The following is a 57,671-nucleotide window of genomic DNA, read 5'->3' as shown; positions in this document are numbered from 1 at the left end:
ACGGACACCGTCTTCGCCGCCGACCTGCAGGCGCTCCGCCCGCACCCGGGCCAGGCCCGCTCGGCCGCGAACATGCGCGCCGCACTCGACGGCTCGCCGGTGATCGCCGCGCACCGCTCCACGGGCTTCACCCGGGTCCAGGACGCCTACTCGCTGCGCTGCGCCCCGCAGGTGCACGGTGCCGCGCGGGACACCGTCGACCACGCGGCACTCGTCGCCTCCCGCGAGCTGGCGTCCGCGGTCGACAACCCGGTGGTCACGCTCGACGGTCGGGTGGAGTCCAACGGGAACTTCCACGGCGCGCCGGTCGGGTACGTGCTCGACTTCCTCGCGATCGCCGTGGCGGACGTCGCGAGCATGTCCGAACGCCGGACCGACCGGTTCCTCGACGCGACCCGGAACGGCGGACTCCCGCCCTTCCTGGCGAACGACCCGGGCGTCGACTCCGGGCACATGATCGCGCAGTACACCCAGGCCGGGATCGTCTCCGAGCTGAAGCGTCTGGCCGTGCCCGCGTCGGTGGACTCGATCCCCACCTCGGCGATGCAGGAGGACCACGTGTCGATGGGCTGGGGCGCGGCACGCAAGCTCCGCCGGGCGATCGACGGGCTCACCCGCGTGCTCGCGATCGAGGTCCTGACGGCGGCGCGGGCGGCCGACATGCGCGGCGTCGCGACGGCCGCGCTCACCGGGGACGTGCGTGCCGTGCTCCGGGAACGGGTCGCGGGACCCGGGGACGACCGCTGGCTCGCCCCGGAGATCGCCGCCGCCGTGGAGCTCGTCGCGGACCGGTCGCTGCTCGCGGCGGCGCGGGGTGGTGGATCCGACTTCGCCTGACGGAATGGCCGGACCTCCGTGGTGGTTATCATCGGGGTACTCGAAAAGGGAGCCATCATGGTCGACGTCCATCGCGTCAAACTCCCCGGAGTCGGCGTGCTGCACAGCTTCTACACCGACGACGGTGGCAAGTGCGGTGTCATCACGCACCGGTCGGGCCACTCCGACCTCATCTCCTTCGCGGACGTCTCGGACGGCGCGGACAAGTCGGAGAAGGTGTCGCTGCGCCTCAGTGAGGACGAAGCACACACCCTCGCCGAACTGCTCGGCGGCACCCGGATCACCGAGGGCCTCGACAAGCTCGACGAGATCCCGGGCCTGTCGATCGACTGGTTCTCGGTCGACTACGACGACGCGATCGCCGGCAAGCCCCTCGGCGACCTGCACGACTCCGGCTTCATCGGACTGACCGTCGTGGCCGTCGTCCGCGGCGACAGCGCCAACCCGGCGCCCTCCTCGGACTTCGTCGTCTTCCCCGGTGACACGATCGTCGTCGCCGGGTCCCCCGAGAAGGTCGCCAAGGCCTTCTCCTTCTACCGCAGCGGAGAGCTTGCGGCCGCATCGGCCGAGGCCCCGCGGAAGAGCTAGCGCATGCACCTGGGTGGTGAGCTGCTCACCATCGGTGTGCTCTTCGTCATCGCCTACGTGCTGGGGCGACTCGGCAAGGTGATCGGGCTGCCGGCGATCCCGATCTACATGATCGTCGGGCTCATCGCGAGTCCGCACACGCCGTGGATCGGGCTGAACGTCGAGTCGCACACGATCGAGCTGATCGCGACCTTCGGCCTCATCCTGCTGCTGTTCAACCTCGGGTTGGAGTTCGACCAGGAGGAGTTCTACGGCAACGCCGGCAAACTCCTGGTCTCCGGCGGCACGTACGTGGCCATCAACATGGGCGTCGGGTTCGCCTTCGGGTTCTCGCTCGGTTGGGGCACCCGCGAGGCCCTGATCATCGCGGGCATGACGGCGACGTCGTCGAGCGCGATCGTCACGAAGCTCCTCATCGAGCTGCGGCGCCTGGCCAACGACGAGACGCCGATGATCCTCGGTGTCACGGTCATCGAGGACGTCTTCATCGCCATCTACCTGGCGATCGTCTCGGTGGTGCTCTCCGGCGACACGAACGCGTGGGCGGTGGTCGGCAAGCTCGCGCTCGCGTTCGGCTTCCTGATCGTGATGTTCACGCTCGCCCGGTTCGCCGGCAAGTGGGTGTCGAAGATCTTCGCGACGCGTGACGACGAACTGTTCACGGTGCTGTTCTTCGGTCTCGCGGTGATGTTCGGCGGCATCGGTGACCTGCTCGGTGTGACCGATGCGATCGGCGCGTTCGTGATCGGTCTGCTCTGCGGGGCGACCCGCTACCGGGACCGCATCGAGCAGCTCGCACTCCCGATGCGCGACGTGTTCGCGGCGTTCTTCTTCGTGAACTTCGGCCTCGGGCTCGACCTGTCCACCTTCGGCGAGGTGCTCTGGCCCGTCCTCGGCGCGATCGGCATGACGGTGGTGCTCAACGCGGTCGCCGGACAGCTCGTCGCGCGGATGAACGGCTTCAACGTCCAGCAGGGCATCAACACCGCCGTGATCCTGGTGAACCGTGGCGAGTTCGCGCTCATCCTCGCGACGCTCTCGGCTGCCGCCGGCCTGGAGGCACGGATCACCGCGTTCGCGGGCCTCTACGTCCTCGTCATGGCCATCCTCGGACCCCTCCTCGCCGTGAACTCGGACCGGATCGGCCGCCTCGTGGTGCGACCCGCCCGCCTCGCGCGGCTGCGCACGCGCCTCGGCGGTCGCCGGGCCGTCGCGGCTGCCGCCGCGGCCGAGGCAGCGGAGGCCGAGGCCGAGTCCGACGCCGCGGACGCCGCTGCGCGCCGTGCGGAGCGGGACCGCCAGTTCGCGGAGGAGTTCGCCCTGGTGGAGGCGGCTGGCAGGGAAGAGCGGGAGAATGAGCCCTCGGAGGCGGCGTCCGAGCCCCTTCCTGCCGAGCGCCCCGAACGCCCGGTCCGTCAGCGCGATCCGGAGTACTGATACGAATGTGGGCCGTAGCCCGACGACCGAGGTGGATCGCGCTGCTCTTGCTGGCGCTCGTGCTGGCGGCGGTGTTCGCCGGGCTGGGCAAGTGGCAGCTCGAGCGGAGCATCGCGAACGGCAAGCCACTGCCGGCGACCACCGAGACGCGGAAGTCCCTCGACGCCGTGACCCGGCCGATGCAGCCCGCGACCGAGACGATGGCCGGGCAGAAGGTCACCGTCACCGGCACGTTCGTCGCCGGTGACACGACCGTCCTGACCGGCCGCAGCGGGGGTGGGACGTACCAGACCGTGGGACACCTGGTCGATGCCGGAAGTGGGGCGAGCCTCCCGGTCGTCATCGGGTGGTCCGACCAGCGCTCGGCCGCCGTCGCCGGGGGTGACCGTCTGACGGACGGCGCGCGCCTGACGATCGAGGGCCGCTACTACCCGGCCGAGTCGCCCGACCAGGACACCTACGACAAGGGCGAGTACTCGGCGGTCGCTCCGGCCCGGTTCGTGAACACGTGGAAGCACTTCGACGACGAGATGTACCTCGGGTACGTCGTCGCCGACGGCACCACCGCGAAGGCTGCCGACCTCGGCGCCATCGCCGACCGTGCCCCGACGCGGGAGGTCCAGTTCGACTGGCTGAACCTCTTCTACGCCGTCGAGTGGGTCGTCTTCGCCGGGTTCGCCGTGTTCCTCTGGTACCGCTTCGTGAAGGACGCCTGGGAGCGCGAGGAAGAGGACCGGCGTGAGGCCGCTCTCAGCGTCGACGGGGCCCTCGCCGACCGACGGTAGGATGGCCGATATGGCTCTGACCGTCCGTACCCGTGACATCCCGAAGATCCCGGGCGCGGTGAAGTGGTACCGCGTCTCGGCGTACATCACCGGTGTGCTGCTGCTCGCCCTGGTGGTCGAGATGGTCATCAAGTACACGCCGCTGCACCTCGAGATGCAGCTCGGCGGCGGCGCGTTCTTCGTGCCGGAGGGCACGGCGGGCAAGGAGCCCGGCACCTTCAACCTGTCGATCGGCATCCTGATCGCCCACGGCTGGCTGTACGTGCTCTACCTCTTCACCGACTTCCGTCTGTGGAGCATCATGCGCTGGAAGCCGATCCGCTTCCTGCTCATCGCCCTCGGGGGCATCATCCCGTTCATGTCGTTCGTGGTCGAGCACCGCATGCAGAAGATCGCCATGGACACCTACCACGAGCTGACCGCTGCCCAGCAGCGTGAGAAGGAGGCCGCTCGGTGAGCGAGACCGAACAGCGTCCCGTCCTCGTCGTCGACTTCGGAGCCCAGTACGCGCAGCTCATCGCGCGACGGGTCCGTGAGGCGAACGTCTACAGCGAGATCGTCCCGCACTCGATCACGGCGGACGAGGTCCGTGCGAAGGACCCGGCGGCCATCGTGCTGTCCGGTGGTCCGTCGTCCGTGTACGAGGCTGGCGCACCGTCGCTCGACGGCGACATCCTCGACCTCGGCGTCCCCGTGCTGGGCATCTGCTACGGCTTCCAGGCCATGGCGACCGCCCTCGGCGGCGAGGTCGCGCAGACCGGCCAGCGTGAGTACGGCGCGACCGACGTCACCGTGACGGGCACCGACAGCGTGCTCCTCGGCGCGCAGCCGGAGTCGCAGGTGACCTGGATGTCCCACGGCGACTCCGTGGCGAAGGCGCCGGAGGGCTTCGAGGTCCTCGCGTCGAGCGCCTCGACCCCCGTCGCCGCGTTCGCGTCCGACGAGCGCAAGCTCTACGGCGTGCAGTGGCACCCCGAGGTCAAGCACTCCGTGTACGGCCAGGCCGTGCTCGAGAACTTCCTGCACCGTGCCGCCGGGCTCCCCGGTGACTGGAACTCGGCGAACGTCATCGAGGAGCAGGTCGCCCGGATCCAGGCCCAGGTCGGATCCAGCCGCGTGATCGCCGGTCTCTCGGGTGGTGTCGACTCCGCCGTCGCCGCGGCGATCGTGCACAAGGCCGTCGGTGACCAGCTCACGTGCGTCTTCGTCGACCACGGGCTCCTCCGCGCCGACGAGCGCAAGCAGGTGGAAGAGGACTACGTCGCCTCCACCGGTGTGCGCCTCATCACGATCGACGCCGAGCAGCAGTTCCTCGACGCCCTCGCCGGCGTGAGCGACCCGGAGCAGAAGCGCAAGATCATCGGGCGCGAGTTCATCCGCACCTTCGAGGCCGCGGCCGAGGCGCTCGTGCTCGAGGCCCGCGGTGACGACGCTGCCGGCGAGGTCAAGTTCCTCGTGCAGGGCACGCTCTACCCCGACGTCGTCGAGTCCGGCGGTGGTTCCGGCACGGCGAACATCAAGTCGCACCACAACGTCGGCGGCCTCCCGGACGACATGACGTTCGAGCTGGTCGAGCCGCTCCGCACCCTGTTCAAGGACGAGGTCCGCGCGGTCGGTCGCGAGCTCGGGCTGCCCGAGGTCATCGTCGGCCGCCAGCCGTTCCCCGGACCGGGGCTCGGCATCCGCATCGTCGGCGAGGTCACGAAGGACCGCCTCGAGCTGCTCCGTGCTGCAGACAAGATCGCGCGCGAGGAACTCACCGCGGCCAGTCTCGACCAGGAGATCTGGCAGTGCCCGGTCGTCCTGCTCGCCGACGTCCGTTCCGTGGGCGTCCAGGGCGACGGCCGCACCTACGGCCATCCGATCGTGCTCCGTCCGGTCTCCTCGGAGGACGCGATGACCGCCGACTGGACCCGTCTGCCGTACGACACCCTCGCGAAGATCTCGAACCGCATCACGAACGAGGTGCCCGACGTCAACCGGGTCGTGCTCGACGTCACGTCGAAGCCGCCGGGGACGATCGAGTGGGAGTAGTCCTCCCGCGCTGAAGGGGCCCGGCACGCGTCACGCGTGCCGGGCCCCTTCGCGTCCCCTGGCCCCTTCGCGTCCCCTGGCCCCTTCGCGTGTCGCCGAGGTCGCACGAACTGCCGCTCCCGCTCGTGTGCGGCGTCAGTTCTCGCGACCTCGGCGACACACGCGCGGCGTGTTGTGCGACCTCGGCGGCTCGGGGCGGCTCGGACAGGGCCGCGCGGGACGGGAGGGCCCCCGCCCGGGAACGACGAAGGGCCCCGGCGTGTTCGCCGGGGCCCTCCTGGTCGGATCTAGTTGCGCTGACTGCTCGCGATGATGGCGAGGATGCGCAGGATCTCGAGGTACAGCCACACGAGGGTGACGATGAGACCGAACGCCGCCGTCCACGCGTAGATCTTCGGGGCGCCGCGCTGGACACCGGTCTTGATCTGGTCGAAATCGAGGATCAGCGAGTACGCGGCCATCAGGACCACGAAGATGCCGATGACGACGCCGAGCGGGATGCCGAAGATCGTCGTGCCCATGAGCCCGAACGCCGTGCTCGTCACGCCGGTCCACATCAGGACGAGGTTCACGAGCGAGAACGCCATGTACCCGACCATCGCGATGAGGAAGAAGCGGGTCAGCTTCGGCGTCGCGCGGACCTTGCCCGAGAGGAACAGCAGCAGCGTGACCGCGAACACCCCGAGGGTGCCGAAGACCGCCTGCGCGACGATGCCGTCGGCCTGCGGGAACGCCGTCTGGAAGTAGTTCGAGATACCGCCTACGAACAGACCCTCGAAGAACGCGTACGTCAGGACCAGGCCCGGCGACGGCTTCTTCTTGAAGGTGTTGACGAGCGCCAGGACGAAACCGACGATCGCGCCGACGATCCAGACCATCGGCGGCAGGTTCCAGCCGGCGACCGCGCCGACAATCAGTACGCCGAACGCCAGGAGCGTCTTGACGATGGTGTCCTCGTACGACATGCGGTCCGTGTCGACCGTGCTGGCCGCCGGACGGTCGTACATGTACTGCAGCTGCTCGGGCGTCATGCCGCCCTGCGCCTGCTGCGGGGTCTGTCCCCAGCCGGCCTGCTGCTGACCAGCGCCACGCCCACCCCAGGTGTTGGGCCCCTGGTTGTTGAAGGCGGGGGACTGGTCGAAACCGGGCTTGAAGGCCATGGTGTCCTCTTCCTTGGAGATTCGAGTCCTCTCAGCCTAGGGGCGCTCGGTCGCGGAAGGCTGAGGATTCGCGGCGAGCGGAAGCGGCCCCGGAGGGCCTCGACCCCCGCAGCCTATGGGGGGCCGCTGCGCGCGCGCCCCGAAGTCGTCGAGAACCAGCCGACCACCGGGCGGGACGTGCTGGGGCGGGGTGATCCGTGCCTCCAGGCCGCACCGCTGGGTAGACCCACGTGACCAGCGCGACCGAGATGAGCATGAGGAGCAGCCAGGCCACGATCTTCGTGGGCGCGACCGGGTGCCAGGCCGCCGCCTGCGCGGGGTAGGACCACGCACCGGCCCAGGTGGCGACGTTCTCGGCGAGCCAGATGAACAGCGCGACGAGCCCCATCGCGACGAGCACCGGCATCCGAAGCACCGTCCGGTGGACCCGCGCGTGCATGGTCGTGCGGGCGAACAGGAGCACCACGAGTGCGAGCAGCACGTACCGGGCGTCCCACACGAAGTGGTGGCCGAAGAAGTTCGCGTAGACCAGGGCCGCGACGACCGCGAGGACCCACTGCCTCGGGTACCGGTCGAACCGCAGGTCGAACAACCGGTACACACGCACCAGGTACGACCCGACCGCGCCGTACATGAACCCGGAGAACAGCGGGACGCCGAGCACCACCAGGACACCGGACTGCTCGTAGACCCACGAGCCCATGTGGGTCTTGAAGACCTCCATCACGGTGCCGACGACGTGGAAGAGCAGGACGACGCGGAGCTCCCGGAACGTCTCGAGCCCGAACACGAGCATCCCGACCTGCAGCAGGACGGCGGCGATCGTGGTCACGTCGTTCCGGAGGTCGACCGGGACGGTCAGGTGCACGATCGCCATCGTCGCGAGCAACAGCGCGCCGAACGTGCACGCCCAGGCCTGCTTCGCGCCGAACACCAGGAACTCGGTGACGGCGATCCGGAGGGGCCGGTGCGGCTGGTGTCCGGCGTCGAGCACCCGGCGTGCGGCGCGGTCGATGCGGTGCTCCACAGCCGTGGACAGGGATCGGACGGTCATGGGGCGAGCGTCCGTCCCGGAGCTGGGAACGGCGGGCTGTGCGCCGCCGGATGTGCCGCGCGACACACGCCAGGCCGCGGACACCGCTGCCCAGTAGGGTCTGGCCATGACCCTGGTGATCGCCCACCGTGGCGCGTCCGGCTACCGTCCCGAGCACTCGCGGAGCGCGTACGAGCTCGCGATCGAACTCGGCGCCGACGCGATCGAACCGGACCTCGTGCCCACGAAGGACGGCGTGCTGGTGCTCCGGCACGAGAACGAGGTCTCCGGCACGACCGACGTCGCGGACCACCCGGAGTTCCGGCACCTGCGGACGACGAAGACCGTCGACGGGCAGACGCTGACCGGGTGGTTCACCGAGGACTTCACGTGGGCCGAGCTGCAGGCGCTCCGCACCCGGGAGCGCCTGCCCGCGCTGCGTCCGGGTTCGGCCGAGCACGACGGCGAGGAACCGATCCTGCGCCTCGAAGACCTGCTCGCCATCCTCGACGCGGCCCCGCGACCGGTCGGGCTCGTCGCCGAGGTCAAGCACGCCGACTCCTTCCACCGCGCCGGGTTCCCGATGGACGAGCTGCTCGACCGCGTCCTCGGCGACACCGGGTGGCGCGGGGACGAGCGGCTCACGGTCGAGTGCTTCGAGAAGGGCGTGCTCCGGGACCTCCGCGCACGTGGGACGGGCGGTCGGCTCGTGTACCTCCAGGAGGCACGTGGCAGCGCCCCGGACGAGGTCGCGTCCCACGGGTCGCTGGCTCCCACGTACGCCGCGGAGCGGTCCGAGGACTCGCTCGCCTCGCTCGCGACCGAGTTCCACGGGATCAGCCTCGCGGTCGCCACGGTGATGGCGGGCACGGACAGCGTGGCACTCGACGACCCGACGCCGGTGCGGAGTGCGATCGTGGACCGTGCGCACGAGGCCGGGCTCGCCGTGTACACGTGGACGCTCCGCCCGGAGAACCGGTTCCTGCCGGCGCCGCTCCGACGCGGGGGCGAGGTCGCGGCGTTCGGCGACTGGGAGCGGTGGTTCACCTCGGTCATCCGGACCGGACTCGACGGCGTCTTCGCGGACCACACCGACCTGGCGGTGCTCGCCCGCTCGGCTGTCGGGGGTCGCGCCTAGACTGTCCCGGACATGACGATCGTGCTCGACCCCTTCGATTCGACGCCCGAGCCGGGCGCCGGCGCCCGCGCGTACGAGGACCCGTTCACCGCGGGTCTGAACCCCCAGCAGAAGGAAGCCGTCGAGTACCGCGGCGAGTCCCTGCTGATCGTGGCCGGCGCCGGCTCCGGCAAGACGAGCGTGCTCACCCGGCGCATCGCGCTGCTGCTCGCCAACCGTGAAGCCTGGCCGTCGCAGATCCTGGCGATCACCTTCACGAACAAGGCCGCGGCCGAGATGCGCGAACGCGTGCGTGCGCTGGTCGGGCAGGAGTCCGACGGCATGTGGATCTCCACGTTCCACTCGGCGTGCGTCCGGATCCTGCGGCGGGAAGCCGAGCGCTTCGGGTTCCCGCAGTCGTTCACGATCTACGACTCCGCCGACTCCAAGGCCCTGCTCAAGCGGATCATCAAGGAGCTCGAGGCGGACTCGCTCGGGTTGACCGTCGGTGCGGCGGCGTCGAAGATCTCGAAGCTCAAGAACGAGCTGCAGGACATCGACTCCTACGCCAGGAACATCAACGCGAACGACCCGCAAGAGGTCATGTTCACCGAGGTGTTCCGCCGGTACACGAACGAGCTGCGCCGGGCGAACGCCTTCGACTTCGACGACCTCATCGGCCAGACGGTGTTCCTGTTCCGTGCCTTCCCGGACGTCGCAGCGCTCTACCAGCGCCGGTTCCGGTACATCCTGGTCGACGAGTACCAGGACACCAACCACGCGCAGTACTCCCTGATCCGCGAGCTCACCCGGCCCGTCCCCGTCGACCAGGTCGACAAGCTCGAGGACTCCGGCCAGCACGTCGCCCGCATGCGCGAAGCCGACGGGTCCATCGCCCCGGCGTCCCTGACGGTCGTCGGCGACTCCGACCAGTCGATCTACGCGTTCCGTGGGGCCGACATCCGCAACATCGTCGAGTTCGAGCGGGACTTCCCGAACTCGAAGGTGATCCTGCTCGAGCAGAACTACCGGTCGACGCAGAACATCCTCGACGCCGCGAACGCCGTGATCGCGAACAACTTCGACCGCCAGGCGAAGAACCTGTTCACCGACGTCGGCGCCGGCGACAAGATCGTAGGGTTCACCGGCTACACCGGCCACGACGAGGCGCAGTTCGTCGCCGACGAGATCCAGCGCCTGCACGAGGACGGCACCGACTACCGCGACGTGGCGGTGTTCTACCGGACGAACTCGCAGACCCGTGCGCTGGAGGAGATCTTCATCCGCGCGGCGATCCCGTACCGGGTGCTCGGCGGCACGAAGTTCTACGAGCGTGCGGAGATCAAGGACGCCATGGCGTACCTGATCACCGTCGCCAACCCCGCCGACCCGTTGGCGCTCCGCCGGATCCTCAACGTGCCGAAGCGCGGCATCGGTGCGGTCACCGAGACCACCCTGCAGCGCTACGCCGACGAGCACGAGACGACCATGCGGGACGCCCTGCGCCACGCGGACGAACTCGGGTTCGGGCCGAAGGTGCGGAACGCGATCACGGCGTTCGCAGCGCTCCTCGACGAGGTCTCCGCGAAGGCGCAGACCCAGCCCGTCGTCGACACCCTCACCGAGCTGCTCGACGGCTCCGGCCTGCTCGAGAACCTGCGGAAGTCGCCGGACGCGCAGGACGCCGCACGCGCCGACAACATCGACGAGCTCGTCGCGGTGACGCGGGAGTTCCAGAAGAACAACCCCGAGGGCACGCTGTCCGACTTCCTGACCGAGGTCTCGCTCGTCGCCGCGGCGGACGAGCTCGACGACTCCTCGGGCACGGTGTCGCTCATGACGCTGCACACGGCGAAGGGCCTCGAGTACGACGCGGTGTTCCTCACGGGGGTCGAGGAGGACCTGCTGCCGCACCGGATGTCGGCGAACGAGCCGGGTGGCCCGTCCGAGGAACGCCGGCTCTTCTACGTGGGCATCACCCGCGCCAAGAAGTCGCTGTTCCTGTCGCTGGCGATGACCCGCGCGCAGTTCGGCGACGTCAACGTGGCGATGCCCTCCCGCTTCCTGCAGGAGATCCCCGAGGGGCTCATCGAGTGGAAGCAGTCGCCGGGCATGGCGAACAGCCGGGGCGGCACGCAGCCGCGCGCGCTCAACGCCAAGCGCGAGGGCGGGTTCAGCGGCGGTGGCGGCGGAGGCGGCTACCGCGGTGGCGGCGGCTGGGGTGGTGGCTCGTACGACCGGGCGGCCGCGGCGGCGAAGACCCGTCCGAAGACCGAGTGGGCGAACCGGGTGTCCGGGCAGGTCCGCGACAACGGCGACATGGAGCTGGTGGCGGGCGACCGCATCAAGCACGTCGACTTCGGCGAGGGCACGGTCTCGGCGGTGACCGGGCAGGGCGCGAAGCGCATCGCGGAGATCGCGTTCGACACCGCGGGCCGCAAGAAGCTCCTCATCAAGATCGCGCCGATCGACAAGCTCTAGCCGATCGGCTGAGCGTCCGTTCATCCCGCGGGTTCCCCGGCGGGATGCCGTCGGCGTGCCCGCAGCCCGTTCGCGCCACGCCCGGGACCTGGGAGATCACCCTCGTTCGGGTGACACCGAAAAGCAGGTGAGGTTAGCCTTACCTAACGTGACTGACTCCACCGTGACAGCCCGTACCGAAACCCTGACCACCGCGAACGCCGACCGCTACCGGTCGACCGTCACGGCCACGGTCGACCGGCTCGCCCGTCGCCTGGCGGCCGTCGATCGCCCGACGACGGACACGACCGCCCACGAGCTCCGTGCCCGGGTCGCCGGCATCGACCTCGACGCCGAACCCATCGGGATCGACCGGGCGCTCGCGGAACTCGACGACCTGTTCGTCCGCGAGGCCGTCTGGTTCCACGACCCCGGGTACCTCGCGCACCTCAACTGCCCGGTGGCGCTGCCGGCCGTCGCGGCCGAGGCCGTGCTCGCCGCCGTGAACCCCTCGGTCGACACCTGGGACCAGTCGCGGATCGGCACCGAGATGGAGCGGCACGTGGTCGGGTGGCTCGCGGGGCGCATCGGGTTCGCCGCCGGCGACGGGATCTTCACCTCCGGGGGATCGCAGTCCAACCTGCAGGCCCTCCTGCTGGCACGAGAAGCCGCGACGACCGCGGGCACAGCGACCGCGACCGCGGGTGCCGTCCCACGGCCCACCGTCTTCGCGACCGCCGAGACCCACTTCAGCATCGCCAAGTCGGCCCGCCTGCTCGGTCTCGACACCGTCGTCGACGTCCCCACCGACGCCGTCGGCCGGATGCGCCCCGCCGCCCTCGCCGAGGCCGTCGCCGCCGCCCGCGCCGCCGGACGCACCCCGGTGGCCGTCGTCGCCACCGCCGGCACCACCGACCGCGGCGTGATCGACCCGCTCGAGGCGATCGCCGACGTGTGCGACCTCGAAGGGGTCTGGCTGCACGTCGACGCGGCGTACGGGTGCGGGCTGCTCGTGTCCCCGACCCGTCGACACCTGCTGAACGGCATCGAGCGTGCCCGGAGCGTGACCGCCGACCTGCACAAGTCGTTCTTCCAGCCGGTCTCGTCGAGCGCCCTGCTCGTCGGCGACCCCGCCGACCTCCGCCGCACGGCCTGGTACGCGGACTACCTCAACCCGGAGGACGCCGCCGAGCCGAACCAGGTCGACAAGTCGCTGCAGACCACCAGGCGGTTCGACGCCCTCAAGCTCTGGGCGACGCTCCGTGCATCGGGCGCCGACGCCATCGGTCGGTCCTTCGACGCCGTGGTCGACCTCGCGGCGGCGACGCACGCGCTCGTCCAGGAGCACCCGGACCTCGTGCTCGTCGCGCCGACGCAGCTGAGCACGGTGCTGTTCCGCTGGCAGCCGGCCGGTGTGACGGACGACGAGGCGGACGCCCTGGTCGCCCCGATCCGGGCCGCCCTGCTCGCCGAGGGCCGGGTCCTCATCGCGAAGACCGTGATCGACGGGCGACCGTGCAACAAGCTCACGCTGCTCAACCCCGAGACGACGATCGACCAGCTGCGCGCGTCCCTCGACCACGTCGTCGCGACCGCGGCACGGGTCCGCGCCACCACCACCGCCCCGGAAGGAGCAACGCGATGACGCACCACACGACGGACCAGCGCACCCACGACCACCGCACCGACACCGTTCACGACCTCGTCGGCATCGGCATCGGCCCGTTCAACCTCGGTCTCGCCTGCCTGACCGACCCCGTCGACGAACTCGACGCGGTGTTCCTCGACGCCGCCGACGGCTTCGCCTGGCACCACGGGATGATGCTCGACGACGCCACGATCCAGGTGCCGTTCCTGGCCGACCTCGTGACGATGGCCGACCCGACGTCGCCGTTCTCGTTCCTGGCGTGGCTCAAGGAGACCGGGCGCCTGTACCCGTTCTACATCCGCGAGGACTTCCACCCCCTCCGCAGTGAGTACGACGCCTACTGCCGCTGGGCCGCCGACCGGCTGGACACCCTGCGCTGGGGGCGCCGGGTCACGGCCGTCGAGCACGACGTGACGACGGACCTGTTCACGGTGCACGCCGAGACCGATCAGGGTCCCGAGACGTACCGCGCTCGTCACGTCGTCGTCGGCATCGGCACCGAGCCGGTCGTGCCCGAGCCACTCCGCGGCATCGGCGGCCCCGCGATCCACTCCGCGCAGTACGTGCCGAACCGGGAAGCGCTCCGGACGGCGGGGAGCATCGCGGTGATCGGCAGCGGGCAGTCCGCCGCCGAGGTCTACCGCGACCTGCTCGAGGACGTCCGGCAGCACGACTACCGCCTCGACTGGATCACCCGGTCGCCGCGGTTCTTCCCGATGGAGGACACGAAGCTCACGCTGGAGATGACGAGTCCCGAGTACACGGACCACTTCCACGCGCTGCCGGAGGGTGTCCGTGACCGTCTGGGGCGCGAGCAGCGCGGCCTGTACAAGGGGATCAGCGCCGACCTGGTGGACGAGCTGTACGACCAGCTCTACCGGATCAGCGCCCGCGGTCCGGTCCAGACGAGCCTCCGCACCGAGACGAGCGTGGTCGACGCCGAGTGGCTCGCCGACCGGGGCACGTACCGGTTGACGCTCCGCCACGAGCAGCTCGGCGAGACGTACGAGCACGAGGTCGAGCGCCTCGTCCTCGCCACCGGGTACGCCCCGCGGTCGACGTCGTTCCTCGACCCGGTCGAGCACCTGGTCGCGCGGGACGCGCGGGGGCGGTTCGCGGTCGCCCGCGACCACCACGTCGACCGTCTCGGCGGCCGCATCTGGGTACAGAACGCCGAGGAGCACACGCACGGGCTGACGGCACCGGACCTCGGCATGGGTGCGTGGCGGAACGCGTCGATCATCCGGTCCGTCACGGGTCGGTCGGTCTACGGCCTGGAGGAACGGATCGCCTTCCAGGAGTTCGGCCTGCCCGCCACCCGGCAGTCCACACCGCGTCCCGTCACCGAGCGCGCGGAGGTGACGGCATGACCGTGGACGCGACCAGCGCGCCGGCGGCGCGCCGACCCGTGGGCGCCGCACCGGGCCTCCTGTCCGTCGAACCCGTGGACCCGGACCGCGACGCCGCCGTCGTGCAGTCGTGGCTCGCCCACCCGGCGTCGTCGTGGTGGGAGATGGGGCACCTCGACGTCGAGGCGGTGCGCGTGTACCTCGCCGGCGTGCAGGCGGACCCGGACCAGGCCGCGTGGCTCGGCCGTCGCGACGGCGTCCCGGTGTTCCTCGCCGAGACCTACGACCCGGCGAGCGTCCTGCTCACCGACGTCTGGGCCGCCGAGCCGGGCGACGTCGGCATGCACCTGCTCGTCGCCCCGCCACCCGCCGACGGCCGCGTGCCCGGACTCACCGGCGCCGTCATGCGGGCGGTGGTGGAGCACTGCCGTGACGCCCTCGGTGCACACCGGGTCGTCGTCGAGCCGGACGTCCGGAACACCGCCGTACACGCGAAGAACGCCGAGGTCGGGTTCCGGGTGCTCCGCGAGGTCGACGTCGACGGCAAACGCGCCCTGCTGTCGGTGCTCGACACCGACCGGATCGGCGTTCCCGACGACGACGGACCCGCGGCGCACCTGCGGCCCGAGCACCTCGAGCCGGCCGAGCGGCACCTCGTCGCGAAGTCCATCGCGGAGTTCACCCACGAGCGGCTCGTCGCACCCGTGCCGGACGGGGAGGGCTGGCGACTGGACGCGGGGGAGTCCACCTACCGGTTCCGCGCCCGGCGGCACGCGCTCGAGCACTGGTCGGTCGACGAGGCCTCGGTGGTGCGGACGATCGACGGCGAGCCTGTGCCCCTCAGCGCGCAGGAGCTCGTGCTCGAACTCCGGGACGTGCTCGGCATCCCCGACGAGCTGCTCGGGACCTACCTGGAGGAGATCGCCTCGACCCTGGCGAGCGCCGCGGCGAAGCACCGGCGGGGCGGCCCGTCCGCCGCGCAGCTCGCCCGCGGACGGACCGAGGGGCCCGACCAGGTCGTCGCCTCGTTCCAGGACGTCGAGTCGGCGATGACCGAGGGGCACCCCGCGTTCATCGCCGCGAACGGCCGGATCGGGTTCGGGCTCGACGAGTTCCGCGCCTACGCACCCGAGACGGGCGGCCGGTTCCGGTACCGGTGGCTCGCCGCACGGCGCAGCTGCACGCACCTGGCGCTCGCCGCGGACCGCACCGAGGTCGACCACTGGAAGGCGGAGCTCGACGACGCGACGCTCGCCGCCTTCCGGTCGACGCTGCACCGGCAGGGGCTCGACCCCGACGACTACGTGTGGATCCCCGTGCACCCGTGGCAGTGGCAGCACCGGATCGCCGTGACGTTCGCGCCGGACCTCGGGCGGCAGGACCTCGTCGACCTCGGGGAGGGCCCGGACGAGTACCAGCCGCAGCAGTCGATCCGGACCGCGTTCGACCGCTCACGTCCGGAGCGCTCGTACGTGAAGACGGCGCTCGCCGTGCAGAACATGGGGTTCCTGCGCGGCATGTCCCCGGCGTACATGCGGAACACCCCGGCGGTGAACGACTGGGTGGCGTCGCTCGTCGCCGGTGATGCGACGCTGGCTGGCGCCGGGTTCCAGGTGCTGCGGGAGCACGCCGCGATCGGGTACACGGGCGACGCGTACCACCGGGTGGACGTGTCCTCGCCGCAGCGGAAGATGCTCGCGGCGCTCTGGCGGGAGAGTCCGCTGCCGAGGGTGACGGACGACGAACGGCTGATGACCATGGCATCGCTGCTGCACCGCGACGCGGCCGGGAACGCCGTGGTCTCGGCGCTGATCGCCGCGTCGGGGCTGCCCGCCGACACGTGGGTGCGGCGCTGGCTCGACGCCTACCTGCTGCCCGTGGTGCACTGCCTGACCGTGCACGACCTGGTGTTCATGCCGCACGGCGAGAACCTCGTGCTCGTCGTGCGGGACGGCGTCGTGGTGCGTGCCGTGATGAAGGACATCGGCGAGGAGGCAGCGGTGCTCGGGACCCACGACGACCGGCCGGTGCCCGAGGAGATCGCGCGGATCGTGCACCCGGTTGACGACGACGAAGCGGCGCTCGCCGTGCTCACCGACGTGTTCGACGGGGTGCTGCGGTTCGTCGCGGCGATCGTCGACGACGACGGGGTCCTGCCGGAGCGCCGCTTCTGGGAGGTCGTGGGGGAGTGCGTCGACGCGCACGCCGCCGCCCACCCGGACCGTCGGCGGCCCCTGGACCTGCGGGTGCCGACGTTCGAGCACTCGTGCCTGAACCGGCTGCAGTTGCGGAACACCCTGTCGATGGTGGACCTGGCGGACCAGTCGTCGTCGCTCATCCGCGCGGGGGCGATGCCGAACCCGATCGCCCGGTAGCGACCCGACCTCGGATCGCGACCTACGGTTGCACGCGCTCGACGGCCCAGCCGTCCGGGCCGAGGCGGTAGCGCAGGCGCCGGTGCATGCGGTCGCGGCTGCCGTGCCAGAACTCCACCGCGTCGGGTTCGAGCCGCCAGGCCCGCCAGGACCCCGGCCGCGGGACGTCGTCACCGTGCTCGTCCAGCAGGGTGTTCGCGTCGTCGATGAGGTCCTGCAGCGACCGGTCGCCGTACGGGTCGGACTGGTCGGCGACGGCGGTGGCGGCACGCGACTTCGGCGACCGGTCGGCGAACAGCGCGTCGGACTCGGCATCGGACAGCGGCACGACGGAGCCCTCGAACCGGAGCTGCTGCATGGTCTCGCGCCAGTACACCTGCAGTGCGCCGAACGGGTTCTCGCCGAGCTGCCGGCCCTTCGGGCTCGTGGACGAGGACCCGAACACGAGCCCGACGTCGTCGAGTCGCTTGACGTCGACGGTCCGCGCCGAGACCCGTCCGCCGGCGTCGGCCGTGGCGAGCGTCATCGACAGCGGCTCGGACACGTCGCCGTCCTGTGCGGCGTCGATCCACGCTCGGGCGACGGTGAGCGGCGAAGCGGGCGGATCGGTGAACTCCGGGAACGCGAAGGACGAGTCACCGGACAGCGGGGCGGAGGGCATGCGCCCAGCCAACCGCGCTCAGTCCGTCCACGTCCAGGTCGCCGGGGGACGCCCACTGCGGGTGGCCGTCGAGGCGGCGGCGTCGGAGCGGACGAGCGCGGGGTTCGTCCGGAGCGCCCGGTTGGTGTTGCCCGGGTCCGGGGCCACACCCGTCAGCTCGGCCTGCAGCAGAGCCGCGTCCGAGGTCGTGAACGTCTCACCGAGGAGCGCACGCGTCAGCGGCAGATCGCGCCAGATCCGGGTGCGGACGTGGTCGAGGGCGGCCGCGATGATCGCGTCGTGGTCGAACGGGAGGCACGGCTCGTCCTGGTCGGGTCGCCGCCCGACCGCGGTGCGCCGCCAGATCGCGGGCCCCCCACCCGTCGGCAGGGCAGCCACCGCCACGAAGGCGACGCTGATCGCCGCGCTGCGCGGGTCGCGGTCGGGTCCGTCGAACGCGCCGATCTGCGCGAGGTGCCGGACCGCCGCCGCGTCGATCCCGGTCTTGGTCCCGAGTGCGCGTCGGGCACCGTCGGCCAGGAGTTCCGCACCGTCCAGGAGCACGCCGGGCAGTGCCTCCAGGCCGGCGTACGGGTCGTACGGCCGGCGCGCGGTGGCGACCCGCAGCCCGTCGCTCGCCGTGAACGACATCGGGACGACGTCGATCGCGATGAGCGGCTGGTCGCGGGCCGCCGAGGGGCCGTCGGTCACGCCGATGCCCGTCGGGCCGCGCGGTCGGTGCGTTCCTGGCGGAGTGTCGCCCGGACGTCCGCGAAGGACTGCAGGACCGTGAAGCGCCCGTCCACCCACACCGGCTGGAGGAGGCTGGTGGCTTCGTCCTCCGCCGTGGCCTGGTCGGTCTGGCGGATCTCGCCGGTCGCGTCCCGGTGCAGGGCGATGCGGCCCTTCGCGCTCTTCTTGCCGCTGCCGGTCTTCGGGTCCTTCTGGATGTCGACGGGCTCCCCGTCCACCAGCGCCCACGTCGCCTTCACGGCACTGCCGAGGTTGTCGCGGGTCATGTACTGGTACGTGTACGAGCCGATGCCGAGCACGATGTTGTCGCTCGCGTAGCCCTTCGCGGCGAGGCGCTCGTAGATGCGACGGGCACGGTCGAGGGTGATGCTGTCGCCGTAGATCACGCCGATGTGCTGGTCGAGGACCTTGTAGCCCTGCTCGTTCACGGTGTGGCCGAAGATCTCGTCGAGGAGCTCGACGACGCCCTTCTCCTCGTGGCTGCGGGCCGGGTCGGTCAGCGCCGCTTGGTCGACGCCGTGCACGGTGCCGGTGACGATGTCGACCGGGTCGCCCGAGTCGGGGCGGATCACGAGCTTGCCGTCTCGGGCGGTGATCCGGTCCTTGAGGGCGGGGAGCGTCTCGGTGACGACCTTGAACAGGTCGAACCCGTCGCTGACCGCCGAGACGATGCCCGTCGGGTAGACGTCGAGGATCTGCTCGAAGGTGGCGAGCTCGCCGTCGGCACCGCGGACGCACATCACGCTGTGCTCGGTCGCGGGGACGCTCGCGCCGACCCATCCGTTGTCGCCGGGGTAGTAGCGGTCGATGAAGTCGAGCGACGGCATCGAGTCCGTGCCGAGGAACGAGAGCAGGTGCCCCGCGCCTCCGGCTGCGGCCGACTCGATGCTCGACTGCCCGCGGAACGAGAAGTCGTGCGCCGCGAAGTCGATGCTCGCCGGGTCGGCACCGGTGCGGGCGGCCCAGTCCTCCATCAGGTCGCGGTACTCCAGGGCCTTCGTCGCGACGGTGGACGGGTGCCAGATCGACGCCGACAGGGCGGTCTCGATGTAGTTCGGCAGCCAGAAGAACTCGTCGACGGTGTTCTCGACGGTCAGGGTCGCGACGCCGATCGGGGCGAGGGTGCCCTCGGGCAGTGCCTTGATCTCGAGCGGGAGGTACCCGAGGCGGTGCAGTGCCCGGACGTGCTCGGTACCGATGTGGTTCGGCCCGAAGTAGCCCTGCAGTGCCTGCTCGAACAGGTCGGCGACCAGGTCCTCGTCGGCGGCGAAGAACGGCGCCCAGGCCTCGACGAGGTGGCGCTGAATGAACGCCTGCAGCCCGAAGACCACGGCGTGCGTCGACTCGGGCATGTGCGCGTTCGACCGGTTCGTCCAGTTGATGAGGATCCGGGTGGTACCGGCGGGGTAGACCTGCCGGTGCGAGTGCTTGTAGCCGTCGACGGCGAGGAGCGGGGCGATCGGGCTCGGGCTGGTCAGGCGGGGCTCGATGCCGGTGGTGGTGGTCTCGGTCTGCGTCATCGGATCTGCTCCGTCAGGTAGGGGGTGAGTTCGATCGTGCGCAGGCCCTCGATGGCGTTCTGCGCGGGGTAGGAGTCCGTCGTGACGATCTCCCCGAAGTGCTCGGCGAGCTGCGGAGCCCGGCCGGAGAAGACGCCGTGCGAGACCCAGAGGCCGAGGCGGTCCTTCGTCAGACCCGTCGCTGCGGCGAGGCCCGTGAAGGTCCCGCCGCCGTCGCAGATGTCGTCGACGACGAGCAGGCGACCGGTCTCCGGCAACGGCTCGCACGTGAAGCCGTCGAGCTTGCCGGTGTCCGGGTTGCGGTGCTTCTCGGCGCGGAACACCGGCAGCCCGCAGGCGTCGGCGACGGCGGAGGCCCGCGCGACGGCGCCCTTGTCGGGGGCGATGATCCCGACGTAGTCGGACCCGGCGACCACGGCGTCGCGGACGACCGCTTCGCTGGTGACGACGGTCAGGCGTTCGACGAGGTCGACGATCACGGGCGAGTGCGGGTCGAACGCGATGACCTGGTCGATGCCGAAGCCGTTGACGACGTCCGCGTAGACCTTCGCACCGAAGGGGAGGCCACGGTCCTGCCGGGCACCGGGCAGGTACGGGATGAGGGCGACGGACCGGGATCCGCGCTGCCGGACGGCGTCCGCCCACATGCCGAGCATGAGGAGGTCGTCGCCGCTCGTGCCGCGCAGGGTCGCGATCTCGATGAGGTCCCCCGCGTCGGCGTCGTGCGCGACCTTGACGTGGGCTTCACCAGCGGGGAACCGCATGGTGGAGAACGTCGGTGTCGCGAGGTCTCCCCGGGTGGTCCGGGTGTTCAGTTCGACTGCCATGACCTGACCGTACCACGGTATTTGTCAGCGTGACAAATACTGCTTCGCCGTTGCTCGCATCGACCGCAGCAGCAGTGGTCCGGGCAATCGCAGGAGCCACCCCGGGACCAGCGCGCGGACGAGCCGGACCAGGCGCACCGCGCGCCGGAAGCGCCGGCGCTCGCGCGGGCCCCAGGCGAACCCGTACTGCGAGCGGAGGGCTTCGGGGAGCATGCCGACCGTGACGATCCGCACGAGCGGCATCGCGGCCCGCACCCACAGCGGGGCGAAGCGCGGGTGCAGCAGGTCGCGGACGACCCCGCGGGCGTCGTCGGTCACCTCGAGCCGTTCGAGTTCGGCGGTCCAGTAGCGCTCGAACGCGGCGACCGACGTCGGCCACCGGTCCGCCGGGACCCGGAGCGCCGTACCGATCGGGGCGTACGCCTCGAGGACCGCCTGGGCGCGCCGGTCGTCCACCGGCTCACCGAACAGCTCGTGCGCGCGCATCGCGGAGTCGTACAGGGTCGCGGCGACCCAGAGCTGCCGGTCGACCTCGTCGGCGCCGGCGACCGGTCGGTGCGCCCGGTGCACGAACGACGCCGCGGTGGCAGCGTCCTCGTCGGTGCCGATCACGACCGCGTAGACGAACATCAGGGTGTGGGCGAGCCGCTGCTGCGGCCGGCGCGCGAAGTCCGAGTGCTTCCGGACCCCCGCCGCGACGACGGGGTCGGCGATCTGCAGCAGGATGGCGCGGCCGCCGGCCGCCACCGGCGTGCTGTCGGCGAGGAACCGACGCAGGTCGCGGTCCGCGACGCGACCGGATGGCGGACTGGAGGCGCGGTGCGCGTCCGGCACCGCGCCTCCAGTCCGGCGGCGACTCACCGATCGGTCCTGCGTCGCGCGGCGCGGACGCGCGGGGCGACGTCGACCACGATCGCGACGGCGAGCGCGATCGTCCCACCCACCAGGGCGAGGACCAGGAACGCCGTGCTGCCAATGGGTCCCGTCGCGGCTGCGATCGTCGACACGACCAACCACATCGCCGGCAGCGGCCAGAGATGGCCGGGGGACCCGGCGACCACGGCGAGCAGGACGCCGGCGACGACCAGCGGGAGCCAGGCCACGTTCGTGCCGCACGGCGGCCCGTACGTCCCGGGGCCGCACGCGGTGACTCCGGAACGGACGCCGGTCTGCGCGGCTGCCGCGATGAGCAGGAGCGCGGCGATCGCCGACAGCCGTGCGAGCGCGGGCAGGCGGCGGACGCTGTCCTGGACACGACGGAGCACGGCCCGATCGTACCGGGCCGTGCTCGGTGCGCCCTCGGTCAGAGCGGCTTGGTACCGAGGTCGTTCCCGAGGTCCGGGCGGTCCTCGTCCTCGTGCTCCCACAGGTCCGGTGAGCCCTCGCCGGGCGCGCCGCCGGTCGGGCCGTCGTCGGTGCCGTCGCCGGGCTGCGGGTCGACCGTCTCGCCGGCGACCGCGTCGTTCGTCACGGTCTCCAGGGACTCTTCGGCGTCGTCGTACTCGTACGGTCCGACGTGCTCGGTGTCCACGTCGTCGTCGCGGAACTCGTCGGTTCCGTCGTCAGGGGTGATGCCGGGGTCGCTCATGGTGGTTCCTCTCGTCGAATCCGGTCCCTGTCTACGCGTCCTGCTGACCGTCGAGCTGCAACTGCTGTGCCAGGCCCTGCTCGTCGGTCGCACCCCAGCGCTCGACGATCTTGCCGTCGCGGAACTTCGACACCTGGATGCCGCGCACCTCGAACGAACGTCCGGTGGGCTCGTGGCCCTGGAACGGACCCGTGTGCGTGCCGCGGATCGTGAACACCGCCGTGACGAAGTCGTCGGTCACGACCAGCGGATCCGGCGTGAGCTCGAGGTCCGGGAACGCCGTCGTGAAGGCACGCCAGAAGTCGACGATGCCCGTCAGCCCCGGAGCCTGGTCGGGCGCCGGGTCGTGGTCGACCACGTCCTCCGCCCACACCTCGCCGAAGCGGTCGAAGGCGCGGTCGCCGATGATGCCGCCGAGGCGTTCCTGCGCTGCCTGGTTCGCGTCCGTGGTCATGGGGGTCCTCCCGTCAGGGGCCCGGACTGTTCCGGGGCCCTCGACCTGCGTACCCGGGCCGGTATCCGACGTCCGCACAGTCCGGGGGACACCTGTCCGGTGGGCGCACCGAGGGTGCCCGTTCACCTGGCGGCCACCTCGGGGTCACCCCGGCGGGGCACACTCGCCGTGCTCGGGGGAGTGGAGCGCGGTCGCCGACGGGTGGTCGAGCGACCGCGCCTTCCCGACCGGGCATCTCGCGCATGGACCGGGCGTACACCGAGCCAGCGCTAGTCTGGTCGTCGGCCGTTGTCTCGACATCGAGCGACCCTCGATGTGGAGTGTGGCGACCGGGTAACCGATGCCGATCGCACGAACCGTGCGGGAAGAAGAACAGCGTGGATCTTTTCGAGTACCAGGCCAGGGACCTCTTCGAGTCCTACGGTGTCCCCGTGTTGCAGGGGATCATCGCCGACACCCCTGAGGAGGCGAAGGCAGCGGCCGAGAAGATCGGTGGCGTCGTCGTCGTCAAGGCGCAGGTCAAGGTCGGCGGTCGCGGCAAGGCCGGCGGCGTCAAGGTCGCGAAGACCCCGGACGAGGCGTTCGAGCACGCGCAGGCGATCCTCGGCCTCGACATCAAGGGCCACACGGTCAAGCGCGTCATGGTCGCCCAGGGCGCCGACATCGCCGAGGAGTTCTACTTCTCCGTGCTGCTCGACCGGGCGAACCGCTCGTACCTGTCGCTCACCAGCGTCGAGGGCGGCATGGAGATCGAGCAGCTCGCGGTCGAGAAGCCCGAGGCCCTCGCCCGTGTCGAGGTCGACCCGCTGACCGGGATCGACAAGGCGGCGGCGCTCGAGATCGCTTCGCAGGCGAACTTCCCGGAGGCGCTCCGCGACCAGGTCGCCGACGTCTTCGTGAAGCTCTACGACGTCTACAAGGGCGAAGATGCCACCCTCGTCGAGGTCAACCCCCTCGTCCGCACGGGCGACGGACAGATCCTCGCGCTCGACGGCAAGGTCTCGCTCGACGAGAACGCCGACTTCCGGCACGAGAACCACAAGGCGCTCGAGGACACCGCGAGCGAGGACCCGCTCGAGGCCAAGGCGAAGGCCCACGGCCTGAACTACGTCAAGCTCGACGGCCAGGTCGGCGTCATCGGCAACGGTGCGGGGCTCGTCATGTCGACGCTCGACGTCGTCGCCTACGCCGGTGAGCGCCACGGCGGCGTGAAGCCCGCCAACTTCCTCGACATCGGCGGCGGTGCGTCGGCCGAGGTCATGGCGAACGGCCTCGACGTCATCCTCGGCGACCCGCAGGTGAAGAGCGTCTTCGTGAACGTCTTCGGCGGCATCACCGCCTGCGACGCCGTCGCGAACGGCATCGTCGCCGCGCTGGGCATCCTCGGCGACGCGGCCACCAAGCCGCTCGTCGTCCGCCTCGACGGCAACAACGTGGAAGAGGGTCGTCGGATCCTGGCGGAGGCGGCGCACCCGCTCGTCACCGTCGCCGCGACCATGGACGATGCGGCCGAGCAGGCCGCCGAGCTCGCCGCGGCCGCGGCGTAAGGAGCGCTCAGAACAATGTCGATCTTCCTCAACAAGGACTCCAAGGTCATCGTCCAGGGCATCACCGGCGGCGAGGGCACCAAGCACACCGCGCTCATGCTCAAGGCCGGCACGAGCGTCGTCGGCGGTGTCAACGCCCGCAAGGCCGGCACCACCGTGACCCACGGCGACGTCACCCTGCCCGTGTTCGGCTCGGTGCGCGAAGCCATCGACACCACCGGTGCTGACGTCTCGATCGTCTTCGTGCCGCCGGCGTTCGCGAAGGACGCCGTGCTCGAAGCCATCGACGCCGCGATCCCGCTGGTCGTCGTCATCACCGAGGGCATCCCCGTGCAGGACTCCGCGGAGTTCTGGGCGCACGCGAAGGCCCTCGGCGGCAAGACCCGCATCATCGGCCCGAACTGCCCCGGCATCATCACCCCCGGGGAGTCACTCGTCGGCATCACCCCGGCGACGATCACCGGCAAGGGCCCGATCGGCCTCGTCTCGAAGTCCGGCACCCTGACCTACCAGATGATGTACGAGCTCCGTGACCTGGGCTTCTCGACCGCCATCGGCATCGGCGGCGACCCGGTCATCGGCACCACGCACATCGACGCGCTCGCCGCGTTCGAGGCCGACCCCGAGACCGAGGCGATCGTCATGATCGGCGAGATCGGTGGCGACGCCGAGGAGCGTGCGGCCGACTACATCAAGGCGCACGTCACCAAGCCGGTCGTCGGCTACGTCGCGGGCTTCACGGCTCCCGAGGGCAAGACGATGGGCCACGCCGGCGCGATCGTGTCCGGTTCCGCCGGCACGGCCGAGGCGAAGAAGCAGGCGCTCGAAGCGGCCGGCGTCAAGGTCGGCAAGACGCCGTCCGAGACGGCGGCGCTGCTGCGCGAGGTGGTCGCGAGCAAGTAGCGGCGTCCGTCCCGGGTGCGGACCGACTGGAGGCACGGTGCCGGTTGGCGTCGTGCCTCCAGCATGTAGAATTCTGGTATGCAGAACTCTCGACGCCTCTTCCTCGCAGGCGGTGGTCTGACGGCGCTCGCTGCGGTGACCGCAGCGCCTGCTCGAGCGAGTGTCAGCACGGAGGAAGAGGTCCGACGGCAGACGACGATCCGGTTCGCCTCCGAGTTCGGTACCGTCGGCGACGGCGCAGCGGACGACACCGCCGCCCTGCAGGAGGCGATCAACTGGTCGAGCGATGCCCTTGGCACCCTGCTGCTCGACGCGGGCTTCTACGCGATCAACGCGCTCTCGGTGAAGCCGCAGGCCAGGATCGTCGGTGCGGGAGCAGGGCACACGTTCTACCCGAGGGCGAAGCAGCCGCGCATGGCTGGCGCGGTGATCGTTCCGCGGACGCGGGACGCCACGACGGAGGCGCTCGTGACGATCCCGGTGGGGTCGACCGGCGTCCAGCTCCAGAACCTCGCCATCGACGGGTACAACTTCCGCTGGGGAGGCGATGCCGCCGATCCTGCGCTCAGGGTCCGACGTGTCGGCCTCGACGTGCGTGGCGGCGTCGAGGTCGTGGTGAATGGCGTCCGCGTCGTGCGCTTCGCCGCGACGGGCATCGCGATCGAACGCCTCAACAACGCGCGATGGACCGACGTGTTCGTCGATCGGAGCGGGAGCGACGACGAGCCGGCGTTCGTCCTCCGGTCACCGGCTGACGGAGCTTCGAACTTCATCGTGTTCGACGGGCTCACCATCGAACGATCGGCGAACACGGCCCTGAGCATCGCGGTCGGCGACGATCCGGTCCGCGACTGGGCGTCCAACGTCACCTTCATCGGCTTGCACGTCGAGTCGAACCGCGACTACGGCGAGCATTCGTTCCCGATCAACACGAAGCCGCTCATCGACGTCGGCAACGTCCGTGCCCTCACGTTCGTCGCGCCACAGGTGCTCGGTGGAGCAGCCCCGATGCTTCGGTACCGCCAGACGATCCCGACAGAACCCCTCGGAAGCGCCCCTGGGGGTGATGCCCGCGACCAACAGGGCGGAATGACCGTGTTGGGCGGCCACTTCGACGCGCACGGCGGTGGAACGGTCGCCCGTGCGGGCATCGAGGTGAGCGGGCTCGGACGTGGAGCATCGCTGCGGTCGGTCCGGTTCGCTTCCCTCCCTGCTGTTCCCGCGGTGCTCATCGGGCAGGACTATGGCTTCGACCTCCACGTCTCCGGCTGCTCCCAGCGTTGGGCGAAGGAACTGGGACGGCCCGTGCAGGACGACCGGCCGGACGCGGTTCGCCGACACTGGCCATCCCGGGTGCAGGGTGACCAGGTCATCGGGGGCGGCGGGCTGCTCATCGAGGGGCGACAGTTCCGCGTCGCCGACCGATCTCCGGCTGATGCCACGAAGGCGGAGTCGGTCGACGCGTCGTCGATCTCTGCGGGATGGGTCGAGGTCGGCGCACGAGGGCCGGGAACGGACACCGCCGGTCGCCTGTTCGTGTACAACTGGAAGCCGGTACGCGGTCCGCTCGTGCGCGTCACCTTCGAACGAGCGATCCCTGCGCAGCCGATCGTCATGGTGACCGCTCGGAACGAGCGGGCGGCGACCGCCCGACTCTTCGTGCGACTCGACGAGGAGGACGGGCGGACGCTCGGCTTCACCGTGTGTACGGCGGATGAGCTCGACCGGAGCACGGAGGCGATGTTCGTCGACTACTTCGTCGTCGGACGGGTTCCGCTCTGACCACGGTCAGAGGTACCGGTTGACCGGTGCCGTCGCTTCGAGTATCGCCGCCCGGAGCGACGCACTCCAGGCCGTGGCGATCTGCCCGTCGTTGCCGCGGCCGTCGACGTTGTGGGTCGAGAGGGCCGCCCCGCCGTCCGGGAGGTGGAGGAAATCGCGGTGTCGGTACGCCCCGGTGACCTTCGCGGCGACGCCCGTCTCCACTGCGACGCGGTGCAGCCAGAGGTCGTCGGCCGCGGGGGCCTGAGCGCGGAACTCGTCCTCGCGGTCCCGGAGTGCGTCGAGCATCGGCGGAACGATGAGGTGCCCCCATGTGCCGGTTGCCAGATTGCGTGGCGAGGCCGGCCCCTGGCCAACCTCGGGCCACGTCTCGTACGGCGTGAGGGCGCCGCTCCGGAACGACACCTCTCGCGAGCGGTGCGCGGTGTTCGTGCGGGGATCCCCGGCGTGCGCCGAGAGGAGTCGCTCGAGCCACGTCCTCGGGTACAGCAGGTCGTCGTCGGCGGTGACGAGCGGAGCGCGGTGGCGGTCGAGTGATTGGACGTAGGGGTAGTACTTGGTGTGTGGCCGGTAGTTCTCGGACAACCGGATCTCGGCTCCACGACGGATGAGCCGTCGCAGGCCTGGAGTGGGATCGGCGACGGCGGCGTGGTCGTCAAGCCAGAGGATGAGCCGCTCGGGGCGGACGGTGCCGGCAGCGATGCTCTCCATGGTGAGGTGCACGGTCGCGATGCGCTCGCCGTGGCTCGTCAGGCTCACGACCGGCCCGCCGCCCGGGTCGATCGCCGAGAGCGTCGACGTGCGATTACGGAGCGATAGTGCGGTGAACCGCTCGGCCTTCCGTACCTGGAGGGTGAAACGAGTCATGTTGGTATTTTACATGCCGTGCGCGAGGGGAACAACCCTTGCACTCCCGTCGAGCGCCGCGCGGCGTCCCGGTGCGTGCGCCGCTCGCACGTATCCTCGCTGCGATGAACCGCCTGGGAACCGCACTGCTCGCCGCGATCGAGGCGGTCGTGACGGTCGGCGTCGGCCTCGGGATCGCCCTGGTGCCGCTGACGCTGCTGTGGGGGTTCGAGTACGGCCTGCAGATCGACTGGGACGTGTTCTGGAAGGCCACCGGGAGCGTCTGGCTCGTCGGGCACGGCGTCGACGTGTCGTTCCTGCTCGGTTCGGCGCTGGCGAAGTCCTCCGGAGTGAGCGGTGCCACCGACCCGATCCACGTCACGCTCGCTGCGCTCGGGTTCGCGATCGTCACCGCCTGGCTCGCCGGTCGCGCCGGACGACGCTTCGCCGAGACCGAGCACCGCACGACGGGGCTCCTGGTCGGCACCGGCGTGGTCGCCGCCCTCGGACTCGCGGTCGCGCTCTCGTCGCGGTCCGCCGCGACCGATCCCTCCGTCTGGCAGGCGATCGTCCTGCCCGCGCTCTGGTTCGGCATCCCCGCGCTCGTCACGTCCGAGGTCTGCCGGCGTCGCCGGGGGCTCTCCGCCGACCCGGTGACGCAGCGCGTGCTCGACCTGCTCGACCGGGTGCCGTCCGTGTGGCGCGCCGTGGCGGCGTTCGGACTCCGTGCCGGCACCGCCGCGACCGCCGCGGTCGTCGCCGTGGCGGGCATCGTGGTCGCCTTCCTGCTCTTCGGCTCCTTCGCCGAGGTCATCTCCCTCTACGAGCGGTCGCACGCCGGTGTCGTCGGCGGCATCGCCCTGACCGTCGGGCAGCTCGCGTTCCTGCCGGACTTCGTCGGCTGGGCGACGTCGTGGCTCGTCGGACCCGGCTTCGCCATCGGGACCGGTTCGAGCGTCTCGCCGATCGGCACCACGCTCGGGCCGATCCCCGGCATCCCGGTCTTCGGTGCGCTGCCCGCTTCCGGCCACACCTTCGGGCTGGTCTGGGTGCTCGTGCCGGTGATCGCCGGGTTCGCCGTGGGAGGGCTGCTCCGGCCGCGGCTCGTGCAGGCGCTCGGCAGCGCGAACTCCGCCCTGCACCGCGCCCTCGGCGGGGTCGCTGCGGGCCTGGTCGCCGGCGTGCTCACCGGGATGATCGCCTGGGTCACGTCGGGCTCGTTCGGCCCCGGTCGCCTGGCCGACGTCGGACCGCACGCCCTCGTCGTCGGAGCCTTCGCGGCGCTCGAGGTCGGGGTCCCGGCCGTCGTGGCACTGGCTGCCGGGAGCGACCTCGTCCGGCTGCCCGACCGCGGGTGGTCGCGCGAACGCTGGCACGAGAGCGACGAGTCGGACGCTTCCGAGACCGCGGACCGCGAGACCTCCCTGCTCGCAGCGCTCGACCAGGCCGGCGCCGGCCGGACCACGGACGTGCACCGGTTCGTCGTCGAGGAGGCCCACGGCGGGGTGGCGAGCGCCGCTGCGGCGACCACCGCTGCAGCCCCCGCCGACCAGCCGACCGAGCCGATCAAGGACAAGGCGACCGACGGCGGTGAAGCCGACCACGTGCCGGAGCCGAGCGTGCCGGTGGAGCCGGTCCGTGCCTCCAGGCCCGAGCGCGACCCCGATGCGGACGTCGAGCTGCCGGACTGGGCACGCACCGACGCCGTCGCGGCCGCCCGTGTCACCGACCAGCCGGAGCCGGCCGCCCGTGGCGGGCTCGGTTCGATCCGGGACCGCCTGCGCGGCGCAGCCGACGGCGTGCGCGGACGCGCCGGCGAACTCCGGGACCGCGTCACGGGAGCCGACGTCGAGCGCGAGCAGCCCGCAGCGCCGGCGCCGACAGCACCGGGGACCGAGGCACAGCCGGCGTTCCCGTGGAGCACCGAGGAGTTCGTCGCCGGGCGCGACGACGAGCCCGAGGCGCCCGCCTCTGCGAAGCCGGCGACGCCGAAGTGGGACGCCACCGACCAGATCCCGGACGACGAGCTGCCCTGGTGGCGCCGCCCCAAGGACGACCGGTAGCGACCGCCGTCGTACGACACCAGGCCCGGTAGGGTTGTCAGCGTGCTCGAACTGGTCGTCCTGATCTCCGGTACCGGCTCGAACCTCCGAGCCCTGCTCGAAGCGACCCTCGACGCCGAGTACCCCGCACGCGTCGTCGCCATCGGTGCCGACCGCGATGCCGAGGGGCTCGCGCTCGGCGAGGAGTTCTCGATCCCGACGTTCACGGTGCCGTTCTCCCGCTTCGACTCACGCGCGGCCTGGGGCGACGAGCTCGCCGCCCAGATCCGCCCGTGGTCGCCCGACCTCCTCGTGCTGTCCGGCCTCATGCGCCTGCTGCCGCCGGCGGTCGTGTCCGAGTTCGGTCCGGCGATCATCAACACGCACCCCGCGTACCTGCCCGAGTTCCCCGGCGCCCACGGCGTGCGGGACGCCCTCGCCGCAGGAGTCGAGCAGACCGGGGCGAGCGTCATCAAGGTCGACGACGGCGTCGACAGCGGCCCGATCCTGGCGCAGGAGCGCATCCCCGTCCTGCCGGGCGACTCCGAGTCGACGCTGCACGACCGCATCAAGCCGGTCGAGCGACGCCTGCTCATCCAGACCATCCTCGACATCGCCAACGGCACCACCGACCTGAAGGGCACCCCGAGCGCATGAGCGTGCACGCAGCCGACCCCAGCCTGTACCGCGACCGGGACACCGTCCCCGTGCGGCGGGCGCTCATCTCGGTGAGCGACAAGTCCGGCCTGCTCGAGCTCGCCGGGGCGCTCGCCGACTCCGGTGTCGAGATCGTGTCGACCGGGTCCACGGCGCAGGCCATCCGCGACGCCGGGTACGCCGTCACCGACGTGTCGAGCGTCACGGGCTTCCCGGAGTCGCTCGACGGCCGGGTGAAGACCCTGCACCCGTCGGTGCACGCGGGTCTCCTCGCCGACCTGCGCCTCGAGTCGCACGAGCAGCAGCTCGCCGACCTCGGCATCGAGCCGTTCGAGCTCGTCGTCGTCAACCTGTACCCGTTCGTCGAGACGGTGGCCTCTGGTGCCGACACCGCGACGGTGGTCGAGAACGTCGACATCGGCGGGCCGGCGATGGTCCGTGCGTCGGCGAAGAACCACCCGAACGTCGCGATCGTCGTCTCGCCGGCGTCCTACGCCGAGGTCGTCGAGGCCGTCCGTGCGGGCGGGACCACGCTCGAGCTCCGGAAGCGCCTCGCCGCCCAGGCCTTCGCACACACCGCCGCGTACGACACCGCGGTCGCGTCCTACTTCGCGAGCGACGTCGTCGCGGCCGAGGCAGCGGCACCGACCACGGCCGGCGAGATCGAGACGCCCGGCACCTTCGACGAGCACCTGTCGTTCGGCGCCGACCTCGCCGCCACGCTCCGGTACGGCGAGAACGCCCACCAGGCCGCCGCGCTGTACACGAGCGCGCAGGGCACCGGCATCGCCCAGGCCACGCAGCTGCACGGCAAGGAGATGTCGTACAACAACTACGTCGACGCCGACGCAGCGGTCCGCGCGGCGTACGACTTCGCCGAGCCCGCGGTCGCGATCATCAAGCACGCGAACCCGTGCGGCATCGCGATCGCCCCGGCCGACGCCGCCGACCCGATCGCCGCCGCCCACGCCGCCGCGCACGCCTGCGACCCGCTGTCCGCGTTCGGTGGGGTCATCGCCGCGAACCGCCCGGTCACGGTCGCCATGGCCGAGACGGTCAAGGACATCTTCACCGAGGTCGTCGTCGCGCCGGCGTTCGACCCCGAGGCGATCGAGATCCTCTCGCGCAAGAAGAACATCCGCCTGCTCACGCTGCCGACCGACTTCGCGCTGGCCGAGCGCGAGGTGAAGCAGATCTCCGGCGGGTTCCTCGTGCAGGACGCCGACCGGTTCACGTCGTTCGACCAGTCCACCTGGACCCTCGTCGCGGGCGAGCCGGCCGACGATCAGACGCTCACCGACCTCGCGTTCGCGTGGAAGGCCAGCCGTGCCGTGAAGTCGAACGCGATCCTCCTGGCGAACCTGGGTGCGAGCGTCGGCGTCGGCATGGGCCAGGTCAACCGCGTCGACTCATGCCACCTCGCGGTGGACCGCGCCGGTGAGCGGGCGGCGGGGAGCGTCGCGGCCTCGGATGCCTTCTTCCCCTTCGCGGACGGCCTGCAGGTCCTCCTCGACGCGGGCGTCCGCGCAGTGGCCCAGCCCGGCGGGAGCGTCCGCGACGACGAGGTCATCGCCGCCGCGAAGGCCGCCGGCGTGACGATGTACTTCACCGGCGAGCGGCACTTCTTCCACTGATTCGAGGAAAGTGGTTGCGCCCTGTGAGTTCCTCTGAATAGTCTGTAAGGCTCCGCGACAGGCACGCCGACGACCTCCAACCGGGTCGGCGGCACCGCGGACACAACGGTGACGAAGACGACGACTGGAGTGACGATGGACACGACGACCGGAACCGTGGCGACGGCTGCCCGTGCGGGTCTCGTGCTCTTCGTGGGGACCGCTCCCGACGCACGACCGTTCGGCGGAGCACGCGGCGTACGCCCGCGTCCCGCACCCGCGGCCGTCGCGCCGCACCCCTACCGGGGTGCGCCCGCCGTCACGGCACCGCTGTCCGCGTAGGGCTGCCTCCCACAGCCAGCGACGAGCCGTCGGCACCGCCCGACGACGACGAGCACGCGACGAGCCGCCGCGACAGCCGCGACGACGACGAGCACGGGCCCGCGCGAGCCCACGCCTGAAACCCGGGGGACGACTGTCTCCCGGTGCACTCCGACCGAACCGACGCCGCTCGACCAGCGGCGGCGGGCGACCGCGACGCGGACCGAGCACGCCCGACCAGGGCGAGCACGGCCCGGGACGCGACCGACCCGCTCGGCCGACGACCACCACGCAACGGACACCGAGCCTCCAGACCGACGGCTGCGACAGCAGCGGCCGGCCCCGGGGCCCCGGCACGACGCACGAGGACGCAACCCCCATGTCCAAGACGCCAGACCAGGCGCGCCCGTCCACCGACCGCCCTTCTACCTTCCGCGCGATCGCGCGGATCTACCCCTTCGTGAAGCCCTACCAGGGCCGGCTCATCGGCGGCATGTTCGCCGCCATGGGCGCCTCCCTGGTGGCGCTCGCGATCCCCTACGTCCTGCAGTGGCTCGTCGACGGCCCGCTGTCCTCGAAGGACTCCGCACAGATCTGGCCCGCCGGCCTGGGCGTGCTCGCGCTCGGCGTGCTCGAGGCGTTCTTCATCGCCTCGCGCCGTCGGATGGTGATGCGCCCGTCGACCCGCATCGAGACGAGCATGCGGAACGCGCTCTACGCGAAGCTGCAGGACCTGCCGGTGGCGTTCCACGACCGGTGGGAGTCCGGGCAGCTGCTGTCCCGTTCCGTCTCCGACCTGTCGTTGATCCGCCGCTGGCTGGCCTTCGGTGTCGTCCTGCTGGTCGTCAACATCGTCACGATCGTCGTGGGCTTCGTCGTGTTGTTCACCTTCGGGTGGCTTCTCGGCCTGGTGTTCCTCGTCGCGTCGATCCCGCTGTGGATCAACGGGCTGCTGTTCGAACGCCGGTACTCCGTCGTCGCGCGCCGCAGCCAGGACCAGGTCGGCGACCTCGCCACGAGCGTCGAGCAGTCGGTGCACGGCATCCGCGTGCTCAAGGCGTTCGGCCGTGGCCGGTACAAGCTCGACGAGTTCAGCGAGCAGGCCGAGGCGCTGCGCGGCACCGAGATCGAGAAGGCCAAGGCCATCGCGGGCATCTGGCTGTGGCTGCTGCTCGTGCCCGACGTCGCGTTCGCGCTCTGCCTGCTCGCGGGCATCTGGCTCGCCTCGCAGGGGGAGCTCACGGTCGGGCAGCTGTTCGCGTTCTTCGCGACGGCGACGGTGCTCCGGTTCCCGATCGAGTCGATCGGCTTCCTGCTCTCGATGACGTTCGACACGCGCACTGCCGTCGACCGCTTCTTCGAGGTCATGGACTCCGAGAACACGATCACGGACCCGGCGTCGCCGAAGACGATCGCGGAGCCGCACGGTGCGCTGTCCTTCAACGCCGTGCACTTCCGGTACCAGGACTCCCCGCCGCAGTACGCCGACCTGATCAACGGTGTCGAGCTGCAGCTCCGTCCGGGCGAGACCATGGCGCTCGTCGGGCTGACCGGCTGCGGCAAGACCACGCTGCTGTCGCTCGTGCCCCGGCTGTACGACGTCACGGGCGGTTCCGTGACGATCGACGGGGTCGACATCCGCGACCTCACCCGCGAGGAACTGCGGCGCCACGTCGGCGTCGCGTTCGAGGACGCCACCCTGTTCTCGACGACGGTGCGGGAGAACGTCCTGCTCGGGCGTCCGGACGTGTCGGGTGAGGAAGCCGAGATGCTGATGCGCGAGGCGCTCGACATCGCCCAGGCGTCCTTCGTGGACGACCTGCCGGACGGCGTCGACACGCGCGTCGGGGAAGAGGGCCTGTCCCTCTCCGGTGGCCAGCGGCAGCGTCTGGCGCTCGCGCGTGCCATCGCGGCGCGGCCGTCGGTGCTCGTCCTCGACGACCCGCTGTCTGCCCTCGACGTCGACACCGAGGCGCGGGTCGAGGCCGGCCTGCGTCGCGTCCTCGCCGAGACCACGTCGCTCATCGTGGCGCACCGTCCGTCCACTGTGACGCTCGCGGACCGCGTCGCGCTCATGGAGAACGGCGTCGTCACCGCCGTCGGCACCCACTCGGAGCTGATGGCGGACAACGACCACTACCGCTACGTCATCTCGTCGCTCGACGACGACGACGCCACCGCACGAGAGGAGGCGATGGCATGACCCAGCAGACAGACCAGAACCTGCCTGGAGGCACGGCTTCCGTCGACGACACCGCCGAGGGCGCGCAGACTGCCGCGCCCGTCACCGCGTCGATCACCACGCTCGGTGTGCGCGGCGAGGAGCGTGAGGACTTCACCAAGGCCGAGAGCAAGCGGCTGCGCCGCCGCTCCCTCGCCCTGCTCGGTTCCCTCGCCGCGCCGCTCAAGCTCCGGCTCGTACTGCTCGGCATCGTCGTGGTGGTCTCCACCGCGGGGACGGTCGCGGGGCCGGCGCTCATCGCGTGGGGCATCGACAACGCCCTGCCGGCCGTGATGGACCAGAACGACTGGGTCCCGGCGTTCGGGGTCGTCGCGACGTACATCGTCGTGGCGATCCTCGGCGCGGTCCTCACCGCCTGGTACACGGTGCTCGCGGCGCGGATCAGCCAGGCGATCCTGTTCGACCTGCGCAAGCGGGTGTTCCTGCACACGCAGCGGCTCTCGCTGGAGTTCCACGAGACCTACACGTCCGGCCGGATCATCTCCCGCCAGACGAGTGACCTCGACTCCATCCGCGAGCTGCTCGACTCCGGCCTGAACCAGCTCATCCAGGGCGTGCTGTACATGGTGTTCACCGCCATCGCACTCGTGGCGCTCGACCCGACCTCCGGGCTCGTGCTCGCGGTGTCGCTCGTGCCGCTGTGGTTCCTGATCCGCTGGTTCCAGTCGAACTCGCAGACCCTGTTCCGGGCCACCCGTGTCACCTCGGCGCGTGTGATCGTGCACTTCGTCGAGACGATGACGGGCATCCGCGCGGTGCAGGCGTTCCGCAAGGAGAACCGCAACCGCGACGAGTACGGCGGCTTCGTCGAGGACTACCGCGTCGCGAACACCAAGGTGTTCAACCTGTTCGGGACGTTCGACCCGGTGCTCGTGCTCATCGGCAACGCCACGCTCGCGGCGGTCGTCATCGTGGGCGGCTTCCGGATCGTGGACGGCTCGCTCGAGGTCGGTGCGCTGCTCGCGGTCGCGCTGTACGCCAAGCGGTTCTTCGACCCGGCACAGGAACTCGCGATGTTCTACAACGGGTACCAGTCGGCCTCGGCCGCGATGGAGAAGATCTCCGGCGTGCTCGAGGAACGGCCGAGCGTGCCGGACCCCGCGAAGCCGGTGAAGCTGCCGGACGCCACCGGGAAGATGGACTTCGACGACGTCGTGTTCGCGTACAACGCGGGCAAGGTCGTGCTGCCGGAGTTCGACCTGCACATCCCGGCGGGGCAGACCATCGCGCTCGTCGGGTCCACCGGTGCCGGGAAGTCGACGCTCGCCAAGCTCATGGCGCGCTTCTACGACCCGTCGCAGGGCTCGGTCAAGCTCGACGGCGTGGACCTGCGGGAACTCGACGCGAAGGACATGCGCCGGGCGATCGTCATGGTCACGCAGGAGGCGTACCTGTTCTCCGGCACCGTCGCGGACAACATCGCGCTCGGCAAGCCGGGGGCCTCCCGCGCCGAGATCGAGGCGTCGGCGAAGGCGGTCGGCGCGCACGAGTTCATCATGGCGCTGCCCGACGGGTACGACACCGACGTGAACAAGCGCGGTGGCCGGGTGTCGGCCGGGCAGCGGCAGCTCCTGTCGTTCGCCCGGGCGTTCATCGCGGACCCGAAGGTGCTCATCCTCGACGAGGCCACGGCGTCGCTCGACATCCCGTCGGAGCGGCTCGTGCAGGAAGGGCTCGAGACGCTCCTGGCCGACCGGACCGCGGTGATCATCGCGCACCGGCTGTCGACCGTCGCGATCGCCCACCGGGTGCTCGTGATGGAGTACGGGCGCATCGTCGAGGACGGCACCCCGGACGACCTCATCGCCGGCACCGGGCGGTTCGCCCAGTTGCACGCCGCCTGGCGCGACTCGCTCGTGTAGCGGATTGCCGGGCTGCACGACCACCGTTCGCGCCCCCTCCTGAACATCGCGCCCCGTCCCGACGGGGCGCGATGTTCGTTGCGGGGCGCGATCGACCGGCGACACGTGGTTGGCTTGCTCCATGAGCGACGACAGCGTGCAGCCCGGCGGAGTGGCCCTGCGCGACCCCTTCTACGGGGCACCCTTCACCGAGGCCGTCCGCCGGTTCTGGCGGAAGTACACCGTGTTCACCGGGCGGGCGTCCCGCGCCGAGTTCTGGTGGTGGTGGATCACGTCGCTGGCGATCGGTCTCGTCCTGCAGCTCGTGCCGCAGGCGTTCACGCCGGACACCCCGATGCTCGAGAACCCCGTCGGCTCGTACCTGTTCGTGCTGTGGGCCCTCGCGACCCTGATCGGCTCGCTCGCCCTCGGCGCCCGACGGCTGCACGACGCGAACCTCTCCGGCTTCTGGCAGTTCCTGCACGTGCTCGCCGGCATCGGTTCGCTCGTGCTGTTCGTCATGTTCCTGCTCCCGACGAACCCGAAGGGCGCACGCTTCGACGCGTGACCCCGGTTCAGAACGGGTCGTCCGCGTCCGTGGACGGCGACCAGCGCGCCCGGCGCATGTCGATCCTCCAGGTCGTCGTCCCCTGCACGAGCGGCGTTCCCTCGGCGCGGTAGTGCTCGTGCGCCCGCGCCTCGTGGTGCACCGGCGGCCACCCACCGGACCGGACCACCCGCCACCACGGCAGGTCGGAGCCCTCGTGTGCCATCACCTTGCCGACCGCGCGCGACGCCCGTGAACCGAGCGCGGCGGCCACGTCCCCGTAGGTCATCACGTGCCCGGCGGGGATGAGGCGGACGACCTCGGCGACGGCCGCGCCGAAGTCGTCGGCGGCGCCCGTGCCGTCGGCGGGGACCTCGGTCACACCAGCTTCAGGACCGCGAAGTGGTCGCCGTACTGGGTCTCACGGACGACCTCGAACCCGACCGCGCGGAAGAACGGCTCGGGGCTGTCGTCGCCGCCGGGCTCGTAGACGACCGTGAGGCGCTCGAGGCCACGGCTGCGGGCCTCGTCGGCCAGACCGTGCACGGCGAACCGACCGACACCGCGGCCCTGCGCCGTCGCCGACACGTTCACACGCCAGATGGCACTGCGGAGTTCTTCCTCGGAGTTGTCCTCGTCGAAGGTGCCGATGATCATGCCGACGACCTCGTCGCCGTCGAGCACGACACGGGTCCACGCGGAACTGGGCTTCACGTCGGACTCCGCGACGCCGTACGTCGTCGGCTGCACGAACTGTTCCTGCCCGGGCTTGAGCGTCAGGGAGTTCGCCGCCGCAGCGGTCGACGCGGAGAGTTCTTCGAGGCGGAGGTCCGTCATGCCGCTCAGGCTAACGGTGGTACCCGTGCGGGGGCCAGCGCGGCGTCGAGAACGTCACCGCACCGTTGCCGGAGCCGCCCGCGCGGTATGGTCGCGGAATGGCAGAACATCGGCGCGGGGCGAACCTCCCGTCGATCGGCGGGTTCAACCGCACCGTCGTGCTCGACGCGGTGCGCCGCTCGCCCGACGGACTCAGCCGCGTCGAACTCGCCTCGCGCACGGGACTGAGCGCGCAGACGGTGTCGAACGTCACGCGGTTCCTCATCGAGGCGGGGATGATCGCCGAGTCCGGCACGATCGTGTCCGGACGCGGCAAGCCCCGGACCATCCTGCGGCTCGAGGCAGCCAGTCGGTACGCCGTCGGAGTGCACGTCGACCCGGCCGTCGTGACCTACGTGCTGCTCGACCTCGCCGGGACGGTCGTCGCCTCGACCACGACGTCCACGCCGACCGCGGACGATCCGTCCGAGGTCGTCCGCACCATCGCCACCGCGATCGACGGGCTCGTGCGCGACGCCGAGGTCGACATGGACGCGGTGCTCGGCGTGGGCATCGCCAGCCCGGGCCCGATCGACGTGGACGCCGGCGTGGTGCTCGACCCCCCGTTCCTGCCGCGCTGGCGGGACGTGCCGCTGCGTGACGCGCTGTCCGAGGCGACGGGCTACCCGGTGCTCCTCGAGAAGGACGTGACGGCCGCGGTGGTCGGCGAGATGTTCCTGGCGGGGGAGTCCTCGGCGCGGAACTTCGCCTTCGTGTACTTCGGCACCGGGTTCGGTGTGGGTCTCGCCGTCGACCACGAACCGGTCCGCGGTGTGGGTTCGAACGCCGGTGACGCCGGGCACATCATGGTCGACCAGGGTGCCCTCGCCGGGACCCCGGACAGTGCCGGCACCCGGGGTGAGGTCGGCGCGGCCGTCGCCCCGGACCGGCTGGTGCAGATCGCCCGGGACCGCGGACTCCCGATCGACGCCCTCTCGGACGTCGAGTCCGTGGACCGCGCGTGGGACGGGCTCGCCGCTGCGATCGACGCCGGGGACCCGGTGGCGATCGGCCTAGCGGAGGACGCCGGCACCGTGATGGGCAACGCCGTCGTCCTCATCGTCAACCTGCTCGACATCGACCGCGTGGTCTTCGGCGGGCCGTTCTGGTCGCGGGTGGCGAGTGCCGCGCTGCCGGCCGCCCGTGCCGCGATCGTCGAGTCGCCGCTGCTGGTGCCGAAGCACCCGGTGGTCGTCGACGAGAGCGACCGGGGCGCGGACGTCGCCGCCGTCGGGGCTGCCTGCCTCGTGCTCGACGCGGCGTTGTCGCCGCGCGCCAGCGCGCTCCTCATCCGACGCTGATCGACCGGCTCGCGCCGCGGGGGGTCGCGACCAGGGGTGGACTGGAGGCGCGGGGCGGCCCCGCACCGTGCCTCCAGTCCGTCATCGGGTTGCGTCCGGTGGCCGCGACACCTGTCGTTCACCTGGTCGCCACCGGGCGGACGCCCGGGTGCTGAACAGTCGTGCAGGTCCGCCCCTGACCTCCCGAGAAGGACCCTGCATGCATCCCCGTGCCCTGCGCTTCGGCGCGTCCGTCGCAGCCGGCCTCGTCGTCGCCGCCGGCGTCCTCACAGCGACGCCCGCCTCCGCTGCCGTCGGTGACGACGACCCGAACGTCGGGCCCGCCGCCGGGAACGGCCTCGTCGTCAACGAGGTCGAGTCGAACGGTGACGACACCGACTGGGTCGAACTGCGGAACACCTCGTCCGCCGCGATCGACCTGTCCGGGTACGCGTTCCTCGACGACGACAGCTCCCACGACGCCTACGTCCTGCCCGCTGGGTCGACGATCGCCGCCGGCGGGTACTTCGTCATCGACCAGCTGTCCGCGACCGCTCCCGGCTTCGACTTCGGCCTCGGCGGAGCGGACACCGCACGCGTGTACGACCCGGCCGGGGACCTCGTGCTGCGGTACTCCTGGACGACCCACGCGGCGGTCACGTACGGCCGCTGCCCGGACGGCACCGGCGCCCTCGTGGACACCACCGCGTCGACCAAGGGCGCGGCGAACGACTGCTCCTCGCCGGTGCGCATCAACGAGGTCGAGTCGGACGGCGGCACCCCGGGTGACTGGGTGGAGCTGACGAATGTCGGCACGAGGACGGTGGACCTCGGCGGCTACGTCCTCAAGGACAGTGAGGACGACCACACGTACCCGATCCCCGCCGGCACGACGGTGGCCCCGGGTGGCTTCACGGTGCTCGACGAGGCCTCCTTCGGCTTCGGGCTCGGCAAGGCGGACTCCGCCCGGGTCTTCGACCCGCAGGGGCAGCTCGTCGACTCGTACTCGTGGACCGCGCACGCCGCGTCGACGTACGGCCGGAACCCCGACGGCACCGGCGCCTTCGCGGACACCGCCGCGCCGACGAAGGGCGCCCCCAACCGGTTCGCCGGTGTCGTCACGGCCGAGCCCTGGCCCGGCGGCCCGGACGAGACCGTGCTCGACGACGAGGACACCTTCACGGGCGACCTGAGCGGCATCGACTGGACGACCTCCCCGACCTCGGCGCAGGGCCAGCTCTGGGCCGTGCAGAACGGCGACGGGGTGCTCTACCACCTCGTGTCGGACGGCCGGGGCGGCTGGGGTCCGTCGAACGCTGTCGGCACGAAGCTCCACTACGCCGACGGTTCCGGGACGCCGGACGCCGAGGGCGTCACCGTGACGTCGGACGACCCCGGCGCGGTGTACGTGTCGACCGAGCGGAACAACGACGTGTCGTCGACGAGCCGCCCGGCGGTCCTGCGGTTCGCGACGACGTCCGGCGGGGAGTCGACGCTGAACGCGACGGACGAGTGGAACCTCGCCGCGGACTTCCCGGGTCTCGGGGCGAACGCCGGTCTCGAGGGCGTCACCTGGATCCCCGACTCCTGGCTCACCGCGCACGGATTCGCGGACGAGCACACCGGCGCCGCCTACGCCCCTGCCACGTACGCGGGGCACGGAGACGGCCTGTTCTTCGTCGGGGTCGAGGGCACCGCGAGCGTCTACGCCTACGCCCTGATGGATGACGGTTCGTTCCAGCGGGTGGCCACGATCGCGACGCCGTTCTCCGTCGTCGCGGACGTCCAGTTCGACCCGACGCTCGACGCGCTCTGGGTGGTCTGCGACGACGCGTGCTCCGGCCGCATCGCGCTGTACGAGGTGTCCGACGGTGCGTTCACCGCGTCGACCGTGTACGAGGCACCGTCGGCGGCCGACCGCACCCTGGCCAACGAGGGCTTCGCGATCTCGGGCGTGTGCGCGAGCGGCTCACGAGCCACCTTCTACGCGGACGACAACGACACGGACGGGTTCTCGCTCCGGACGGGGACGTACCCGTGCGACGGGTCGACGCCGGGGGACGGTGGGACGCCTGGTGACGGTGGGACGACTCCGACCCCGACGCCGGGTGGTGGTGGGTCGACGCCTGCGCCGAACCCCGGTTCGGATCCGTCGGGTTCGCCGTCGGTGCCGGTGGCTCCGTCGGAGTCGTCGCTGACCGAGGCGAACCGTGGTTCGGTGTCGGCGCCGTCGTCGGCTCGTGCGGGGGAGACGATCACGATCACGGTGGGGACGCAGTACGCGGGCGACCGGGTGAACGTGTGGCTGTTCTCGACGCCGACGCTGCTGGGGACGGTGACGGTCGCCGCGGACGGCACGGTGCGGGCGACGATCCCGGCGGATGCTCCGGCCGGGACGCACCGGATCGTGGTGACGGCGGCGGACGGGACGGTGCTCGGGTGGACGACGATCCGCATCGACCCGGCGACCGGTCAGTTGGCGTTCACCGGTGCCGAGGGGCTCGGCACCGGCGCGGTGGCCGCGTTCCTGCTCCTCGCGGCCGGCGCGGGTGTGCTGCTGGCCCGTCGTCGTCGCGGGGCGCGCGTGCCGGCGTGAGGCCCTGGCCGCGACCAGCTGCCGGACTGGAGGCGCGGTGCCAGCTGGTACCGCGCCTCCAGTCCGTCCCTGCGTGCGTTCCGACCCATCGCGCGTGACCTGGGAAGCGGAATCGCTCGTTGGAGGCAGGAACTTCCTGCCTCCCATGCGCGGAACGACCTCCTACGAGCGGAACGGCCCCCTACGCGCGGAACAGCCCCCAGCCACCCCCGCCCAGCGCGGCAGGCCACGCGCTCCCGATCGGCCCGCGAGCGACGTCGGCGCCGGGCAGTACCGTCGAGACCGTGAGCATCGAGATCCTCCGGTACACCGCGTTCGCCTCCGAGCCGGGCGGTGGCAACCCCGCGGGCATCGTGCTGGACGCAGCCGACCTCTCCGACGACGAGATGCAGGCGATCGCCCGCGACGTCGCCTACCCCGAGACCGCCTTCGTCGTCGGGCACACCCCCACCGGCCCGCACGTCCGGTACTTCTCCCCGGGGGCCGAGGTCCCGTTCTGCGGCCACGCCACGATCGCCACCGCGGTGGTCCTGGCGGAGCGCGACGGCCTCGGGCGACGGGTCTTCACGACGGGCGCGGGTGACATCGCCCTCGATGCGACCTCGACCCCGGACGGCACCGTGCAGGTCGCGATGACGAGCGTGGAGCCGAGCGTGCGACCCCTCGACCCGACCCTGCGCGACCGGCTGTTCGGGCTGCTCGGCCTGGTGCCGGACGACGTCGCCGAGGGGTTCCCGGTCCTGGAGTCCTTCGCCGGCAACCGGCACCCGGTGGTCGTCCTCGCCGACGAGGACCTGTTCCACCAGTTCCGGTTCGCACCGAGCCCTCTCGCGGAGCTCGCGCACGAGGCCGGGTGGGCTGGGACGGTCACGGTGCTGCACCAGACCGCACCGTTGGAGTACGAGGCCCGCAACCTCTTCCCGGTCGGCCGCATCACCGAGGACCCGGCGACCGGTTCAGCAGCGGCGGCCACGGGTGCGTACCTGCGCGAGGTCGGGGCCGTCGCACCGGACGACCGCGTCGTGATCCGGCAGGGGCGGCACGTCGGCCGACCGAGCGTGCTGCTCGTCGATGTCCCGGCGACCGGCGGCATCACGGTCACGGGCGGTGCCACGCCGATCCGCTGACGGGCGTTCCTTCCCAGGACATCTGCGATGGGAAGTCGAATCGGGCGTACCTGGTCAGGACTTCCGACCAGGTACGCCCGATTCGTACCGGTACGCCCGGAAGCGCCCAACGCGCGGGCCCGCGCCCGGAACCACCCGGCGCGTGGACCCCGGCCCCGCTCCGTGACCGCATCGTCACGAAAAACCTCTTGACAGCAATAAGTCAATACGGTGGACTAAGTGTGCGAGCGGGCGATGGAGCCCGCCACCTGTGCAAAGGAGCACCGATGAAACGCACCCGAATCATCGCCGGACTCGCAGCCGTGGCCGTCGCCGCGGTGGGTCTGGCAGGCTGCTCGAGCTCGGGGTCCGCCTCGAGCGACACGATCAAGATCGCGTACCAGAAGTTCGGCGCCTTCCAGCAACTCGACGCCCAGATGAAGGTCGTCAAGAAGGAGTACGAGAAGGACAACCCGGGCAAGAAGGTCGAACTCGTGCCGATCCAGGCGCAGGAGAACGACTACTACACGAAGCTCGCGCTCATGAACAAGGCCCCGGCCACCGCTCCGGACGTCATGTACGAGGACACCTTCCTCATCAAGGCCGACGCGCAGGCCGGGTACCTCCTGCCGCTCGACAAGTACACGGCGAAGTGGAAGGACTGGAGCCAGTTCTACGACAACGCCAAGCAGGCCGGTGAGGGCGTCGACGGCAAGACCTACGGCATCCCGATGGGCACCGACACCCGTGCCCTCTGGTACAACAAGGACATCTTCAAGAAGGTCGGCCTGCCCGTTCCGTGGCAGCCGAAGACCTGGGACGACGTGCTCGCCGCGGCGAAGACGATCAAGGAGAAGGACCCGGGCGTCATCCCGTTCAACGTCTACTCCGGCAAGCCCCAGGGCGAGGCGTCGACGATGCAGGGCTTCGAGATGCTCCTCTACGGCGCGGACGGCTCCGGCAACACGCTCTACAAGGACAAGAAGTGGGTCACGGGCTCGAAGCAGTTCGAGGACTCCCTGAAGTTCATCAAGGACGTCTACCAGGGCGGCCTCGGCCCGACACCGCAGCAGGCGCTCGACAGCCAGGTCGGCACGACGATCGCGCAGACGTGGCTCCCGAAGGGCCAGCTCGCGATCGACCTCGACGGGTCGTGGCAGTCCGGTACGTGGCTGAAGTCCGGCACTGCGCCGTGGCCCGAGTGGTCCGACGTGATGGGCCAGGCGCCGATGCCGACACAGAACGGTCAGGATCCGGGCTACAACTCGATGTCCGGTGGCTGGACCCTCGCGGTGGGCAAGAACTCGAAGAACCCGCAGGCCGCGTTCGACTTCATCTCGACCTTCCTCAACAAGGAGGGCTCGCTGAAGTACGACATCGAGAACAGCCAGATCGCGGTGCGCAAGGACGTCGCCGAGGATCCGTCGTACGACGCTTCCAACCCGACGTTCAAGTTCTTCTCCGGGCTCGTGGAACACACGAACTTCCGCCCGGCGACGAGTGACTACTCCCAGGTCTCGAACGCCATCCAGGTCGCGATGGAATCGGTCATGACGGGGCAGCAGACACCGAAGCAAGCCGCCGAGGCCTACGACAAGAGCGTCGTCGGCGTGGTCGGCAAGGACAACACCACCTCCGGCTGATCGCTGCGGTGACCACCTGACGGACTGGAGGCGCGGAGCACGCCCGCCCCGCGCCTCCAGTCCGTCCTTCCCCACCTTCGGAACCCCCTCCGCACCCGGAAGGCAACCAACCCGTGTCCAGCACCCCCCTCGCGCCGACGCTGTCGGCGCCCGGTGCGCCGAAGCGCACCGATCCGCCGGTCCCGCGCAAGCGGAAGCCGCTGCGGAACGTGGGACGAGCGGTCCCGCTCCTCCCCGCCGTCGTCCTCCTCGTCATCTTCCTGCTCGGCCCGGTCATCTCGTCGTTCTACGGGTCGTTCACCAACTCGGCGCTGACCGGTGTCGGCGCCGCCGACCAGCAGTTCGTCGGCCTGAAGAACTACCTCGAGCTGTTCCAGGACCCGGACTTCCCGAAGTCCGTCATCCTCACGATCGTCTTCCTGCTCGCCTCCGCAGTGGTCGGGCAGAACGTGCTCGGCCTCGGGCTCGCGCTCCTCATGCGCAGCGCCCACAAGGCCGTCCGCGCGATCGTCGGCACCTTCGTCGTCGCCGCGTGGGTGCTGCCCGAGATCGTGGCGTCGTTCGCGGCGTACGCGTTCTTCAACGACAAGGGGACGCTCAACGAGTTCCTCGCGTCGATCGGGATCAGCGGGCCGAACTGGCTCTACACGTACCCGATGCTCGCCGTGATCCTGGCGAACATCTGGCGCGGCACGGCGTTCTCGATGCTCGTGTACTCCGCCGCCGTGCAGGAGGTCCCCGAGGAGATCACCGAGTCCGCCGAGGTCGACGGCGCCACCGGCTGGCAGCGACTCGTGTACATCACGCTGCCCGTCATCCGCCGGTCGATCTCGACGAACCTCATGCTGACGACGCTGCAGACCCTGTCGGTCTTCACCCTCATCTACGTGATGACCGCCGGTGGCCCCGGGACGGACTCGTCCACGCTGCCGATCCTCGCCTACCAAGAGGCGTTCAAGTTCTCGCAGCTCGGCTTCGGGACGGCGATCGCCACGATCCTGCTCGTGGTCGGCGCGGTCTTCTCGATCATCTACATCAAGGCACTGAAGCCGGAGGTGGACTGATGGCACTCACCGCCGACCGTCCCGTGTCCAACGCCACCCGTTCGGTGACCGCCCCGGGTGCGCTCCACATGACCTCCCCGCGCGGCCGCACGATGCGCTGGGTGTCGAACATCGTGCTGCTCGTCATCGCGCTGTGCTTCGCGGTGCCGCTGCTGTGGCTCGTGCTCGCCTCGGTCGACCCCGACGCGTCGCTGTCGGTGAAGGTGCCGTCGACGTTCACGCTCGACAACTTCACGAAGGTCCTCACACCGGAGTTGTCGTTCATCCCGCTCGCGAACAGCCTGCTCATCTCCGGCGGTACGGCGCTCGTCACCGTGGTGTTCGCGCTGCTGGCGGCCTACCCGCTGTCCCGCTACAAGATGCGCGTCAACAAGCCGTTCCTGTACGGGATCCTGTTCGGCACCGGCCTGCCGATCACCGCGATGATGGTGCCGGTCTACGCGCTGTTCGTGTCGCTCAACCTCATCGACAACGTGTGGGGCTGCATCTTCTTCCTCGCCGCCACTTCGCTGCCGATGGCGATCTGGATGGCGAAGAACTTCATGGACTCCGTGCCGATCTCCCTCGAGGAAGCCGCCTGGACCGACGGCGCCTCGATGATGACCACGCTGACGCGCATCGTCGTGCCGCTCATGCGCCCGGGCATCGCCGTGGTGTTCATCTTCGTGTTCATCCAGGCGTGGGGGAACTTCTTCGTCCCCTTCGTCCTGCTGCTCTCGCCCGACAAGGTGCCCGCCGCGGTGAGCATCTTCAACTTCTTCGGGCAGTACGGGGCGGTGGCGTACGGGCAGCTCGCGGCCTTCTCGATCATCTACTCCGTGCCCGTCATCGCCCTCTACGTGCTCGTGTCCCGAGGCCTCGGCGGCGGCAACGCCCTCGCCGGCGGCATCAAGGGCTGAGCGCCCGTCCCCGCCCTGCTGGAAAGGAACCACCTCCATGCACCACGACGAACCCCTCGTCGAAGCCCGCATCGCCCGGCTCGTCCGGGACCGCATCGACCCCGCGGTCCACCGCCGGTCCGCTCCGGTGGAGATCGCGGCGTGGACCGTGCCGGACGAACCGGTGCCGTTCGACGTCGCGGTGGCGGCCGACTACGAGCCGTTCGCGGTCGGCGGGGCCTGGGGCGGTCGGCCCTGGGGAACCACCTGGTTCCGGATCCGGGGCACCGTGCCCGCGGACTTCGGGACGGCGCCGGGCACCACCGCGGAGCTGCTGGTGAACCTCGGGTTCACGAAGCGGCACCCCGGGTTCCAGGCCGAGGGGCTCGCGTGGCGTCCGGACGGCTCGACCATCAAGGGCGTCGAGCCGAAGAACGACACGGTCCCGCTCGAGGTCGGCCCCGGCGAGTCGTTCGAGCTCTACGTCGAGGCAGCGGCCAACCCGGACATCGGCGGCGACACCTTCCAGGGCGCCACCCCGCTCGGGTCGCGCTCGACCGCCGGCTCGAAGCCGATCTACAAGCTGCGCGCGCTCGAGATCGTCGAGCGGGACGACACCGTGTGGGAGCTCCAGCAGGACTTCTGGGTCCTCCGTGGGCTCATGGCCGAGCTGCCCACCGACGGCACCCGCGGCGCCGACATCCTCCGCGGACTCGAACGGGCCGCCGACGCCCTCGACCCGGACGACGTCGCCGGGACGGCCGCGGCCACCCGGGACGTCCTCGCACCGTTGCTCGCCGTCGGGGCTTCGGGCTCGGCCGGACGGGCCATCGCCGTCGGCCACGCGCACATCGACTCCGCCTGGCTCTGGCCCGTCCGCGAGACGATCCGCAAGTGCGCCCGCACGTTCTCCAACGTGCTCGACCTGATGGACCGCGACCCCGACTTCACGTTCGCCTGCTCCTCCGCGCAGCAGTACGCGTGGATCCGCGACGGCTACCCGTCGATCTGGGCCCGCATCAAGGAACGGGTCGCGGAGGGCCGGTGGATCCCCGTGGGCGGCATGTGGGTCGAGTCGGACACGAACCTTCCAGGTGGTGAGGCCCTCGCCCGGCAGTTCGTCGCCGGCAAGCGGTTCTTCCTGGAGGAGTTCGGCATCGACACCCCCGAAGCCTGGCTCCCCGACTCCTTCGGCTACTCGGGCGCCCTGCCCCAGATCGTCCGCGCCGCCGGCTCGAAGTGGTTCGTCACCCAGAAGCCGTCGTGGAACGAGACGAACGTCATCCCGCACACCTCGTTCCACTGGGAGGGCATCGACGGCTCCCGGATCCTGACCCACCTGCCCCCGGCCGACACCTACAACTCCGACGTCTCGGCCGCCGACCTGCACCGCGGGGAACGGCAGAACAAGGAGCGCGGGGTCGCCAACACCTCGATGCTGCTCTACGGCTTCGGTGACGGCGGCGGCGGACCCACCCGCGAGATGGTCGCAGCCGCTCGGCGCCAGCACGACCTCGACGGCTCGCCCCGGGTCGACCTCGGCATCCCCGCGCAGGTCTTCGAGGAGCTCGAGGCCGCACTGCCCACGCCCGCCGTGTGGTCGGGGGAGATGTACCTCGAGTTCCACCGCGGGACGTACACGTCGCAGATCCGCACGAAGCAGGGCAACCGGCGCTCCGAGCACCTGCTGCGCGAGGCCGAGCTCTGGGCCGCGACCGCCGCCGTCCGACTCGGGCTCGACTACCCGTACGAGGAGCTCGAGCAGGCCTGGCACACCGTCCTCCTGCAGCAGTTCCACGACATCCTGCCGGGGTCCTCGATCGCCTGGGTCTACGAGAACGCCGAGGAGAACTACCGGCTCGTCGCGGCCACCCTCGAGGGGCTGATCGGCGACGCGACGACCGCGCTCGCGAACGGTGGGGCAGCGGCGCTCGCCGGGGTCGGGGCATCGTCGATGTCCCTCGCCGGTGGCAGCAGCGGCCTGCTCGACGCGCCGTCGTCCGACACCGTCGGTGGCGGGGCCTCCGTCGGGACGGTCGTGCGGTTCAACGCCTCGCCCGTCGCGGCGGACGGGGTGACCGCCCTGGGAGGTTCGCCGACCGACGAACCGCGAGCCGTGCCTCCAGTCCGTTCCGGTGACCACTTCGTCTTCGACACCGGCGTCGTCACCGCGACCATCGACGCGGCCGGCCACGTCGTGTCGCTCGTCGACCACTCGACCGGTCGTGACGCCGTCGCGCCGGGTTCGGCCGCCGCGGAGTACACCGTGTTCCGGGACACCCCGAACCAGTGGGAGGCGTGGGACATCGACCGCGCCTACCAGCGCAGCGGCACGGTCCTGGCGGCGACCTCGGTCGACGTCGACGGTTCGTCGCTCGTGGTGGAGCGGTCGTTCGGGTCGTCGATGCTCACCACGCGGTACTCGGCGGTGGCCGGGCAACCCGAGCTGACGATCGAGACCGAGGTCGACTGGCACGAGCACCAGAAGCTGCTCAAGCTGGCGTTCCCGCTCGACGTGCGCGCGGCATCGGCCTCGAGCGAGATCCAGTTCGGGCACATCGACCGGCCCACCCACCAGAACACCTCGTGGGACATGGCGCGCTTCGAGACGTCGGCGCACCGCTGGGTGCACGTCGCCGAGCCGGGCTTCGGGGTCGCCGTCGCGAACGACTCCACGTACGGACACGACATCACGCGGAACACCCGGGCCGACGGCGGCACCACCACGCTCGTGCGCGAGTCCCTGCTGCGTGCGCCGACCTTCCCGGACCCGAACGCCGACCAGGGGCACCACGTGTTCCGGACCGTCCTGCGGGTGGGCGCCTCGGTGCTCGACGCGGCCGACTCCGGGTACCGGTTGAACCTGCCGGTGCGGACGGTCGCGGGTTCCGCTCCGGTCGAGCCGCTCGTGACGGTGTGGTCGCCGCAGGTGCTCGTCGAGGCCGTGAAGCTCGCCGAGGACCGCTCCGGGGACGTCGTCGTGCGACTGTACGAGGCGTCGGGAGGGCGTGCCTCGGACGTCGGCGTGGACTTCGGGTTCGACGTCGCTTCGGTGGCGACGGTGGACCTGCTGGAACGCCCGCTGGGGGACTCGTGGGAGTCGGGGGAGCCGGTCGTGCTCACGCTCCGGCCCTTCGAGATCGTGACTCTGCGGGTGCGTCGGGCCTGAGGCAGCGGGCCCGCGCTGGAGACCGCGGCGCCGGACGGGACACGGGTGCGTTCCGTCCGGCGCCGTGTTGCGTGGGCTGGGGTCTGGTGCCTTGGGTGCCTTGGGCGCCTTGGGCGCCTTGGTCGGCTTGGTCGGCTTGGTCGGCTTGGTTGCCGTGGGTGCCGAATCGCGCGTAGGAGGCCGTTTCGCGCGTGGGGCGCCGAATCGCGCGTAGGAGGCAGGATATTCTTGCCTCCTACGAGCGATCTGGCTTCTAAGCGCGGTTGCGATGGGAAGGAAGCTCTCCCCTCCACAGGGCGGTCCGCCTGGAGGCCCGTCCACATTCCGCCTGTCGGCTCGCCGAACGACGGCGTCCGTCCAGGACCGTGGAGACATGGAACAGCCACTCGCGATCTACCGGGCCAGCACCACGCGGGATGCTGGTCGCTCCGGCGCGACGATGCGCAGGCGAGCCGCAGGTGACGGTCCCGACCGACTCGTGCGCGTCGGTCCGAACGCCTTCGTGCGAGGGGCCGACTGGGACGCCGCTGGGCCACGGCAGCGGTACGTCACCCGCGTGTTCGCGCGGCTCGGGCGGCGGAGTGCCGCCGCTGCTGGTTCGCACGTCTCAGCCGTCGCCGCGCACGGGTTGCCCTGGCTGTACCCGTGGCCGGACACTGTCCACGTCACCGTACCGAAGTCGCAGTACCGGTCCGGGTCGGAGTCGCTCAAGCTCCACACGCGACCGTTCGTCGCAGACGACGTCGTCGAGCACGCCGGTGTGCGGTTCACCTCGGTCGCCCGCACCGTGGCGGACGTCGCGCTCCGCGGCGATGTACGGGCCGCGGTGGTCGTGGCGGATGCTGCCCTGCGCCGAGGGCTCACCCGCCAGCAGCTCGTCCGAGCGGTCGGGGGAACGGCCCACGACCGAGGACGCGGGACGGCATCGCTGGTCCTCGACCTCGCGGACGGTCGGTCCGGATCGCCAGCGGAGTCGTTCACCCGTGTGGTATTCCGCGAGCTCGGTCTCCCCGCGCCCGTCCTGCAGCAGGCGTTCGTGGTCGAGGGGCACCGCTACGAGGTGGACTTCTGGTTCCCGGAGCAGGGCGTGATCGTCGAGGTCGACGGCCGCGCGAAGTACACCCAGGACCGGTACCGGAACGGTCGATCGGCGGCCGAGGTCATCGTCGACGAGAAGCGTCGGCACGAGCGACTGCTCACCGTGCCCGCGGTGCGCTGGATCATCCGGCTCGAGTGGCGTGACCTGTGGGACGTCGATCGACTCGCGCGGCGACTGCGAGCCGCAGGGCTTCCCTGCGCGGTGCGACCCGTGCGGAGTGCCCGCGATCTGGCTGCCTGACCGCGGGCGTCGTCGTCAGTGCGACTTCGGGCGGGAGATCCGGTCGATCCAGGCCAGCGCGACCGCGGACACGATGAACACCATGTGGATGACGACCTGCCAGAACACGCCCTCTGACGTGTAGCTCTCGCCCGCGATCGATCCGCCACCAGAACGGCCGAGGTCACCGACCGCGATGAACGTCTTGAGCAGATGGATCGACGAGATGCCGATGATGGCCATCGCGAGCTTCACCTTGAGCACGTTCGCGTTGACGTGCGAGAGCCACTCCGGCTGATCGGGGTGGCCTTCGGTGTTCACGCGTGAGACGAAGGTCTCGTACCCGCCGATGATCACCATGATGAGCAGGTTCGCGATCATCACGACGTCGATCAGGCCGAGCACCGAGAGCATCACGGTGGCTTCGTCGATGTGCGCCGGGTCCGCGATGACCGTCTCGGCGAGGTGCCAGAGCTCGATCATGAACACGATCACGTAGACGATCTGCGCCACGATCAGGCCGAGGTACAGCGGTGCCTGCAGCCATCGCGACAGGAAGATCAGTGAGCCGATTGCACGTGGGCCGGATCGGGTGGGGCGCGGCGGACCGGCGGGGTTCGGGGTGGCAGGGGCGACGTCGAGCGTGTCGGTCACGGGAGTCCTTCTCGGTGATCGGCGGGAGCAGGACTCTACCTGAGTGGTCCGACAGGTTCCCTGAGTGCTGGTTCGTCCCATCGCGCGCGCAGTGGGAAGCGGAATCGCGCATAGGCAGCCGGAAGGAACGACCTCCTACGCGCGAAACTGCCTCCTACGCGCAGATCGGCCTCCTACGCGCGGAACGGCACCGACACGCCCCCTACGCGCGCAGCGCCTCCACGGCCTTCGCCACCCGCCGTGCACGCGTCTCCGGAGCCTTCGCCGAGACCACCGGGTCGACGACCGCGCGCTGCCGCGAGTTCGAGAGCGTGTCGAACGCCGCCCGCACCCCGGCCTCGTGCAGCGCTGTCTCGAGGTCGGCGGGCAGGTCGACCACCCGGGGCTGGGTGTCGACCTCGAGCGTCACGGACACGGAGTCGCCGGCGGCCACCCCGGCGGCCGCCCGGTGCTCAGCGGACAGCGGCACGAGGAACTGCTCGTTCATGACCCCGACGGTCGACCGGTAGGTGTAGCCCCCGTTGACCGTGACGACCACGGCGGGACGCTTCCCGGAGCCGAGTGCCTCGATGACGGACGGCGGGACGGGCAATCCGGTAGCCGTCTTCCGTGCTTGCAGGACCGTCGTCGTGAACTGCATCCGTGCCTCCAGGCCGATCCGGACGCGACCGCGCGCCCAACGTGAGCAAAACAGCAAGAGCGAGCAAACCGTACAGCCGCACCCGCTGTTCCGCCACCGTTCACCACCGCAGCACGGGCCGGAAACCGGCCGAGTCCACGATCATCCAGGGCCGGCAACCAGGCCCGCACGCAGCACCCACACCCGAACCACCAGCCCGAAAGGCACACCCCGTGCAGCACAAGCGCACCCTCGCCGGCATCGCCCTCGCCGCCGCCGCGATCGTCACCCTCGCCGGATGCTCGGCCACGAGCTCCGCCAGCACGTCCGGCACCACCGACACCGACTGGAAGACCGCCACCAGTGCCGAGTCCGCCGGCGGCATGGACGCCCTCGTCAAGGCCGCCAAGTCGGAGGGACAGCTCAACGTCATCGCGCTGCCGCCGTCGTGGGCCAACTACGGCAAGATCATCGACGGCTTCACCAAGAAGTACGGCATCAAGATCAACTCCGCGAACCCGAACGGCTCGAGCGCCGACGAGGTCGCCGCGGTGAAGTCGCAGAAGGGCCAGTCCACCGCTCCCGACGTGCTCGACCTCGGCAACGCGGTGCTGCAGCAGAACCTCGACCTGCTGACCGACTACAAGGTCGCGAACTGGAGTGACATCCCGGAGAACCTGAAGGAGAAGGACGGCGCCTGGACCCGTGACTACACGGGCCTGATGTCGATCGGCTACGACTCCTCGAAGGTGAAGTCCGCGCCGAAGGACCTGGACGACCTGCTCGGCTCCGAGTACAAGGGCAAGGTCTCGATCTCGGGCGACCCGACGCAGGCGAACCAGGCGGCGAGCGCGGTCTACCTCGCAGCGCTGGAGAACGGCGGCTCGGCGGACGACATCACGAAGGGCGTCGAGTACTTCGGCAAGCTCAAGCAGGCCGGCAACTTCCAGAACGTGCTGCCGACGCAGGCGACGGTCGCCTCGGGTGAGACCCCGGTCGTCATCCAGTGGTCCTACAACAACCTCGCGTGGGGTCCGGCCGCCGGAGCGAGCGGGAACAAGAACTGGAAGACGGTCGTCCCCGAGGGCCAGGCCCTCGCCTCGTACTACTCGCAGGCGATCAACAAGGACGCCCCGCACCCCGCGGCCGCGCGCCTCTGGCAGGAGTACATCGCCAGCCCCGACGCGCAGAACCTGTACCTGCAGGCCGGCGCCTTCCCGTCCACGCTCGCCGCGCTCGAGAAGTCGGGCAAGGTCGACCAGGACGCCCTCGACGCCGCCGGCGGCGCGCCGAAGGACTCCGTCGAGCTGACCGACGAGCAGGCCACGGCCGCGGCCAAGGTGCTGTCCGCCGAGTGGGCCTCGACGATGGGCTCCTGAACAGCATGACCACCGCATCGGCAGGCGCGAAGCGCGCCGCAGCGCCGGCCCTCGGCGCGACGCTCGTCACGAGCGAGCAGCCGGCCGATGCCACCACCCGCCGCGTCGCCGGACCCCGTGTCCGGCGTCGCGGCGGCGTCGCGTGGCTCGGCCTCACCCCGTTCGCCGCGTACGTCCTGCTCTTCCTCGCCGTCCCCGCGGTGATCGCGATCGGCAGTGGCTTCTTCGACGCCTCCGGTCGGCCGACGTTCGCCAACCTCGCCGCCTTCGCGGACCCGTCGGTGCTCGTCGCCTTCGGTGGCTCGTTCGCGTTGTCCGCCGCCTCCGCCGTGATCGGTGCCGTCATCGGGGCTGTCGTCTGCTGGGCGCTCGCCGCACTCCGGCCCGACGGACTCGTCCGGTCGATGATCGACTCGGCCGCGAGCGTCCTCGCCCAGTTCGGCGGCGTCATGCTCGCCTTCGCGTTCATCGCGACGATCGGCGTGCAGGGGCTCGTCACCACGTGGCTGGTGTCCGCGTTCAACGTCGACCGCAACGCGAGCGGCGGGTTCCTGTACACGGTCCCCGGGCTCGTCATCCCCTACGTCTACTTCCAGGTACCGCTGATGGTGCTGACGTTCATGCCCGCACTGGAGGGCGTCAAGTCCCAGTGGGGCGAGGCCGCCGCCACGCTCGGCGCCTCCCGCGCGACGTACTGGCGCCGCATCGGACTGCCCGTGCTCGCCCCCGCCTTCTGGGGTTCGCTGCTGCTCCTGTTCGCGAACGGGTTCTCGTCGTTCGCCACCGCCGCGGCACTCATCTCGCAGGGCGGGATCGTGCCGCTCACGATCCGCGCGCAGCTCACGAGCGAGACGATCATCGGGCTGCAGAACGTGGCCGGGGTGCTCGCCTTCGGCATGGTCGTCGTGATGGCGGTCGTGATGGGCGGCTACTCGCTGCTGCAGCGTCGGGCAGCGAGGTGGCAGCGATGAACCGGCCTGGAGGCACGACTCGCGTTCCCCGCTTCGGCGCGGCTCCGTCGCGGGTCACCGCCGCGATCGTGCTGGTCGTGATCGGCCTCGTGTTCGCCGTCCCGCTCGTCGCCCTCGCCCAGTTCACCTTCCGTCAGGGGACGGAGGGGAGCCTGACATTCGCGCACTACACGGCGATCGCGGACCCGGTCAACGCTGCGACCTACCAGCCGGTGTTCGACGGCCTCGGCGCCTCGCTTCTCATCGCCGTCATCGCGGTGGCGATCGTCCTGCTGGTGCTCCTGCCCGCGCAGGTCATCACCGCCCTCCGGTACCCGCGCCTCCGCCGCGTCCTGGAGTTCGTCTGCATCGTGCCGATCACCGTCCCGGTCGTCGTGCTGGTGGTCGGGTTCATCCCCGTGTACCAGGTCGTCGCGCAGGTGTTCGGGTCGGACGCGTGGACGCTGTCCTTCGCGATCGGCATCATCGCGCTGCCGTTCGCGTTCCGCCCGATCGCCGCCGCCATCACCGCGATGGACATGGCCGTGCTGTCCGAGGCCGCCCGGTCCCTCGGCGCCTCGTGGTGGACGGTCACGTGGCGGGTGCTCCTGCCGAACCTCCGCCGCGGCATCACGGCCGCGTGCTTCCTGACCATCACGGTCGTCCTCGGCGAGTACACCCTCGCCTCGTTCCTGTCCCGCACGACGTTCCAGACGGCGCTCGTGCTCGTGCAGCAGACCGACCCGTACGTCGCCGCGATCTTCTCGCTCGGCGCGCTCGTGTTCGGGTTCGTGCTGCTCGTCGTCATCGGCCGGATCGGCGCGCGGCGCACCGGCGAGAAGGAGTCCGCATGACCGTCACCGCCCCCGCCGCGCCGACGTCGCTGTCCTCCACGGGCGCGACCGTCGAGCTCGAGGCCGTCGAGAAGCACTACGGTGCCCACCGCGCTCTGGCCGGCCTGTCCCTCCGCGTCGAACCGGGTGAGTTCGTCTCGCTGCTCGGCCCGTCCGGGTGCGGGAAGACCACGGCCCTCCGCGCGCTCGCCGGCCTCGAGGCCATCGACGCCGGCTCGATCCGCATCGACGGCGCCGACGTCGCGAGCACCCCGGTGAACAAGCGCGACATCGGCATGGTGTTCCAGCAGTACTCGCTGTTCCCGCACATGACGGTGCGGCAGAACGTCGCCTTCGGCCTGGAGATGCGCCGGGTCCCGGCGGCAGCACGCCGCGAGCGGGTGATCGACGCGCTCGACATGGTGCACCTGGCGGACTTCGCGGACCGGTACCCGCACCAGCTGTCGGGAGGGCAGCAGCAACGCGTCGCCCTCGCCCGCGCGCTCGTCACCCGACCCCGGGTCCTGCTGCTCGACGAGCCGCTGTCCGCCCTCGACGCCAAGGTGCGGGTGTCCCTCCGCGACGAGATCCGCCGCATCCAGAGCGACCTCGGCATCACCACGGTGTTCGTCACCCACGACCAGGAGGAAGCGCTCGCCGTCTCCGACCGCATCGCCGTGATGAACGCCGGGGACATCGAGCAGATCGGCACGCCCGAGGAGCTCTACCGTTCCCCGTCGTCGGCGTTCACCGCGGACTTCGTCGGGCAGTCGAACCGACTCCGAGGCGACCTGCGCGGCGGCGACGTGTTCGTGTACGGGTTCCGCGTCCCCGCGCTCGACGCCGCGGCGGCCGACGGCCCGGTCATCGCCTTCGTCCGCCCCGAGGACGTCGCCTTCGCGGCAGAGGGCGTCACCGGCACCGTCGTCGCCTCGAGCTTCCTCGGCTCGATCCGGCGCACCACGGTCCGGCTCGACGACGACACCGTCGTGACCGTCCAGCACGAGGTCGGCGACCGTCGCGTGGCTGGCGACGCCGTCGCCGTGCGCCTGCTCGGCGCGCCCGTGGCGGTGGCCCCGCTCACCTGATCGCGAGGGCGACAGTGCTCGCCGGCCCCTCCGGTCGGACCCGCCGGAGCGACAGATGTCCGCAGAACGTTCGCGGGAATCTGTCGCTTCGGCGGGTGGTGGAGCCGGCCGATGACGGACTGGAGGCGCGGGGCGGGGCCGCACTCCTCCCTCGCAGGCTCGGTCGGCGCGCCCCGCGTGCCGCTGGCGAGTCACCGCTGAGCGGGGCGCGCTCCAGTCCGGTGGGATCAGCGCTGGAAGCGCGCGGCCGGGTCGTCGGAGAGGGCCGCGTCGATCCGAGCCCGCATGCTCGCCGACATGTCCGGCAGCGCGTCGAGCCGGGCCCAGAACGCCTCGGTGTTCTCGCCGTCGGCGGGGAAGGGCTCACCGGACACGTACCGGCACGCGAACACCAGGTCGAGGTACTGCGCCCGGTCACCGTTCGTGTACGTCATCTCCGGCAGCACCTGCACCCACGCCAGGCGCTCGGCGACCGCGACGACGGCGGCTTCCTCGAGGACCTCGCGCTCGGCGGCGACCGCGGGTTCCTCGCCCGGGTCGACGATGCCCGTCACCGGCGTCAAGGCCTGGTTGTCGGCCCGGCGCACGACGAGGAGCTCGCGATCAGGACCCTCGCCGCGCGTCACGACGGCGGTGACCCCGGTGAGCCAGAGCGGGTCGTTCCCGATCTTCGAGCGGAGGGACAGGACGAAGTCTGGCGTGGGCATGTCGCCACGCTACCGACACCGCCCTGTCGCGGACTGGTCATGACCAGTAGGCTGTGACCGTGGAGATCATCATCCTGCCCACGCCGGCTGAGGTCGGTCGCGTCGCCGCGGCCAAGATCGCTTCCGTCGTCGCCAAGAAGCCGTCCGCCGTCATCGGTGTCGCCACGGGGTCCAGCCCCCAGGGCATCTACGCCGACCTCAAGCGTCGTGTCGACGCGGGGGAGATCTCGTTCGCCGAGGCCCGCGCGTTCGCCCTCGACGAGTACGTCGGGATCCCGCTCGAGCACCCGGAGTCGTACGCCTCGGTGATCCAGCGTGACGTCGTCGAACCGCTCGGGTTCGAGCCCTCCCGCGTGCGGGTGCCGGACGGCCGCGCGTCCGACCTGGAGTTCGCCGCGAAGGAGTACGACGCCGCGATCCGTGCGGCCGGCGGGGTCGACGTGCAGATCCTCGGCATCGGCGCGAACGGGCACATCGGGTTCAACGAGCCGACGTCGTCGTTCGCGTCCCGCACGCGTATCAAGACCCTCGCGCCGTCCACGCGCGAGGCCAACGCCCGGTTCTT

50 protein-coding genes (2 of these 50 cut by a window edge) are annotated in these 57,671 nt (G+C 70.8%); 34 read left to right on the top strand and 16 right to left on the bottom strand.

Annotation, left to right across the window (positions count from 1 at the left end; translation table 11 throughout):
• The 6 genes in view from hutH to guaA are tightly spaced (at most 57 nt apart) and all read left to right on the top strand, a layout consistent with a single transcriptional unit that may run on beyond the window.
• A protein-coding gene (hutH, locus tag FS532_RS09455) for a histidine ammonia-lyase (RefSeq protein WP_144753205.1) crosses the window boundary here: on the top strand, positions 1–837 show its 3' portion. 711 nt of this gene lie to the left of the window's left edge; only the last 837 of its 1,548 coding nucleotides appear in the window; its start codon lies beyond the left edge, outside the window; the stop codon is at positions 835–837.
• Between the two features lie 57 nt (positions 838–894).
• Positions 895–1,425, top strand: coding sequence for a cation:proton antiporter regulatory subunit (locus FS532_RS09450; RefSeq protein WP_017885470.1), 531 nt, complete (start codon positions 895–897; stop codon positions 1,423–1,425).
• A gap of 3 nt (positions 1,426–1,428) precedes the next feature.
• Positions 1,429–2,862 carry a cation:proton antiporter gene (locus FS532_RS09445; RefSeq protein ID WP_144753202.1) on the top strand — a complete coding sequence of 478 codons (1,434 nt, stop codon included), beginning with the start codon at positions 1,429–1,431 and terminating at the stop codon, positions 2,860–2,862.
• A gap of 47 nt (positions 2,863–2,909) precedes the next feature.
• Positions 2,910–3,647, top strand: a complete 738-nt coding sequence (locus tag FS532_RS09440) for an SURF1 family cytochrome oxidase biogenesis protein (protein ID WP_186321975.1) — start codon at positions 2,910–2,912, stop codon at positions 3,645–3,647.
• A 10-nt stretch (positions 3,648–3,657) separates the two neighbouring features.
• Entirely contained in the window at positions 3,658–4,104 is a 447-nt protein-coding gene (locus FS532_RS09435; protein ID WP_070417720.1) for a DUF3817 domain-containing protein, read from the top strand.
• Positions 4,101–5,681 (top strand): glutamine-hydrolyzing GMP synthase, encoded by a 1,581-nt coding sequence (gene guaA / locus FS532_RS09430; RefSeq protein WP_144753196.1) that lies wholly within the window; start codon positions 4,101–4,103, stop codon positions 5,679–5,681. Before FS532_RS09435 ends, guaA begins: the two co-directional genes overlap by 4 nt.
• 287 nt (positions 5,682–5,968) lie before the next feature.
• On the opposite strand, the gene FS532_RS09425 is transcribed toward guaA, so the two are convergent.
• Complete coding sequence (locus tag FS532_RS09425; protein WP_144753193.1) at positions 5,969–6,841, bottom strand: Bax inhibitor-1/YccA family protein; 873 nt, start codon at positions 6,839–6,841, stop codon at positions 5,969–5,971.
• A gap of 31 nt (positions 6,842–6,872) precedes the next feature.
• Positions 6,873–7,895, bottom strand: a complete 1,023-nt coding sequence (locus FS532_RS09420; RefSeq protein ID WP_144753190.1) for a DUF817 domain-containing protein — start codon at positions 7,893–7,895, stop codon at positions 6,873–6,875.
• 106 nt (positions 7,896–8,001) lie between these two features.
• Between FS532_RS09420 and FS532_RS09415 the strand changes: the two genes are divergently transcribed.
• From FS532_RS09415 to FS532_RS09395, 5 genes are all read left to right on the top strand, one after another.
• Positions 8,002–9,012, top strand: coding sequence for a glycerophosphodiester phosphodiesterase family protein (locus tag FS532_RS09415; protein WP_144753187.1), 1,011 nt, complete (start codon positions 8,002–8,004; stop codon positions 9,010–9,012).
• A 12-nt stretch (positions 9,013–9,024) separates the two neighbouring features.
• Positions 9,025–11,472 carry an ATP-dependent helicase gene (locus FS532_RS09410; RefSeq protein WP_144753183.1) on the top strand — a complete coding sequence of 816 codons (2,448 nt, stop codon included), beginning with the start codon at positions 9,025–9,027 and terminating at the stop codon, positions 11,470–11,472.
• 148 nt (positions 11,473–11,620) lie between these two features.
• Positions 11,621–13,096, top strand: a complete 1,476-nt coding sequence (locus FS532_RS09405; protein ID WP_260852629.1) for a pyridoxal phosphate-dependent decarboxylase family protein — start codon at positions 11,621–11,623, stop codon at positions 13,094–13,096.
• Complete coding sequence (locus FS532_RS09400; RefSeq protein ID WP_144753180.1) at positions 13,093–14,469, top strand: lysine N(6)-hydroxylase/L-ornithine N(5)-oxygenase family protein; 1,377 nt, start codon at positions 13,093–13,095, stop codon at positions 14,467–14,469. The genes FS532_RS09405 and FS532_RS09400 overlap by 4 nt, the downstream gene beginning before the upstream one ends.
• Complete coding sequence (locus FS532_RS09395; protein ID WP_144753177.1) at positions 14,466–16,823, top strand: GNAT family N-acetyltransferase; 2,358 nt, start codon at positions 14,466–14,468, stop codon at positions 16,821–16,823. Before FS532_RS09400 ends, FS532_RS09395 begins: the two co-directional genes overlap by 4 nt.
• Positions 16,824–16,845: 22 nt before the next feature.
• Here FS532_RS09395 and FS532_RS09390 read toward each other — a convergent pair whose 3' ends face one another.
• Genes FS532_RS09390 through FS532_RS09360 form a run of 8 tightly spaced genes read right to left on the bottom strand, consistent with a single transcriptional unit; the run spans position 16,846 to position 22,605 of the window.
• Positions 16,846–17,484 (bottom strand): pyridoxal 5'-phosphate synthase, encoded by a 639-nt coding sequence (locus tag FS532_RS09390; RefSeq protein ID WP_144753174.1) that lies wholly within the window; start codon positions 17,482–17,484, stop codon positions 16,846–16,848.
• Between the two features lie 18 nt (positions 17,485–17,502).
• Complete coding sequence (locus tag FS532_RS09385) at positions 17,503–18,174, bottom strand: NUDIX hydrolase (RefSeq protein WP_144753171.1); 672 nt, start codon at positions 18,172–18,174, stop codon at positions 17,503–17,505.
• Positions 18,171–19,736, bottom strand: a complete 1,566-nt coding sequence (locus FS532_RS09380; RefSeq protein ID WP_144753168.1) for a nicotinate phosphoribosyltransferase — start codon at positions 19,734–19,736, stop codon at positions 18,171–18,173. Before FS532_RS09380 ends, FS532_RS09385 begins: the two co-directional genes overlap by 4 nt.
• Complete coding sequence (locus FS532_RS09375) at positions 19,733–20,563, bottom strand: phosphoribosyltransferase family protein (RefSeq protein WP_144753165.1); 831 nt, start codon at positions 20,561–20,563, stop codon at positions 19,733–19,735. Before FS532_RS09375 ends, FS532_RS09380 begins: the two co-directional genes overlap by 4 nt.
• 24 nt (positions 20,564–20,587) lie before the next feature.
• Positions 20,588–21,424: an oxygenase MpaB family protein gene (locus FS532_RS09370; RefSeq protein ID WP_186321974.1), complete on the bottom strand. Its 837-nt coding sequence runs from the start codon at positions 21,422–21,424 to the stop codon at positions 20,588–20,590.
• Positions 21,421–21,828, bottom strand: coding sequence for a hypothetical protein (locus tag FS532_RS18670; protein ID WP_186321973.1), 408 nt, complete (start codon positions 21,826–21,828; stop codon positions 21,421–21,423). The genes FS532_RS09370 and FS532_RS18670 overlap by 4 nt, the downstream gene beginning before the upstream one ends.
• Positions 21,829–21,866: 38 nt before the next feature.
• On the bottom strand, positions 21,867–22,151 hold the full coding sequence (locus tag FS532_RS09365; RefSeq protein WP_144753159.1) for a hypothetical protein: 285 nt from the start codon (positions 22,149–22,151) through the stop codon (positions 21,867–21,869).
• A gap of 31 nt (positions 22,152–22,182) precedes the next feature.
• On the bottom strand, positions 22,183–22,605 hold the full coding sequence (locus tag FS532_RS09360) for an ester cyclase (protein ID WP_144753156.1): 423 nt from the start codon (positions 22,603–22,605) through the stop codon (positions 22,183–22,185).
• A 377-nt stretch (positions 22,606–22,982) separates the two neighbouring features.
• On the opposite strand from FS532_RS09360, the gene sucC reads away from it, so the two are divergent.
• The 3 genes from sucC to FS532_RS09345 all read left to right on the top strand — a co-directional run bounded on the left by sucC (position 22,983) and on the right by FS532_RS09345 (position 26,837).
• Positions 22,983–24,152 (top strand): ADP-forming succinate--CoA ligase subunit beta, encoded by a 1,170-nt coding sequence (gene sucC, locus FS532_RS09355; RefSeq protein ID WP_144753153.1) that lies wholly within the window; start codon positions 22,983–22,985, stop codon positions 24,150–24,152.
• 15 nt (positions 24,153–24,167) lie between these two features.
• Positions 24,168–25,055, top strand: coding sequence for a succinate--CoA ligase subunit alpha (sucD, locus tag FS532_RS09350; protein ID WP_144753150.1), 888 nt, complete (start codon positions 24,168–24,170; stop codon positions 25,053–25,055).
• 78 nt (positions 25,056–25,133) lie between these two features.
• Positions 25,134–26,837 (top strand): hypothetical protein, encoded by a 1,704-nt coding sequence (locus FS532_RS09345; protein WP_144753147.1) that lies wholly within the window; start codon positions 25,134–25,136, stop codon positions 26,835–26,837.
• Positions 26,838–26,843: 6 nt separating this feature from the next.
• Here FS532_RS09345 and FS532_RS09340 read toward each other — a convergent pair whose 3' ends face one another.
• Entirely contained in the window at positions 26,844–27,704 is an 861-nt protein-coding gene (locus tag FS532_RS09340) for a hypothetical protein (RefSeq protein ID WP_144753145.1), read from the bottom strand.
• A 104-nt stretch (positions 27,705–27,808) separates the two neighbouring features.
• Between FS532_RS09340 and FS532_RS09335 the strand changes: the two genes are divergently transcribed.
• From FS532_RS09335 to FS532_RS09305, 7 genes are all read left to right on the top strand, one after another.
• Positions 27,809–29,746, top strand: a complete 1,938-nt coding sequence (locus tag FS532_RS09335; RefSeq protein ID WP_144753142.1) for a cell division protein PerM — start codon at positions 27,809–27,811, stop codon at positions 29,744–29,746.
• 42 nt (positions 29,747–29,788) lie between these two features.
• Complete coding sequence (gene purN / locus FS532_RS09330; protein WP_079237315.1) at positions 29,789–30,382, top strand: phosphoribosylglycinamide formyltransferase; 594 nt, start codon at positions 29,789–29,791, stop codon at positions 30,380–30,382.
• Positions 30,379–32,016: a bifunctional phosphoribosylaminoimidazolecarboxamide formyltransferase/IMP cyclohydrolase gene (gene purH / locus FS532_RS09325; RefSeq protein WP_144753139.1), complete on the top strand. Its 1,638-nt coding sequence runs from the start codon at positions 30,379–30,381 to the stop codon at positions 32,014–32,016. The genes purN and purH overlap by 4 nt, the downstream gene beginning before the upstream one ends.
• Before the next feature lie 135 nt (positions 32,017–32,151).
• Positions 32,152–32,337 (top strand): hypothetical protein, encoded by a 186-nt coding sequence (locus FS532_RS09320; protein ID WP_144753136.1) that lies wholly within the window; start codon positions 32,152–32,154, stop codon positions 32,335–32,337.
• A gap of 358 nt (positions 32,338–32,695) precedes the next feature.
• Positions 32,696–34,519 (top strand): ABC transporter ATP-binding protein, encoded by a 1,824-nt coding sequence (locus FS532_RS09315; protein ID WP_144753133.1) that lies wholly within the window; start codon positions 32,696–32,698, stop codon positions 34,517–34,519.
• Positions 34,520–34,611: 92 nt separating this feature from the next.
• Positions 34,612–36,420 (top strand): ABC transporter ATP-binding protein, encoded by a 1,809-nt coding sequence (locus FS532_RS09310; protein ID WP_079239069.1) that lies wholly within the window; start codon positions 34,612–34,614, stop codon positions 36,418–36,420.
• Between the two features lie 121 nt (positions 36,421–36,541).
• Positions 36,542–36,967: a DUF805 domain-containing protein gene (locus tag FS532_RS09305; protein ID WP_144753130.1), complete on the top strand. Its 426-nt coding sequence runs from the start codon at positions 36,542–36,544 to the stop codon at positions 36,965–36,967.
• Between the two features lie 7 nt (positions 36,968–36,974).
• Here the strand turns inward: FS532_RS09305 and FS532_RS09300 are convergent, their stop codons facing one another.
• Together FS532_RS09300 and FS532_RS09295 are read right to left on the bottom strand one after the other, a co-directional pair.
• Positions 36,975–37,328, bottom strand: a complete 354-nt coding sequence (locus FS532_RS09300; RefSeq protein ID WP_144753127.1) for an MGMT family protein — start codon at positions 37,326–37,328, stop codon at positions 36,975–36,977.
• A complete protein-coding gene (locus FS532_RS09295) occupies positions 37,325–37,783 on the bottom strand; it encodes a GNAT family N-acetyltransferase (RefSeq protein ID WP_144753125.1) in 459 nt (152 codons plus the stop codon). The genes FS532_RS09300 and FS532_RS09295 overlap by 4 nt, the downstream gene beginning before the upstream one ends.
• Positions 37,784–37,881: 98 nt before the next feature.
• Between FS532_RS09295 and FS532_RS09290 the strand changes: the two genes are divergently transcribed.
• From FS532_RS09290 to FS532_RS09255, 8 genes are all read left to right on the top strand, one after another.
• Positions 37,882–39,123 (top strand): ROK family transcriptional regulator, encoded by a 1,242-nt coding sequence (locus FS532_RS09290; protein WP_144753122.1) that lies wholly within the window; start codon positions 37,882–37,884, stop codon positions 39,121–39,123.
• 199 nt (positions 39,124–39,322) lie between these two features.
• Positions 39,323–41,698 (top strand): lamin tail domain-containing protein, encoded by a 2,376-nt coding sequence (locus FS532_RS09285; RefSeq protein WP_144753119.1) that lies wholly within the window; start codon positions 39,323–39,325, stop codon positions 41,696–41,698.
• A gap of 284 nt (positions 41,699–41,982) precedes the next feature.
• The gene (locus FS532_RS09280) at positions 41,983–42,825 is read left to right on the top strand and encodes a PhzF family phenazine biosynthesis protein (RefSeq protein WP_144753116.1); all 843 of its coding nucleotides are present in this window, start codon (positions 41,983–41,985) and stop codon (positions 42,823–42,825) included.
• Between the two features lie 266 nt (positions 42,826–43,091).
• Positions 43,092–44,447, top strand: coding sequence for an extracellular solute-binding protein (locus tag FS532_RS09275; RefSeq protein ID WP_144753113.1), 1,356 nt, complete (start codon positions 43,092–43,094; stop codon positions 44,445–44,447).
• Between the two features lie 113 nt (positions 44,448–44,560).
• A complete protein-coding gene (locus FS532_RS09270; RefSeq protein WP_097181192.1) occupies positions 44,561–45,511 on the top strand; it encodes a carbohydrate ABC transporter permease in 951 nt (316 codons plus the stop codon).
• A complete protein-coding gene (locus FS532_RS09265) occupies positions 45,511–46,410 on the top strand; it encodes a carbohydrate ABC transporter permease (RefSeq protein WP_144753110.1) in 900 nt (299 codons plus the stop codon). Before FS532_RS09270 ends, FS532_RS09265 begins: the two co-directional genes overlap by 1 nt.
• 37 nt (positions 46,411–46,447) lie before the next feature.
• On the top strand, positions 46,448–49,558 hold the full coding sequence (locus FS532_RS09260; protein ID WP_144753107.1) for an alpha-mannosidase: 3,111 nt from the start codon (positions 46,448–46,450) through the stop codon (positions 49,556–49,558).
• Between the two features lie 373 nt (positions 49,559–49,931).
• Positions 49,932–50,897 (top strand): hypothetical protein, encoded by a 966-nt coding sequence (locus FS532_RS09255; protein ID WP_144753104.1) that lies wholly within the window; start codon positions 49,932–49,934, stop codon positions 50,895–50,897.
• Between the two features lie 15 nt (positions 50,898–50,912).
• Here FS532_RS09255 and FS532_RS09250 read toward each other — a convergent pair whose 3' ends face one another.
• Positions 50,913–51,530, bottom strand: coding sequence for a TIGR00645 family protein (locus FS532_RS09250; protein ID WP_260852627.1), 618 nt, complete (start codon positions 51,528–51,530; stop codon positions 50,913–50,915).
• Positions 51,531–51,732: 202 nt separating this feature from the next.
• A complete protein-coding gene (locus FS532_RS09245; RefSeq protein ID WP_144753099.1) occupies positions 51,733–52,170 on the bottom strand; it encodes a YdeI/OmpD-associated family protein in 438 nt (145 codons plus the stop codon).
• A 212-nt stretch (positions 52,171–52,382) separates the two neighbouring features.
• Between FS532_RS09245 and FS532_RS09240 the strand changes: the two genes are divergently transcribed.
• From FS532_RS09240 to FS532_RS09225, 4 genes are read left to right on the top strand one after another with little or no spacing between them, the layout of a single operon-like run.
• On the top strand, positions 52,383–53,528 hold the full coding sequence (locus FS532_RS09240) for an ABC transporter substrate-binding protein (protein ID WP_144753096.1): 1,146 nt from the start codon (positions 52,383–52,385) through the stop codon (positions 53,526–53,528).
• 5 nt (positions 53,529–53,533) lie between these two features.
• The gene (locus FS532_RS09235; protein ID WP_144753093.1) at positions 53,534–54,499 is read left to right on the top strand and encodes an ABC transporter permease; all 966 of its coding nucleotides are present in this window, start codon (positions 53,534–53,536) and stop codon (positions 54,497–54,499) included.
• Entirely contained in the window at positions 54,496–55,332 is an 837-nt protein-coding gene (locus FS532_RS09230) for an ABC transporter permease (protein ID WP_144753090.1), read from the top strand. Before FS532_RS09235 ends, FS532_RS09230 begins: the two co-directional genes overlap by 4 nt.
• Positions 55,329–56,399, top strand: a complete 1,071-nt coding sequence (locus FS532_RS09225; protein ID WP_144753087.1) for an ABC transporter ATP-binding protein — start codon at positions 55,329–55,331, stop codon at positions 56,397–56,399. Before FS532_RS09230 ends, FS532_RS09225 begins: the two co-directional genes overlap by 4 nt.
• A 227-nt stretch (positions 56,400–56,626) precedes the next feature.
• On the opposite strand, the gene FS532_RS09220 is transcribed toward FS532_RS09225, so the two are convergent.
• Positions 56,627–57,106 carry an NUDIX hydrolase gene (locus FS532_RS09220; RefSeq protein WP_144753084.1) on the bottom strand — a complete coding sequence of 160 codons (480 nt, stop codon included), beginning with the start codon at positions 57,104–57,106 and terminating at the stop codon, positions 56,627–56,629.
• A gap of 59 nt (positions 57,107–57,165) precedes the next feature.
• Here FS532_RS09220 and nagB point away from each other — a divergent pair, with 59 nt between their 5' ends.
• Positions 57,166–57,671 carry the 5' portion of a glucosamine-6-phosphate deaminase gene (gene nagB, locus FS532_RS09215; RefSeq protein ID WP_144753081.1) on the top strand. Its footprint extends 280 nt past the window's final position, so the window shows 506 of its 786 coding nt (coding positions 1–506); its start codon is at positions 57,166–57,168; the stop codon falls past the right edge of the window.

The sequence above is a fragment of the Curtobacterium pusillum genome (assembly GCF_007673235.1).
Taxonomy (GTDB): Bacteria; Actinomycetota; Actinomycetes; order Actinomycetales; family Microbacteriaceae; genus Curtobacterium; species Curtobacterium pusillum_C.
This window is presented reverse-complemented; position numbering and strand designations above follow the sequence as displayed.

Bases quoted from the DNA above. Each gene is read 5' to 3' on its own strand.
- FS532_RS09450 (WP_017885470.1), top strand. From the start codon at position 895: ATGGTCGACGTCCATCGCGTCAAACTCCCCGGAGTCGGCGTGCTGCAC.
- FS532_RS09445 (WP_144753202.1), top strand. From the start codon at position 1,429: ATGCACCTGGGTGGTGAGCTGCTCACCATCGGTGTGCTCTTCGTCATC.
- FS532_RS09435 (WP_070417720.1), top strand. From the start codon at position 3,658: ATGGCTCTGACCGTCCGTACCCGTGACATCCCGAAGATCCCGGGCGCG.
- FS532_RS09425 (WP_144753193.1), bottom strand. From the start codon at position 6,841: ATGGCCTTCAAGCCCGGTTTCGACCAGTCCCCCGCCTTCAACAACCAG.
- FS532_RS09420 (WP_144753190.1), bottom strand. From the start codon at position 7,895: ATGACCGTCCGATCCCTGTCCACGGCTGTGGAGCACCGCATCGACCGC.
- FS532_RS09415 (WP_144753187.1), top strand. From the start codon at position 8,002: ATGACCCTGGTGATCGCCCACCGTGGCGCGTCCGGCTACCGTCCCGAG.
- FS532_RS09410 (WP_144753183.1), top strand. From the start codon at position 9,025: ATGACGATCGTGCTCGACCCCTTCGATTCGACGCCCGAGCCGGGCGCC.
- FS532_RS09400 (WP_144753180.1), top strand. From the start codon at position 13,093: ATGACGCACCACACGACGGACCAGCGCACCCACGACCACCGCACCGAC.
- FS532_RS09395 (WP_144753177.1), top strand. From the start codon at position 14,466: ATGACCGTGGACGCGACCAGCGCGCCGGCGGCGCGCCGACCCGTGGGC.
- FS532_RS09390 (WP_144753174.1), bottom strand. From the start codon at position 17,484: ATGCCCTCCGCCCCGCTGTCCGGTGACTCGTCCTTCGCGTTCCCGGAG.
- FS532_RS09380 (WP_144753168.1), bottom strand. From the start codon at position 19,736: ATGACGCAGACCGAGACCACCACCACCGGCATCGAGCCCCGCCTGACC.
- FS532_RS09375 (WP_144753165.1), bottom strand. From the start codon at position 20,563: ATGGCAGTCGAACTGAACACCCGGACCACCCGGGGAGACCTCGCGACA.
- FS532_RS09365 (WP_144753159.1), bottom strand. From the start codon at position 22,151: ATGAGCGACCCCGGCATCACCCCTGACGACGGAACCGACGAGTTCCGC.
- FS532_RS09360 (WP_144753156.1), bottom strand. From the start codon at position 22,605: ATGACCACGGACGCGAACCAGGCAGCGCAGGAACGCCTCGGCGGCATC.
- sucD (WP_144753150.1), top strand. From the start codon at position 24,168: ATGTCGATCTTCCTCAACAAGGACTCCAAGGTCATCGTCCAGGGCATC.
- FS532_RS09345 (WP_144753147.1), top strand. From the start codon at position 25,134: ATGCAGAACTCTCGACGCCTCTTCCTCGCAGGCGGTGGTCTGACGGCG.
- FS532_RS09340 (WP_144753145.1), bottom strand. From the start codon at position 27,704: ATGACTCGTTTCACCCTCCAGGTACGGAAGGCCGAGCGGTTCACCGCA.
- FS532_RS09335 (WP_144753142.1), top strand. From the start codon at position 27,809: ATGAACCGCCTGGGAACCGCACTGCTCGCCGCGATCGAGGCGGTCGTG.
- purH (WP_144753139.1), top strand. From the start codon at position 30,379: ATGAGCGTGCACGCAGCCGACCCCAGCCTGTACCGCGACCGGGACACC.
- FS532_RS09320 (WP_144753136.1), top strand. From the start codon at position 32,152: ATGGACACGACGACCGGAACCGTGGCGACGGCTGCCCGTGCGGGTCTC.
- FS532_RS09315 (WP_144753133.1), top strand. From the start codon at position 32,696: ATGTCCAAGACGCCAGACCAGGCGCGCCCGTCCACCGACCGCCCTTCT.
- FS532_RS09305 (WP_144753130.1), top strand. From the start codon at position 36,542: ATGAGCGACGACAGCGTGCAGCCCGGCGGAGTGGCCCTGCGCGACCCC.
- FS532_RS09295 (WP_144753125.1), bottom strand. From the start codon at position 37,783: ATGACGGACCTCCGCCTCGAAGAACTCTCCGCGTCGACCGCTGCGGCG.
- FS532_RS09290 (WP_144753122.1), top strand. From the start codon at position 37,882: ATGGCAGAACATCGGCGCGGGGCGAACCTCCCGTCGATCGGCGGGTTC.
- FS532_RS09285 (WP_144753119.1), top strand. From the start codon at position 39,323: ATGCATCCCCGTGCCCTGCGCTTCGGCGCGTCCGTCGCAGCCGGCCTC.
- FS532_RS09275 (WP_144753113.1), top strand. From the start codon at position 43,092: ATGAAACGCACCCGAATCATCGCCGGACTCGCAGCCGTGGCCGTCGCC.
- FS532_RS09265 (WP_144753110.1), top strand. From the start codon at position 45,511: ATGGCACTCACCGCCGACCGTCCCGTGTCCAACGCCACCCGTTCGGTG.
- FS532_RS09260 (WP_144753107.1), top strand. From the start codon at position 46,448: ATGCACCACGACGAACCCCTCGTCGAAGCCCGCATCGCCCGGCTCGTC.
- FS532_RS09255 (WP_144753104.1), top strand. From the start codon at position 49,932: ATGGAACAGCCACTCGCGATCTACCGGGCCAGCACCACGCGGGATGCT.
- FS532_RS09245 (WP_144753099.1), bottom strand. From the start codon at position 52,170: ATGCAGTTCACGACGACGGTCCTGCAAGCACGGAAGACGGCTACCGGA.
- FS532_RS09235 (WP_144753093.1), top strand. From the start codon at position 53,534: ATGACCACCGCATCGGCAGGCGCGAAGCGCGCCGCAGCGCCGGCCCTC.
- FS532_RS09230 (WP_144753090.1), top strand. From the start codon at position 54,496: ATGAACCGGCCTGGAGGCACGACTCGCGTTCCCCGCTTCGGCGCGGCT.
- FS532_RS09225 (WP_144753087.1), top strand. From the start codon at position 55,329: ATGACCGTCACCGCCCCCGCCGCGCCGACGTCGCTGTCCTCCACGGGC.
- FS532_RS09220 (WP_144753084.1), bottom strand. From the start codon at position 57,106: ATGCCCACGCCAGACTTCGTCCTGTCCCTCCGCTCGAAGATCGGGAAC.